This window comes from Massilia eburnea (genome assembly GCF_009720745.1).
Lineage (GTDB): Bacteria > Pseudomonadota > Gammaproteobacteria > Burkholderiales > Burkholderiaceae_D > Rugamonas > Rugamonas eburnea.
Genome location: NZ_WNKX01000004.1, coordinates 225599 through 281641, shown reverse-complemented (window position 1 = coordinate 281641; position 56043 = coordinate 225599). Strand labels below are relative to the sequence as shown.

Annotated in this window: 53 protein-coding genes and 1 tRNA gene (2 of these 54 only partly in view); 19 read left to right on the top strand and 35 right to left on the bottom strand. The window is 62.2% G+C overall.

The genetic code is table 11. The features are described 5' to 3' along the window. Both GM658_RS07440 and nosZ read right to left on the bottom strand, forming a co-directional pair. Window positions 1–1964, bottom strand: partial view of a 4Fe-4S binding protein gene (locus GM658_RS07440; RefSeq protein WP_155453366.1) — the 5' portion only. It extends 199 nt beyond the left edge of the window; only the first 1964 of its 2163 coding nucleotides appear in the window; the start codon lies at window positions 1962–1964; its stop codon lies beyond the left edge, outside the window. A gap of 21 nt (window positions 1965–1985) precedes the next feature. Further along, on the bottom strand, window positions 1986–3917 hold the full coding sequence (gene nosZ, locus GM658_RS07435) for a TAT-dependent nitrous-oxide reductase (RefSeq protein WP_155453365.1): 1932 nt from the start codon (window positions 3915–3917) through the stop codon (window positions 1986–1988). A gap of 84 nt (window positions 3918–4001) precedes the next feature. On the opposite strand from nosZ, the gene GM658_RS07430 reads away from it, so the two are divergent. After that, a complete protein-coding gene (locus tag GM658_RS07430) occupies window positions 4002–6146 on the top strand; it encodes a hypothetical protein (protein ID WP_155453364.1) in 2145 nt (714 codons plus the stop codon). 25 nt (window positions 6147–6171) lie between these two features. On the opposite strand, the gene GM658_RS07425 is transcribed toward GM658_RS07430, so the two are convergent. After that, the gene (locus GM658_RS07425; RefSeq protein ID WP_155453363.1) at window positions 6172–6822 is read right to left on the bottom strand and encodes a glutathione S-transferase family protein; all 651 of its coding nucleotides are present in this window, start codon (window positions 6820–6822) and stop codon (window positions 6172–6174) included. A 113-nt stretch (window positions 6823–6935) separates the two neighbouring features. On the opposite strand from GM658_RS07425, the gene GM658_RS07420 reads away from it, so the two are divergent. Beyond that, the gene (locus GM658_RS07420; protein ID WP_170298717.1) at window positions 6936–7517 is read left to right on the top strand and encodes a TetR/AcrR family transcriptional regulator; all 582 of its coding nucleotides are present in this window, start codon (window positions 6936–6938) and stop codon (window positions 7515–7517) included. Here GM658_RS07420 and GM658_RS07415 read toward each other — a convergent pair. Continuing rightward, window positions 7514–8095: a DJ-1/PfpI family protein gene (locus GM658_RS07415; protein ID WP_155453361.1), complete on the bottom strand. Its 582-nt coding sequence runs from the start codon at window positions 8093–8095 to the stop codon at window positions 7514–7516. The two genes, GM658_RS07420 and GM658_RS07415, sit on opposite strands and share 4 nt — an antisense overlap. Before the next feature lie 140 nt (window positions 8096–8235). On the opposite strand from GM658_RS07415, the gene GM658_RS07410 reads away from it, so the two are divergent. Beyond that, entirely contained in the window at window positions 8236–9171 is a 936-nt protein-coding gene (locus tag GM658_RS07410) for a GlxA family transcriptional regulator (protein ID WP_170298716.1), read from the top strand. A gap of 83 nt (window positions 9172–9254) precedes the next feature. After that, complete coding sequence (locus tag GM658_RS07405) at window positions 9255–10184, top strand: alpha/beta fold hydrolase (RefSeq protein WP_155453360.1); 930 nt, start codon at window positions 9255–9257, stop codon at window positions 10182–10184. Here the strand turns inward: GM658_RS07405 and GM658_RS07400 are convergent. From GM658_RS07400 to ybiB, 11 genes are all read right to left on the bottom strand, one after another. Continuing rightward, the gene (locus GM658_RS07400; RefSeq protein ID WP_155453359.1) at window positions 10168–10698 is read right to left on the bottom strand and encodes a Cif family virulence factor; all 531 of its coding nucleotides are present in this window, start codon (window positions 10696–10698) and stop codon (window positions 10168–10170) included. The two genes, GM658_RS07405 and GM658_RS07400, sit on opposite strands and share 17 nt — an antisense overlap. 68 nt (window positions 10699–10766) lie before the next feature. Then, entirely contained in the window at window positions 10767–11819 is a 1053-nt protein-coding gene (locus GM658_RS07395; protein ID WP_155453358.1) for a DUF5694 domain-containing protein, read from the bottom strand. Window positions 11820–11962: 143 nt separating this feature from the next. Next, window positions 11963–12349 carry a type II toxin-antitoxin system VapC family toxin gene (locus GM658_RS07390; RefSeq protein WP_155453357.1) on the bottom strand — a complete coding sequence of 129 codons (387 nt, stop codon included), beginning with the start codon at window positions 12347–12349 and terminating at the stop codon, window positions 11963–11965. After that, on the bottom strand, window positions 12346–12594 hold the full coding sequence (locus GM658_RS07385) for a type II toxin-antitoxin system Phd/YefM family antitoxin (RefSeq protein ID WP_155453356.1): 249 nt from the start codon (window positions 12592–12594) through the stop codon (window positions 12346–12348). The genes GM658_RS07390 and GM658_RS07385 overlap by 4 nt, the downstream gene beginning before the upstream one ends. A 97-nt stretch (window positions 12595–12691) precedes the next feature. Beyond that, window positions 12692–12770, bottom strand: a tRNA-Ile gene (locus tag GM658_RS07380). A gap of 42 nt (window positions 12771–12812) precedes the next feature. Further along, entirely contained in the window at window positions 12813–15059 is a 2247-nt protein-coding gene (gene rpoD / locus GM658_RS07375) for an RNA polymerase sigma factor RpoD (protein WP_170298715.1), read from the bottom strand. A 169-nt stretch (window positions 15060–15228) separates the two neighbouring features. After that, window positions 15229–17025: a DNA primase gene (gene dnaG / locus GM658_RS07370; protein ID WP_170298714.1), complete on the bottom strand. Its 1797-nt coding sequence runs from the start codon at window positions 17023–17025 to the stop codon at window positions 15229–15231. A gap of 175 nt (window positions 17026–17200) precedes the next feature. Further along, complete coding sequence (locus tag GM658_RS07365; protein ID WP_155453355.1) at window positions 17201–17650, bottom strand: GatB/YqeY domain-containing protein; 450 nt, start codon at window positions 17648–17650, stop codon at window positions 17201–17203. Between the two features lie 125 nt (window positions 17651–17775). Next, a complete protein-coding gene (rpsU, locus tag GM658_RS07360) occupies window positions 17776–17988 on the bottom strand; it encodes a 30S ribosomal protein S21 (protein WP_005665410.1) in 213 nt (70 codons plus the stop codon). Window positions 17989–18187: 199 nt separating this feature from the next. Then, window positions 18188–19396, bottom strand: coding sequence for a BaiN/RdsA family NAD(P)/FAD-dependent oxidoreductase (locus tag GM658_RS07355; protein WP_155453354.1), 1209 nt, complete (start codon window positions 19394–19396; stop codon window positions 18188–18190). 36 nt (window positions 19397–19432) lie between these two features. Continuing rightward, window positions 19433–20392 carry a DNA-binding protein YbiB gene (gene ybiB / locus GM658_RS07350; protein ID WP_155453353.1) on the bottom strand — a complete coding sequence of 320 codons (960 nt, stop codon included), beginning with the start codon at window positions 20390–20392 and terminating at the stop codon, window positions 19433–19435. Between the two features lie 73 nt (window positions 20393–20465). On the opposite strand from ybiB, the gene GM658_RS07345 reads away from it, so the two are divergent. Next, window positions 20466–21524 carry a 3-deoxy-7-phosphoheptulonate synthase gene (locus tag GM658_RS07345; RefSeq protein ID WP_155453352.1) on the top strand — a complete coding sequence of 353 codons (1059 nt, stop codon included), beginning with the start codon at window positions 20466–20468 and terminating at the stop codon, window positions 21522–21524. A gap of 114 nt (window positions 21525–21638) precedes the next feature. Here GM658_RS07345 and GM658_RS07340 read toward each other — a convergent pair whose 3' ends face one another. Next, complete coding sequence (locus GM658_RS07340; RefSeq protein ID WP_155453351.1) at window positions 21639–22094, bottom strand: OsmC family protein; 456 nt, start codon at window positions 22092–22094, stop codon at window positions 21639–21641. Between the two features lie 90 nt (window positions 22095–22184). Between GM658_RS07340 and tsaD the strand changes: the two genes are divergently transcribed. Continuing rightward, window positions 22185–23219 (top strand): tRNA (adenosine(37)-N6)-threonylcarbamoyltransferase complex transferase subunit TsaD, encoded by a 1035-nt coding sequence (gene tsaD, locus GM658_RS07335; RefSeq protein ID WP_155453350.1) that lies wholly within the window; start codon window positions 22185–22187, stop codon window positions 23217–23219. Here tsaD and GM658_RS07330 read toward each other — a convergent pair. From GM658_RS07330 to GM658_RS07305, 6 genes are all read right to left on the bottom strand, one after another. Further along, complete coding sequence (locus tag GM658_RS07330) at window positions 23216–23386, bottom strand: hypothetical protein (protein WP_155453349.1); 171 nt, start codon at window positions 23384–23386, stop codon at window positions 23216–23218. The two genes, tsaD and GM658_RS07330, sit on opposite strands and share 4 nt — an antisense overlap. A 71-nt stretch (window positions 23387–23457) precedes the next feature. Continuing rightward, window positions 23458–24252 (bottom strand): ABC transporter ATP-binding protein, encoded by a 795-nt coding sequence (locus tag GM658_RS07325; protein ID WP_155453348.1) that lies wholly within the window; start codon window positions 24250–24252, stop codon window positions 23458–23460. A gap of 1 nt (window position 24253) precedes the next feature. Next, window positions 24254–25138 (bottom strand): nitrate ABC transporter permease, encoded by an 885-nt coding sequence (gene ntrB, locus GM658_RS07320; protein WP_155453347.1) that lies wholly within the window; start codon window positions 25136–25138, stop codon window positions 24254–24256. An 11-nt stretch (window positions 25139–25149) separates the two neighbouring features. Then, window positions 25150–26382, bottom strand: a complete 1233-nt coding sequence (locus tag GM658_RS07315) for a CmpA/NrtA family ABC transporter substrate-binding protein (protein WP_155453346.1) — start codon at window positions 26380–26382, stop codon at window positions 25150–25152. Window positions 26383–26498: 116 nt separating this feature from the next. Beyond that, window positions 26499–27407, bottom strand: coding sequence for a LysR family transcriptional regulator (locus tag GM658_RS07310; protein ID WP_155453345.1), 909 nt, complete (start codon window positions 27405–27407; stop codon window positions 26499–26501). Between the two features lie 91 nt (window positions 27408–27498). Further along, window positions 27499–28287 (bottom strand): LysR family transcriptional regulator, encoded by a 789-nt coding sequence (locus GM658_RS07305; RefSeq protein WP_308612940.1) that lies wholly within the window; start codon window positions 28285–28287, stop codon window positions 27499–27501. A 106-nt stretch (window positions 28288–28393) separates the two neighbouring features. Between GM658_RS07305 and GM658_RS07300 the strand changes: the two genes are divergently transcribed. Continuing rightward, window positions 28394–29248 (top strand): oxidoreductase, encoded by an 855-nt coding sequence (locus GM658_RS07300; protein ID WP_155453344.1) that lies wholly within the window; start codon window positions 28394–28396, stop codon window positions 29246–29248. On the opposite strand, the gene GM658_RS07295 is transcribed toward GM658_RS07300, so the two are convergent. The 6 genes from GM658_RS07295 to ybaK all read right to left on the bottom strand — a co-directional run bounded on the left by GM658_RS07295 (window position 29245) and on the right by ybaK (window position 33856). Then, window positions 29245–30480 (bottom strand): metal-dependent hydrolase, encoded by a 1236-nt coding sequence (locus GM658_RS07295; RefSeq protein ID WP_155453343.1) that lies wholly within the window; start codon window positions 30478–30480, stop codon window positions 29245–29247. The genes GM658_RS07300 and GM658_RS07295 overlap by 4 nt on opposite strands. 105 nt (window positions 30481–30585) lie before the next feature. After that, entirely contained in the window at window positions 30586–30876 is a 291-nt protein-coding gene (locus GM658_RS07290) for a DUF427 domain-containing protein (protein WP_155453342.1), read from the bottom strand. 17 nt (window positions 30877–30893) lie between these two features. Next, window positions 30894–31937, bottom strand: a complete 1044-nt coding sequence (locus tag GM658_RS07285; RefSeq protein WP_155453341.1) for a sensor domain-containing diguanylate cyclase — start codon at window positions 31935–31937, stop codon at window positions 30894–30896. A gap of 57 nt (window positions 31938–31994) precedes the next feature. Further along, a complete protein-coding gene (locus GM658_RS07280; protein WP_155453340.1) occupies window positions 31995–32645 on the bottom strand; it encodes a DsbA family oxidoreductase in 651 nt (216 codons plus the stop codon). Between the two features lie 6 nt (window positions 32646–32651). Continuing rightward, window positions 32652–33275: a glycerol-3-phosphate 1-O-acyltransferase PlsY gene (plsY, locus tag GM658_RS07275; protein WP_155453339.1), complete on the bottom strand. Its 624-nt coding sequence runs from the start codon at window positions 33273–33275 to the stop codon at window positions 32652–32654. An 89-nt stretch (window positions 33276–33364) separates the two neighbouring features. Then, window positions 33365–33856, bottom strand: coding sequence for a Cys-tRNA(Pro) deacylase (gene ybaK, locus GM658_RS07270; protein ID WP_155453338.1), 492 nt, complete (start codon window positions 33854–33856; stop codon window positions 33365–33367). Between the two features lie 37 nt (window positions 33857–33893). Between ybaK and GM658_RS07265 the strand changes: the two genes are divergently transcribed. Continuing rightward, a complete protein-coding gene (locus GM658_RS07265; RefSeq protein ID WP_155453337.1) occupies window positions 33894–34853 on the top strand; it encodes an endonuclease/exonuclease/phosphatase family protein in 960 nt (319 codons plus the stop codon). 3 nt (window positions 34854–34856) lie between these two features. On the opposite strand, the gene GM658_RS07260 is transcribed toward GM658_RS07265, so the two are convergent. Next, the gene (locus GM658_RS07260; RefSeq protein ID WP_229416797.1) at window positions 34857–37298 is read right to left on the bottom strand and encodes a sensor domain-containing protein; all 2442 of its coding nucleotides are present in this window, start codon (window positions 37296–37298) and stop codon (window positions 34857–34859) included. 203 nt (window positions 37299–37501) lie between these two features. Between GM658_RS07260 and GM658_RS07255 the strand changes: the two genes are divergently transcribed. Both GM658_RS07255 and GM658_RS07250 read left to right on the top strand, forming a co-directional pair. Beyond that, window positions 37502–38695 carry an efflux RND transporter periplasmic adaptor subunit gene (locus tag GM658_RS07255; protein ID WP_155453336.1) on the top strand — a complete coding sequence of 398 codons (1194 nt, stop codon included), beginning with the start codon at window positions 37502–37504 and terminating at the stop codon, window positions 38693–38695. A gap of 3 nt (window positions 38696–38698) precedes the next feature. Continuing rightward, window positions 38699–41800 (top strand): efflux RND transporter permease subunit, encoded by a 3102-nt coding sequence (locus GM658_RS07250; protein WP_155453335.1) that lies wholly within the window; start codon window positions 38699–38701, stop codon window positions 41798–41800. A gap of 141 nt (window positions 41801–41941) precedes the next feature. On the opposite strand, the gene GM658_RS28830 is transcribed toward GM658_RS07250, so the two are convergent. From GM658_RS28830 to GM658_RS07240, 3 genes are read right to left on the bottom strand one after another with little or no spacing between them, the layout of a single operon-like run. Beyond that, window positions 41942–42115 carry a hypothetical protein gene (locus GM658_RS28830; RefSeq protein WP_170298713.1) on the bottom strand — a complete coding sequence of 58 codons (174 nt, stop codon included), beginning with the start codon at window positions 42113–42115 and terminating at the stop codon, window positions 41942–41944. A 56-nt stretch (window positions 42116–42171) separates the two neighbouring features. After that, window positions 42172–43074 (bottom strand): site-specific tyrosine recombinase XerD, encoded by a 903-nt coding sequence (gene xerD / locus GM658_RS07245; protein WP_155453334.1) that lies wholly within the window; start codon window positions 43072–43074, stop codon window positions 42172–42174. Next, a complete protein-coding gene (locus tag GM658_RS07240; protein WP_371865053.1) occupies window positions 43050–43574 on the bottom strand; it encodes a methylated-DNA--[protein]-cysteine S-methyltransferase in 525 nt (174 codons plus the stop codon). Before GM658_RS07240 ends, xerD begins: the two co-directional genes overlap by 25 nt. 458 nt (window positions 43575–44032) lie before the next feature. Here GM658_RS07240 and GM658_RS07235 point away from each other — a divergent pair, with 458 nt between their 5' ends. Together GM658_RS07235 and GM658_RS07230 are read left to right on the top strand one after the other, a co-directional pair. Continuing rightward, a complete protein-coding gene (locus tag GM658_RS07235) occupies window positions 44033–44677 on the top strand; it encodes a TRAP transporter small permease (protein WP_155453445.1) in 645 nt (214 codons plus the stop codon). 95 nt (window positions 44678–44772) lie between these two features. Beyond that, a complete protein-coding gene (locus GM658_RS07230) occupies window positions 44773–46062 on the top strand; it encodes a TRAP transporter large permease (RefSeq protein WP_170298723.1) in 1290 nt (429 codons plus the stop codon). A gap of 56 nt (window positions 46063–46118) precedes the next feature. Here GM658_RS07230 and GM658_RS07225 read toward each other — a convergent pair whose 3' ends face one another. Beyond that, window positions 46119–47111, bottom strand: coding sequence for a TRAP transporter substrate-binding protein (locus GM658_RS07225; protein ID WP_155453332.1), 993 nt, complete (start codon window positions 47109–47111; stop codon window positions 46119–46121). Window positions 47112–47232: 121 nt separating this feature from the next. Here GM658_RS07225 and GM658_RS07220 point away from each other — a divergent pair, with 121 nt between their 5' ends. From GM658_RS07220 to GM658_RS07205, 4 genes are read left to right on the top strand one after another with little or no spacing between them, the layout of a single operon-like run. Beyond that, complete coding sequence (locus GM658_RS07220) at window positions 47233–49203, top strand: sensor histidine kinase (RefSeq protein WP_155453331.1); 1971 nt, start codon at window positions 47233–47235, stop codon at window positions 49201–49203. A 21-nt stretch (window positions 49204–49224) separates the two neighbouring features. Further along, on the top strand, window positions 49225–49812 hold the full coding sequence (locus tag GM658_RS07215; protein WP_155453330.1) for a response regulator transcription factor: 588 nt from the start codon (window positions 49225–49227) through the stop codon (window positions 49810–49812). Window positions 49813–49850: 38 nt separating this feature from the next. Continuing rightward, the gene (locus GM658_RS07210; RefSeq protein ID WP_155453329.1) at window positions 49851–50306 is read left to right on the top strand and encodes a MarR family winged helix-turn-helix transcriptional regulator; all 456 of its coding nucleotides are present in this window, start codon (window positions 49851–49853) and stop codon (window positions 50304–50306) included. A gap of 4 nt (window positions 50307–50310) precedes the next feature. Further along, window positions 50311–51144, top strand: a complete 834-nt coding sequence (locus GM658_RS07205) for a CPBP family intramembrane glutamic endopeptidase (protein ID WP_170298712.1) — start codon at window positions 50311–50313, stop codon at window positions 51142–51144. On the opposite strand, the gene queG is transcribed toward GM658_RS07205, so the two are convergent. After that, complete coding sequence (gene queG, locus GM658_RS07200; RefSeq protein WP_170298711.1) at window positions 51141–52238, bottom strand: tRNA epoxyqueuosine(34) reductase QueG; 1098 nt, start codon at window positions 52236–52238, stop codon at window positions 51141–51143. The two genes, GM658_RS07205 and queG, sit on opposite strands and share 4 nt — an antisense overlap. A 42-nt stretch (window positions 52239–52280) precedes the next feature. Between queG and tsaE the strand changes: the two genes are divergently transcribed. From tsaE to GM658_RS07185, 3 genes are read left to right on the top strand one after another with little or no spacing between them, the layout of a single operon-like run. Continuing rightward, entirely contained in the window at window positions 52281–52766 is a 486-nt protein-coding gene (tsaE, locus tag GM658_RS07195; protein ID WP_155453327.1) for a tRNA (adenosine(37)-N6)-threonylcarbamoyltransferase complex ATPase subunit type 1 TsaE, read from the top strand. Beyond that, entirely contained in the window at window positions 52730–54259 is a 1530-nt protein-coding gene (locus tag GM658_RS07190; RefSeq protein WP_155453326.1) for an N-acetylmuramoyl-L-alanine amidase, read from the top strand. Before tsaE ends, GM658_RS07190 begins: the two co-directional genes overlap by 37 nt. Window positions 54260–54268: 9 nt before the next feature. Then, complete coding sequence (locus GM658_RS07185) at window positions 54269–55009, top strand: D-hexose-6-phosphate mutarotase (protein ID WP_155453325.1); 741 nt, start codon at window positions 54269–54271, stop codon at window positions 55007–55009. Here the strand turns inward: GM658_RS07185 and GM658_RS07180 are convergent. Continuing rightward, window positions 54993–56043, bottom strand: the 3' portion of a protein-coding gene (locus tag GM658_RS07180; RefSeq protein WP_155453324.1) for a carbonic anhydrase. The gene runs 26 nt beyond the window's last position; 1051 of the gene's 1077 nt are visible here — the last part of the coding sequence; the start codon falls outside the window, past its right edge — the gene reads right to left on this strand; the stop codon is at window positions 54993–54995. The two genes, GM658_RS07185 and GM658_RS07180, sit on opposite strands and share 17 nt — an antisense overlap.

Genomic DNA, 56043 nt, shown 5'->3' with positions numbered 1-56043 from the left:
TGTGCGTCGATGGCGTGCGAGCCGCAACCCTTGGCGCAGGCGGTGCAGGTCACGCATTCCTGCTTGCGTTTCAGTCCGAACAGGCGGAAAAAGCTCGGCACAGCCAAGCCCGCGCCCAGCGGACAAATGTATTTGCAATACGGACGCTCGCTCAGGATCGAGATGCCAAGGATGACCGCGACGAAAGCGGCGAACGGCCAGCCGCGATTCAGCAAGCCCACCAGGAAGGTGGTCTTGAATGGCTCAATCTCCGCCAGGTGCTCGGCCAGTTCCATCGAATAGAAGGACACCCCTACCAGCACCGCAAATACGCCGTACTTCACCCATTTCAGCTTGTCGTGCACGCGTTTTGGCAGCAGCCCCTGGAAGCGCCCCAGGCCGATCAGCGTGCCGGCCTTATATGCAAGGTGCTGCAGCGAGCCGAAAGGGCACAGCCAGCCGCAGAACAGGCCGCGGCCCCACAGCACCACGGTGACTACCATGAACCACCAGAAGATGAAGATGAACGGGTCGGACAGGAACAGTTCCCACTTCCATTGGTAAATCAGCGAGTGGAACCACGTCATCACCTGCGTGATCGATGGCTGCGCCTTCAGGTACAGGCCAAAGAAGCCGACCGCGGTCGCCCACAGGACGGTGCGCGGAACGCTGATCAGCGGCTTGCTCTTGCGGCTGGATGCGCGCACCAGGCGGTCGCGCTGAGCGTACAGGCCTGCGGTGGCGAGCAGCAACAGCACGAACAAGGCGATCTCGCCCTTGCGTGCCAGCCAGGCGGACTTCCACGCCGGCACCGGACGCTCCACTTTCGGGCGGCCCCCTTCCAGGTAGCGGGCCGGCGTCCAGTACTCTTCATCGAAGTGCACGAAAACCTTGCTGTGGGTCTGCATGTCCAGCTTATTGGCCAGCAGGCTCAATTGCCACGGCCAGGCCGGGTTGAAATTGGCCGAACGGACAATGAAGATCGCGGATTCCTGGTATTCCGGCGTATCGGCCGGCTCCAGGTGGTAGAGGTTACGGTAATCGGTATCGCGGAAGGTAAAGCGGTCGGCATCCTGCCGCACCTGGATGCGGTCATAGATACCGCCGCGCACAAAGCCGGAGCCCTTGAACGATTCCACGCCGGTGCCAATGATGAAGATCGCGTGCTCGTCTTCTTTCAGGTCCTGCATCAGGCTCGCGTAATTGCGTTCGCCGAGCAGGCTGATGCCGACGGTCGGCACGTTCAGGTAGCCGAAATGCAGGTCCATATATGGCTTGCCGCTCGACGGCAAGCCGACATCCGCGCCTTCTACGCGCAAGTGCTGGACCGCGCCCTCCTTCACGAGCGCGGCCCAGTCCAGACGTTCACGCAGCGGCGTGAAATGGGCGCGCGGTTTGACCATCCCCTTGAAGATGCCCACCTGCTTGCCGATTTCATACGCGCTTTGCGCAATGGTCTGGTTCTCGGCTATGGCAGTCACGGTGGCCCCGCTGATCGCATCAAGATCACCACCATCACGTCCAAGGCCGAGTTCCAGCTTGGCGTCGCCGGGTTTGCCGAAGTACTGTTTGACGAACTTCGTCAGCACAGTCTCGGGGATGCCCGCCAACAAAATCGGTTCGGAGTGCTTCAGGATGCGCACCCCGCTGATCAAACCTTTGATATCCATGCCGATCAAGGTGACGACCGGCTTGCCTGAGTAGGCGGGAATATCCACCACGTCCGTAGACAGGAAGACATAGCCCACCAGCTGCTGCTTGCCCTGCTCCAGCGCGTAGCCTTCGACATAGGCCGGCGCGCCTTTGCGCTTGGAGAACACCGTGGCGGCAGGCAGCACGTCGCTGCATGGCGCTTCGGCACACAAATCGGGGCCACTCATCAACGCCGGCGTGAGCACGGTGTCGTACATCGAAGTGGCCGAGGCGGGCGCCGCGCACGCTAACGCAAGCAGCGCCCCAAGCAGGGTAATCAGACGATACAGCATGGATTCACCACCCTTGCGGGCTTATGCCTCCACCAGGAAGCGGCTGCGCATTTCCAGGTGCAGCGCGTGGCAGAAGTGCGTGCAGTACATCCAGAACGCACCGGCATGGTCAGCCTTGAAGGTGACCGATTTGGTCTCCTGCGGGTTGACGATGAAGTTGATGTTGAAGGTCGGTATCGCGCAGCCGTGCGTCAAGTCTTCCACTTTGTCGTGATTGGTCAGCGTGATTGTGACTTCGTCGCCCTTCTTCACCTTGATGACCGGCATGCTGAAGGCAGGCGCCTGGGACATCAGGCGCACATGCACCTTGTTGCCCTTGCGCTCAATACCGGCATTATCCGCCGTCACCTTGTTCGGGAAGTCATCCAGGTTGTAAATCTGGCGCGTCTTCACGATATCGCGGCGCATGATGATCGCGTCGTGTGGTTCCGGATAGGCGGTGTGGTCCGAGACGATCGTCATCTTGTCGCCAGTGATGTCGATCAGCTGCTCGGTTTCACTGTGCAGCGGACCGACCGGCAGGAAGCGGTCCTTGGAGAACTTGTTACCGGAGTTGAAGTACTTGCCGTCCGCTTCTTTCGTCTCGCCCATCGAAGCGTAGCCGTGGCCCGGCTGATAGTGCACGTCCACGCGGTCCAGCACGACCTTGACCGATTTGTCGCCTTTGAACTGCGCGATCGCCGCAGCCACGTTCCACTTGACGATCTGGCTGTCCAGGAACAGGGTGGTGAAGGCATTGCCCTTGCCGTCGAACGCGGTATGCAATGGACCCAGGCCGATTTCCGGTTCCGCCACGACTGCATCTCGCTCTGTTTTCAGTTCGCCATCGAACCACTTGGCTACCAGGGCCACTTCGATCACGGTGGCCGTTGGCGACAGCTTGCCCGAGCAGACCATGTATTTGCCGTCCGGCGAAGCGTTCACACCGTGCGGGTTCTTGCCGACTGGGACATAGCAGGTCACCGAAGTCTTCGGATCCGCATTGGCAGCCTTGCGGCCGTCAACCACCGGCACTTTCGAGGAACCGATAGTGGTGAACTTGCCAGCCTTGATCGCGGCTTCGATTCGCGCCACGTCGAAAAACACGCAGGCATCGCGCTCGGCGGCCATCATGCCCGCCTGGTCGGCGGCGTTCTCGGTGTTGTACTGGTTGGAGCAAGCGAAGCGGCCGTCGTAGGAAGTGGCCACCAGGTCCATATTGCCGTCCACGCGCACTTGCCAGCGCACGGCCATGGTTTCCGCATCCACGCAGGTGAACAGGGAACCCCACTTGGATGGGTCATCCAGGTCGCGGCCATCGTTCGGGAACGGGATGGCGAATTCTGCGCCGCAGAAGACGCGGGTGGTGTGGTTGATCGCCTTGTCGACCGGATCGCACTTGTCCGGGAAGGTGCCGTGGAAGCCCATCACGTTCGGCAGTTCGGTGATCTTGTCGCATTCCATCGTATCCATGCGGATGCGGGCCAGGCGCGAGTTGATCTTGTCGTTGACCCACAGGTAGCGGCCATCGTAGGTGCCGTCCTTGTAGGAGCCGTGCACGTGGTGGGTGTCGCCGGTGGTGTATTTCAGGCTGCCGTCAGGCTTGGTGCCGAGGATGGCCTTGGACTCGTTGGTGATACCCCAACCCACCATAGGATCCATATTGAACACAGGGATGCGGCGCAAGGTGCGCCCGGAAGGAATGCCGATGATGCGCGCCTCGCCGGAGTGGCCGCCGCTGGAAAACAGGTAATAGTCGTCCAGCTGGCCCGGCTCCACATGCGCCTTGCTGGCACCGTGGGATTTGCCCGCCGCAGCCGCCGCCGATGCCGAAGCAGAACCAGGCGCCCCCGCACCGTTCTCCTTGCATCCCGCCAGCACGCCGGCGCCTGCAAGGCCCAGCACCGCACTCTTACCCAGGAATCGACGACGGCTGTTCGTTTGCACGTCGTTTACCTCGTTATCGCTACCCATGTTTCAATACTCCTACTCTGTGTTATTCCAGTGCAGGACTGTACGTAGTTTGCGAAAAAATTAAATTGATACAGGTCAAGTGCAATGAAATACCTACTTTCATGCGTGGCGGCCTTGCTGGCTATGTGCAGCACCATGGCGGCGCAGCTTCCTTCTTTGCAGGTCATTGAATCCGCGTCGCATGCGCAGAACGGCGTATCCATCACGTTCGGACAAGTGTTCGGCAAAGGCGACGTCAAGGCTGGCCAATCGATAACGGCCAACTTGAATGGCGTCCCCGTGCCGCTGCAGGCCGACATCAAGGCCACGCACGACGACGGCTCGCTGCGGCATGCCGTGCTCACCGCCGTGTTGCCGAAGCTGGCCGCAGGCGAAGCGGCTGTCCTGCAATTGGCGCCGGCGCCAGCACCAGCCCCTGCCAGCTACGCCCGGCCCGACGCACTGTTGGCTAGCGGTTTCCACGCCGTGGTCAATCTCAACATCGGCGGCGCCACCTACAGTGCGGATGCGGCCCGGCTGATGGCCAGCAAGCCTTATACAACCTGGCTGTCCGGGCCACTGGTCAACGAATGGCAAGTGGCCGGTCCCCTGACTGCGAACGGGGCACCCCACCCGCAGCTGTATGCGCGCTTCGCCATCCGCAGCTATGCGCCCGCGCCGGGTAGCGTGACCGGTCCGGTACGCGTCGACGTGACCGTAGAAAACAGCTGGGCCTATGAACCAGGCCCGAAAAACATCAACTACGACGCCGAAATCCTGTTGAACGAACATGTGGTGTACCGCCAGAAGGCCCTCACCCACTTCCACCACGCCCGCTGGCGCAAAGTGTTCTGGATCGGGGCGGAACCCAAGGTCGATGTGAAGTACGACATCGCATACCTGCTTGGCACCGGCGCCCTGCCCAATTACGACCGCAGTGTCGTTCCCTCGCAGACAGGGCTGGCAAAGCTGAAGGCCGAGTGGGAAGCCGCCGACCGCAGCCCCATGTCCATGCCGCTGGTGAACAAGACCATGCCGGCGCCCGGTGGCCGTCCCGATATCGGCCTGCAGCACGCCTGGGCCGCGCTCTATCTTCTCAGCATGGATCCTCGCGCGCGCCAGGTCACGCTAGGCCTGGGCGACCTGGCCGGCAGCTGGCCGGTGCATTACCGCGACAAGAATACCGACCAGGTGGTGTCGATTGTGGACTACCCCTACATACGCGATTTTCGCATCGGCAGCGACAGCATCAATCCGGTCACCAAACGGAGCGAGGACATGCCGCGTTGCCCGCCGACCGACAAAGCCAACTGCGAAACGCCCTACACACCCGATACGGCGCACCAGCCGTCCTTCTCCTACCTGCCCTACCTGCTCACGGGAGACACTTACCACCTTGAGGAACTGCTGTTCTGGGCCAACTGGAACCTGGTGGGTATGAATCCACATTACCGAGCATTTGAAAAAGGACTGGTGTACGACAACCAGGTGCGTGGCCAGGCCTGGGACATGCGCACCTTGGGCCACGCTGCCTACATCACGCCTGACGCGCATCCGATGAAGGCTTATTTCACGCAGATCCTGACGGAGAACCTGAACTACTACGCAGCCTTTGCCGGCGGCGCAGGCAACCAGCTGGGCTTCATCGACGGCCACCTGGGCTACGCGCTAGGATACGACGGCCCTACCGGCCCGAAAACGGGCATCGCGCCTTGGATGGATGATTTTTTCACTTCCACCATGGGGCATCTGCATGAGATGGGATTTGCCGGCGCCGCGCCTATCCTGGCGTGGAAGGCGCGCTTTCCGATCGGCCGCATGATGGCCGACGGCTATTGCTGGATCGACGGTTCAATTTATGCGCTGATGGTGCGGCCAGCGCCTACCATGCCTTACTTCGAAAGCTTTGCCAAAGCCTACCAGGCGACCATGCGCAACAAGGACGGCACGCCCATGATCAACAGCACCGGGGCGCGCTACCTGGACCAGCCCTGCGGCAGCCAGCGGCAAGCCGACTGGCGCACCCAATGGGATAAAGATAACAGGACACAGCGCCCGCCCTGGCTTGCGGGAGAAATGACAGGCTACGCTGCGTCACCGGAAGGATTCCCGGCCCATATGCAGCCCGCCTTGGCCGTGGCCGCCGCCACAGGCCTGCCCAACGCTCGCGAAGCCTGGAACCGCTTCATCAAACGCCCGGTCAAGCCCGATTATAGCGAGCACCCCCAGTTCGCGATCGTGCCTCGCTGAAGCACGCCTTGCGCCTGGGCGGGCCTCAGGCCGCCGCCTGCGACTGCGTGTATAACGCTACCTGCGCCGCCAGCGCCTTCTGGTATGCGGGACGCGCCAGGCAACGCCGCTGATAGGCCTCCACTGCAGGGAATTGCTCACGCAGCCCGGTATCGTCCAGAAGGCGCAGCACCGTGCACATGATGATGTCGGCAACGCTGAACTGGCCCGCCAGGAACTCCCGTCCGGACAGCCAGGCGTCCAGGCTGCCCAGCCGCAGCTTCACCATATCTTCCAGCATCGGGCGGCGCTGCTCGGTCCACGCCTCGCCAGCATGGAAGACCGTCAGTTCGGCCAGGCCGGCGACATAGGGTTCGACCGAGTTGAGTGCCGCGTACAGCCACATTTCGGCGCACTGCGCGGCTGCAGTATCAGGCAAGCGCAGGCCCGGCAGCTTGTCGCCCAGATGGCGCAGGATGGCGCCGGATTCGAATATCGCCTGCTCGCCATCCAGCAGCACCGGCACCTGGCCGAAAGGCTGCTGCTGGCGATAAGCGTGTGAATTCCTTTCTTCCGGTCCGACGGTGCGCACGGCATATGGCTGGCCTGCCTCCTCGAAAGCCCAGCGAACACGCAGGTCGCGTACATAGCCAACGGCGAAATCGGGAACGGCGCGCAAGGTAACCAGGGTATACATGTTTGTCTCCTTAGGTTTGGGTGGGTACATGCGGCCAGATTACGGGCTTACATAATATGTTCAAGAACATATTTTGAATCGGACGCATAATGCAAACCGAGGAGGAAATGGCAATGCCTTACACCGCAGAGCACAAGGAGCGCACCCGCGCCAAGATCGTCGAGTCAGCCCGCAAGCTGTTCAACCGGCACGGTTTCGAGCAGGTCTCGATCGAGGCCATCATGTCCGAAGCCGGCCTGACGCGCGGCGGCTTCTACAATCATTTTGAAAGCAAGGATGACCTGTACGCGGCCGCTGTGGCGAGCTTCAGCAGCTGCAACCCATTCCGCAAAGATGTCGAGGCCTCGCCCACGCGCGACGCACGTGAACTGGCGCGCCGCCTGGTCAACCTCTACCTGAGCGACCAGGTGCTGGAAGATGTCGACAACCACTGTCCGCTGTACGCCTTGCCGGGCGACGTGGCGCGCGCCGGCCTGTCCCCGCAAAAAGCCTACACGGACTTGATCCGCAACCTCACCCTCGTCTACCAGCACGCACTGAAGGAGTTCAGCGATGGCGAGCAGCGCGCGCAAGCCATCGTGTCGCTCTGCGTCGGCGGCATGGTGCTGGCCCGCACCACCGACGACGCTACGCTGCGCCACACCCTGCGCGACGCGGCACGGCGGCAAGCCTTGCAACTGCTGGGCGCGAATTAAGGATTGATTTCGGTGCCCAACAGCTTGAGGAACTGCGCCATCCATTGCGGATGCGCAGGCCAGGCTGGCGCCGTGACGAAATTGCCATCCGTGACCGCCTGGTCCATTTCCACCGAGACGTATTCGCCGCCTGCCGACCGCACTTCCGGCGCGCAGGCAGGATATGCCGAGATGCGCTTACCCTTGATCACATCGGCCGCCGTCAGGATTTGCGCGCCGTGGCAGATCGCAGCAATCGGCTTGCCCGATTTGGCGAATTCCTGCACCGTTTCCAGCACACGCGGATTGAGCCGCAAGTATTCCGGCGCGCGGCCGCCTGCGATCACCAGCGCATCGTAAGCCGAAGCGCGCGTTTCATCAAAGCTCGCGTTCAGCGCAAACTGGTGGCCCGGCTTTTCGGTATAGGTCTGGTCGCCTTCAAAGTCATGGATCGCGGTCTTGATCTTCTCGCCCGCCTTCTTGCCGGGACAAACCGCATGCACCGTATGCCCAACCATTTGCAGCGCCTGGAACGGCACCATGGTTTCGTAGTCTTCCGCAAAATCACCCGTCAAAAACAGGATCTTCTTGATGGCCATTCCGATCTCCTTGTTCAAACTTGCATGACGAAATGCGCTCACGATGCTGCGCGCGATTAAGGAGAATAGCATTGCTCGCCGGCGGGCGCCGCCAATGGCGCGTATGATTGAGATACCTCCTTTTACGCCACAGGCATATTGTGTTGAAAATCGGCTTCCTGCTGCCGCCGGGCTTCCAGATCATGGGCCTGGCCGCCGCCTCCGCGTTCGAACTGGCCAACACCACAGCACGCGAGCGCCTGTATGACATCGGCTTCTTTTCCGCACCGGGCGGCCCGGTCGTCAACTCATTCGGCGCGGCAGTAGAAACCCAGGCGCTTGCCCGGCGGCGGCTGGACACACTGATCGTCTGCGGCCTGGTTTCCCCCGCTCCTACCGACAGGCAGACGCTCGACCGGCTGCGATCTGCCTCCAGGCTGGCCCGCCGCACGGCATCTGTTTGCACTGGAACGTTCCTGCTCGGCGAAGCGGGACTGATCGATGGCCGTCATGTAACAACGCACTGGCTGTTCGCGCGCCAGCTCCAGCAGCAATTCCCGGCAGCGAAAGTCGACTCGGACCGCATCTTCATCAACGACGGCTCGATCTGGACTTCCGCCGGCATGAGCACCGGCATCGACCTTGCACTCGGCCTGATCGAAGCGGATTACGGCGCCGAACTTGCAGCAGCCGTTGCCAAGAAACTGGTGGTCCATCATCGCCGCGCCGGCGGCCAGTCGCAGCATTCCACGCTGCTGCAGCTCGGTGCAAAGTCCGACCGCATCCAGCGCGTACTTAAATACGCGCGCAACAACCTCGGGTCGGTGCTGTCGGTCGCGGAATTGGCCGCTGTCGCCCATCTCAGCCCTCGCCAGTTCAGCCGCGCCTTTACGACCGAGACGGGCCAGCCGCCAGCCAAGGCAATCGAGCACCTTCGCCTGGAAGCCGCCCGCCTGATGACCGAGCAAAGCCGCCACACCATCGAAGAAATCGCTCAAGAAACAGGTTTCATCGATACGGAACGCATGCGGCGCGCCTTCCTGCGCGCCTACGGCCAGCCGCCGCAAGTACTGCGTCGTATGGCCAGAATGTCTTAAAAGGAGGTAATTCCGACGTTTACGCCATCCACTGCGGCTCCTATATTGAAGGCATCTCGAACCAATCACCAAGGATCATCAAGATGTCCGCACTCAAGAAATCGATCGTGGCCGCCGCAAGCGCCCTTGCATTAGCCAGCGCCACCGCCCAGGAAGTCAGCTACCTGAAGCTCGACCCAGATATCACACTACGCCGAATGGTCGTCAAGAATCCCGCCGCAAAGGGGACAGTACTGTTCCTGCACGGCTTCCCGGAAACCATGCTGACCTGGCGCGACCTCGCACTGGACCTTGGCGCGGATTACGAGGTTCACACCTTTGACTGGCCAGGCTATGGCCAATCGTCCCGTCCATCCGCCGACAAGTTCGCCTATGCGCCACGCGACTACGCGCAGGTGCTCAAGGCCTACATCGACAAGGCAGGCATCGATCGGTCCAGGCTAGTCATCTATGCAACCGACGTCGGTGCATTGCCCTCCCTTTTGCTCGCCCTGGAGCAGCCGGATATCGCAAAGAAAATCATCGTCGGCGATTTCGCCCCATTCGACCGGCCGGATTACATGTCCGACCGCCTGCGCAGCCTGAAAGCAGCGCAGACCGCAGAAGCGACCCGCAACGCGATCAACCAGAACCGGGGGGAGATCGTCGAAAATGCCTTCCGCCGTGGGCTGGAGGCCAGTGAGCAATTCGACGTTCCCGCAGACTTCAAGAAAGACATGCTGGACGGCTGGACACAAGGCAGCGTGAGCACCGGCGACGCCTTCTACCATTACTACTCGCACTTCACGCGCGACCAGCAATATTTCGAAGCCAACCTGCTGCGCCTGAAGACGCCGGTGCAGATTGTCTGGGGCGAAAAAGACCTCTACATCGACAAGAAAATGGGCGAAGAATTCGCTGCCAAATCAGGCAAGCCTCTCACGGTCCTGCCCAACCTTGGCCACTATCCCCACCTGCAAGCGCCACGGCAGACCAGCCGCGAGATTCGCGCAGCGCTTAAATCGGGCGATTGATGGTCCACATGACGCTGGCGATTTTCCACCGATCGTCAGCGACTTTCATCATTTGCCATGTTTCGATACCGTAGTTCTGGGTTTTCCCGTTGACGACGAATTCGTAGTCGAACATCACCCAAGCCACATTCTTGTCCTGGGTGATGTTCACGTTATAGAACTTCTCTTCCACCTGGTCCCTGGTGGTACCGATAAAGCGCGCGAAATCCGAATAGCCGCCAGAGCGCAGCCCATCGAAGTTCACATCGACCTTGTCGCGCAGCATGGCAATAGCATCCGGCGCAGTCGGCGCATCGAACAGGATGTTCGAGTGCAGCACCAGGGTTGACAGCAATTTCGAGTCCTTGGTCTTGATCGCGTTCCCGAAGTCTGCGACTACTTTGTTGATGGCAGCTGTGTCCTGCTGGGTCGAAGTATGTTTGCCGATATAGGCCGGCGGATTCTCCGCCGCCATCCCCACTCCGCTGCACAACAGTGCGGATGCACAAGCCAGGCCAATAACGATAAGACGCATCGATGAAATCTCCGTTAAGTTGTTGATAGCGGCCCTCATCTTAGGAGCGGATGCAAAGATAGGTAAAGCTACTTCAACACTTCGATTGCATCATCCATCACAACGCCCTGAAGTTGGCCAAGCCATTGATCAAACCAGGGCTTATGCGAGACGCCGACGATGGTCAGCACGCGCGCGCCCGGCCGCTCGCGGAAGGTCTCGCGGATATTCGCCACCATGCGCAGGTTGCGGATCTCCCAGCCGCCTACCCACATCTGCGGGTACGTGTCAGCCGATTTGGCCCGCATAGGCCCTACGATATTTCCTTCTGCGTGAATGCGCGAGCTTTCCGGAGAATTGATGAAGCGGTAAAGCGGCAACGCGTCCGCCGCCAGCACCATTTTCTTTTCGCGCTCCACGTTAGCCATCATCTCACCATTGCCGAGGGCCCATGCGCCTTCGAGTGACTTGACGAACGCCTTGGTATCCTGGATGTCGAGATTGTCGCCGGTATGATTATCGACAGCGTAGACCCGCTGCAGGCCAAGCCGCGCAGCGAGAGGCGCAGCGATCAGGCTGTCCTCGCTCTTGCGCTTCTCAAGCTTCTCCAGCATTGCCACCAGTGCTGCATCCAGACTATCTCCAGGCCGGCGCTCCGCAGCCGGCAGCTGCAGCCATTGCACCAGCGCGGATGCCGGCTCGTTCGCAGCCATGAAGGCCGCTGCCAGGCGCCGGCGCTGCGTTGCCGATGGCTGTGCGGGCCATGCCTTGAGCGTCTTGCGCACTTCCGCCAGCGCTGCCGGGATATCCAGTCCCGTCGCTGTCTGCGCGGCATCCGTTTTGGCACACCAGCCAGGCCCGTATTTCGACGGATGCCGCGCAACCAGGTCACAATCCTCACCAGGCTCGCTTTCAATGGTGATGATATCGGGCTTATACGCGGCAAGCCGATCGATCAAGCCGCCCAGCGAAGACGGATCGAAGTTTGCAGGCGTTTCCCTTAAATGGACCGTGCCCAGGACCAGCACATGGGACTTAGGCCCCGCCATGCCCTCATCGAGCTTCGTCAGATCAACCTGTGCCTGCGCAACCAGCGGTGCAGCTGCAAGAACTCCCCAAGCCACCCTCGTCCAGATTTCCATGTCACTCCCTGTGTATTGATAGGAGAGCCGATTTTATGTGCGCACGCGCGCGATTTCGGCAAGAATCCGACAGGCTGCAGGATTTTGCGCATGAATCGCGCGGTTCGCGCCGCAGAGACCGCCGCAGTCCCGAGACACAGGAGTCAAATCTTGATTATCGTGTCGCTATAAGACACTAATTGGGGATCGTGAGTCATCAAACGCCTCGGTTCGATGAGCGCTTGCGCCACAAGCATGCGATCAAACGGATCGTGGTGAATCGGAGCCAATTGCTCAACTGCGTTGGCATGTTCTGCCTCAATGGCGAGAAAGCGAAAACCCGATTCGCGGAAATAGCGTACCGCATCGCCGCTCGACACTGGCACGTCACCGCGACCCAATGCGAATTTAATCGCGATCTCCCAAACTGAAGCAATACTGATCCATACCGTAGCTTTGGGCGACACGATGAGATCGCGGGCTGCTTTGGATAACCTCGGGCTATCGGTAATCGCCCATAACGCTACATGCGTATCCAGAAGCAAGTTCATGTTGGATTACCGGTGAAGAACAGCCGTGCAACTTCATCGTTATGTGCATCAATATCATCCGGTACTTCAAACTTCCCTTTCGCAACACCGATTCGCTTGGCCGCTGGACTTGACTCGATCGGTACGAGCTTCGCGGCAGGCCGCCCATTGCGTGCAATCACTACTTCCCGCGCGGTTCCTTGCTCAATGGCTTCTACCAGGCGCGACAGCGAAGACTTCGCTTCAAGCATATTGACCGTTTTCATGCCGTTTTCTCCAAGGACCATGATTTAGTCTAGTCTAGCCAGGCCCAAAAAACAAAAAGACCTGCAGCGCGAGGCTTGCAGGTCTTTCGCAGGATATTGGTAGGCCCTCGCGGAGTCGAACCGCGCACCAAAGGATTATGAGTCCTCTGCTCTAACCAAGCATGAGCTAAGGGCCCTGAGACCCGGCAGGATAGGGCCAGCGGCCCCATCCGTCAAGTTTAGTTACCTTCCAGGAAACTCTTCAGCTTGTCGGAGCGCGATGGGTGGCGCAGTTTGCGCAGTGCCTTGGCTTCGATCTGGCGGATACGTTCGCGGGTCACGTCGAACTGTTTGCCGACCTCTTCCAGCGTGTGGTCGGTGGACATTTCGATACCGAAACGCATGCGCAGCACCTTGGCTTCGCGCGGGGTCAGCGAATCCAGCACATCCTTCACGACACCGCGCATCGAGGCATGCAGCGCTGCGTCCGAAGGCGCCAGCGTATTGTTGTCCTCGATGAAGTCGCCCAGATGGGAATCGTCGTCGTCACCGATCGGCGTTTCCATCGAGATCGGCTCTTTCGCGATCTTCATGATCTTGCGGATCTTATCCTCCGGCATTTCCATCTTGATCGCCAGGGTTGCCGGATCCGGCTCGGCGCCGGTTTCCTGCAGGATCTGGCGTGAGATCCGGTTCATCTTGTTGATCGTTTCGATCATGTGCACCGGAATACGGATGGTACGTGCCTGGTCGGCGATGGAACGCGTGATCGCCTGGCGGATCCACCACGTTGCGTACGTGGAGAACTTGTAGCCGCGACGGTACTCGAACTTGTCCACCGCCTTCATCAGGCCGATATTGCCTTCCTGGATCAGGTCCAGGAATTGCAGGCCGCGGTTGGTGTACTTCTTCGCGATCGAAATCACCAGACGCAGGTTAGCCTCGGTCATTTCACGCTTGGCCTTGCGCGCCTTCATTTCACCGGCCGCCATCTGGCGGTTGATGTTGCGCAGGTCCGGCAGCGGCAGCACGACGCGCGCTTGCAGGTCGATCAGGCGCTGCTGCAGTTCCTTGATGGTCGGGATGTTGCGGCCCAGGATCGCGCTGTAAGCGTGGCCTGCGGCGACTTCGCCATCCACCCATTCCAGGTTGGTTTCGTTGCCCGGGAAGACCTTGATGAAGTGGGCGCGCGGCATGCCGCACTTATTCACCGCCACGTCGAGGATCTGCTTCTCGATATGGCGCACTTCATCCACCTGGCCGCGCAGGGTGTCGCACAGCTTCTCCACCACCTTGGCGGTGAAGCGGATGCCCAGCAGCTCGGCCGAAATCGATTCCTGCGCCTTCAGGTAGGCTTTGGAGTTGTAGCCATCCTTCTCGAAGGCCTTGCGCATGCGCTCGAACTGGTTGGCGATGCTGTCGAATTTGTCGAGGGAAGCCTGCTTCATGGCCTCCAGCTGCTCCGCGGTGTAGCCGGCTGCGGCGCCGCTTGCGCTGGGCGCTTCTTCCTCTTCTTCGTCTTCCTCTTCTTCCTCGTCCTCGTCTTCTTCCTCTTCATCGGAGGCGGCAGGGGCAGCGGCGGCGGCTTCCTCTTCCTGGTCGACCAGGCCATCGACGATCTCGTCGATCTTGATCTCGTCGATGCGGATGCGTTCGGAGGTGGCGAGGATCTCGGCGATCGTCACCGGGCAGGCGGAAATCGCCTGGATCATGTCGCGCAGGCCGTCTTCGATACGCTTGGCGATTTCGATCTCGCCTTCGCGGGTCAGCAGCTCGACCGAACCCATTTCACGCATATACATGCGGACCGGGTCGGTGGTGCGGCCGAAGTCGGAATCGACGGTGGACAGCGCGGCTTCCGCTGCGGCTTCGGCTTCGTCGTCGCTGGTGACAGTGGCGACGTTATCCGACAGCAGCAGGGTCTCGGCATCAGGCGCGTGTTCGTACACGGCGATGCCCATGTCATTGAAGGTGCCGATAATGCCTTCGATCGCTTCCGGATCGACGATATTTTCCGGCAGGTGGTCGTTGATTTCAGCGTACGTAAGGAAACCGCGCTCCTTGCCGAACTTGATCAGCGTTTTGAGCTTCTGGCGGCGGCGTTCGAGTTCCTCTTCGGTCGCTTCGGTATCGGACGAGAACGCATCTTTCAGCAATGCCTTTTCCTTGGCCTTGCGGTCCTTGGCTTTCGCCTTGTCTGCAGCCTTCAATTCGGCACGCTCAACAGCGTTCAGTGCTGCAACCTCGTCGTTTTCCGGAGTGAATTCCTTCGGCTTGCGGCCACGGCGGCCCGGCACCTTGACGGTCGGCAGCACGTATCCGGAAGTATCGATGGCAGCCAGGGCGGCTGCGTCCGTTGTCTGACTAACCACCGGCGGTGCCTTGGTGACGCGAGTAGCCGGCTTATCAGCCGACTTCGTCGCAGGCTTGGCGGTCACTTTGCGAGGCTTTTCAGCCGCTTTGGTTTCAGGTTTCTTTGCTGGCACAGGCGCTTTCGGGAATAGTTAAGTCCACTACAAACCGCAACAACTACTACTGTAACTTACTGAAAACAAACGAAAAAACAGACCCGCTAAATATTGCAATATTTAGCATTTTATTATAGCACGCCACTTTACAATTACCAGACGGGAAGGGTTGCGTGCGCCGGGGCAATTACCTCGGACTTAATTCGGCTTCAGCTTCCTTCCGCAGTTGATCTTGCTTGGCGGTAATTTCGCGGTAGCGTACACCAATTTCCTCGGAAGACAAACCGGCTGTAAACAGCTGGTCCAGCTCCTGTTTTAAAGCATCCATCTTCAAGTGGCGCACGGTTGCCAACAGCCACAGGCGCTCACCTTCCAGGTCCGGTTCCGGTGCCGCGGCGATCTCGCCGATCAACGCATCGTAATCGCTGCCGGTTTCTTTTACCAGTTGGCAAAAAGCGGCAAAACTGCCCTGCTCGCCCAGCGATTGCGCCTGCACCATCAGCCACACCAGTCGCTCGGCGGCCTCCTGGCCGAAGTGGCTGAAGGCCAGCAGCGCCTCATCGTCCAGCTCCAGCGCCAGGGTCGGGTGGGTCAGCACCACGCGGATCAGCTTCAACTCCAGCCCAACCGGCTGCTCGCGCCGGCTTTTCGGCGGCGCCTTCTTATTTGCCGCCACCGGTTTGGCCAGCTCGAACAGCTGCTCAATCTCGCCCGGCGTGCTCTGCGTCATGGTCGCCAGGCCGCGTACGATTTGCAGGCGCAGCGAAGTGGGCGGCATCGCCTGCAGCAGCGGCTTGGCGTCGAACTGCACGCGGGCACGGCCTTCCGGCGATGTTAAATCGTGCTCGCCTGCAGCCTCGCGCAGCAGGAACTGCGACAGCGGCATGGCTTCATGCACCTGCTGCTCGAATGCCTGGGCGCCATATTCGCGGATATAGCTGTCCGGGTCGTGCTCGGCCGGCAGGAACAGGAACTTGATCGTCTTGTCGTCCGACACGTGCGGCAGGCAGGCTTCCAGCGCGCGCCTCGCAGCGCGGCGGCCGGCCTTGTCGCCGTCGAAGCTGAAGATCACGTTGTCGGTTTGACGCAACAACTTATGGACGTGGGTCGTGGTGCAGGCGGTTCCCAGCGTCGCGACCGCCTGGGGAAAGCCCATCTGGGCCAGCGCCACCACGTCCATATAGCCTTCCGTCACCAGCACATAACCCGCATCGCGGATCGCCTGGCGCGCCTCGAACAAGCCATACAGCTCCGAGCCCTTTGAAAATAAAGGCGTTTCCGGAGAATTCAAGTACTTAGGTTCGCCCTGGTCCATGATGCGGCCGCCGAAAGCGATCACCTGGCCCTTGGTATTGCGGATAGGGAACATTACCCGCTCGCGGAAGCGATCGTAGCGCTTGGTGCGCTTGCCGTCCTCATCCACGTTCTGGATGATCAGGCCAGCTTCCACCAGGACCGGGTTTTCATAATCAGGGAAGACGGCTTTCAAGCTGTCCCAGCCGCTTGGCGAATAGCCGAGGGCGAAGCGGGCCGCGATTTCGCCAGTCAGGCCGCGGCCTTTCAGGTAAGCGATGGCCTGTGGCGCCTTACGCAGCTCAGCCCGGTAGAACTCATTGGCCTTGGACATGGCATCCGACAGCGCCATCGATTGCTGCTGCTGGGCTGCACGCTGGGCCGGCGGGATCTTGTCGTCCTGCTCGGGCACCACCATGCCGACATTCTGGGCCAGGTCCTTGACCGCATCCACAAAGCCCATGCCCGAATACTCGATCAGGAAACCAATCGCGGTCCCGTGGGCGCCGCAGCCAAAGCAGTGATAGAACTGCTTGGTCGGGCTAACAGTGAAGCTCGGGGACTTTTCGCTATGGAAGGGGCACAGGCCCTGGTAATTGGCGCCGCCCTTTTTCAGCTGGACGTAGCGGCCCACCACATCGACGATATCGACACGGTTAAGCAGATCGGCAATGAAAGACTGTGGAATCACGAGGCTGAACGGTATTTGTTATAAATCAGACTATACCGCCGCGCGCGCGATGCGTTTGATCCACATCAACACCCGCGGCCCACGATATGGCTGAGCCAGGTAAAAAAAGGGGACGTACCCCTTTTTCTCGAAAAAGGGGTACGTCCCCTTTTTCTTGACCTGACTGGGCTGTTGATTATGCCGGGGCGAGGGCCTTTTTGACCAGTGCGGAGACCACGGTCATGTCGGCGCGGCCTGCCAGCTTTGGCTTGACGATGGCCATCACCTTGCCCATGTCTTGCGGGCCGGCGGCGCCGGAGGCGGCCACCGCTGCCTGCACTTCGGCGGCGATCTCTTCGTCGGACAGGCCGGCGGGCATGTATGCCACCAGCACGGCCAGCTCGGCCTTTTCGATGTCGGCCAGGTCGGTGCGGCCGCCGGCTTCGAACTGGGTGATCGAGTCCTTGCGCTGCTTGATCATCTTTTCAACGATGGCCACGGTCTGGGCGTCGTTGACTTCAATCTGCTCGTCCACTTCCTTGCGCTTGATCTCGGCCAGGATCAGGCGGATGGTCGCCAGCTTGCCGGCTTCCTTGGCGCGCATGGCGGCTTTCATGTCATCAGTAATCTGGGCTTTCAGGCTCATAGCTACCTCAAAAGTGTGCGTGGAAAAAGGAAAACCCGCTGCGGTTCAGACCGGAGCGGGTTGAAACTCTGGCGTGGGCATCCGTGGCGATCGTGCGCCTGCAAGAATGCCCAACGAGAGCTGAATTAGTACAGCTTCTTAGGCAGTTGCTGGCTGCGGATGCGCTTGTAGTGACGCTTCACGGCAGCTGCCAGCTTGCGCTTGCGCTCTGCGGTTGGCTTTTCGTAGAACTCGCGTGCGCGCAGTTCGGTCAGCAGACCGGTCTTTTCGATGGTGCGCTTGAAGCGACGCATTGCGACTTCGAACGGCTCGTTTTCTTTAAGGCGGATAGTAGTCATGTAAAAATTCAAACCGTTAGGGTTCAGGAAAGACAGCGATATTAGCAGCTTTTGCTCAAAAATGGAAGAGACAATAGACGCCAAACCGGCCTCGCAGGCGGCTCCGAAGGGAAATATCGACGTCGTTTCGCGGGCAATCTTTCAGCCCAGCTAACATCATGAATCCGGCGAAAAATGCGTTGCCGGGAATCGCATGATATCAGATTGCGAGGCCAGCAGCCACTCCAGATGCCCAGGCCCACTGGAAGTTGTAGCCGCCGAGCCACCCCGTCACGTCCACCGTTTCACCAATAAAGTAAAGGCCGGGCACATTCTTGCATTCCATCGATTGCTGGGACAGCTCGTGCGTGTCCACCCCGCCGCGCGTGACTTCGGCCTTGCGGTAGCCTTCCGAGCCATTCGGGGTGATGGTCCATTGGTTCACTGCCCGGCCCAGCTTGCGCAGGGTGTCGTCTTTCATGTCAGCAATACGCGCCTCGGGGTCGAGGCCTTGCATTTGCAACAAGCCTTCGGCCAGGCGGGTCGGCATCCATTGCGACAGCAGGTTGCCCAGCTGCTTCTTCAGGGTGCCCTTGCCTTCGATCAGGGTTTGCGCCAGGTCCATCTCCGGCAGCAGGTTGATGGTGATCGAGGTGCCGGGCAGCCAGAACGAGGAAATCTGCAGGATGGCCGGGCCGCTCAGGCCGCGGTGGGTGAACAGCAGGTCTTCGCGGAAGCGGGCGCCGGTCGGGTTGCGGCCTTTCAGCGAGCCGGTCTCCACGTCCACTTCCAGCGACACGCCGGCCAGCGGCACGAACGGAGCCCACTCCTGGGCGTCGAAAGTCAACGGCACCAGCGCGGGGCGCGGCTCCACCAGCTTGAGGCCGAAGTGTTTTGCCACTCGGTAGCCGAAATCGGTCGCGCCGATTTTCGGGATCGACAGGCCGCCCGTCGCCACCACCACCGCCCCGGCGTGGATCTCGCCGTCGTCAGTCTGCAGCACAAAACCAGCGCCATTCTGCGCCACGGCCTGCACCTTGCTCGGCATGCGCCAATGCACGCCGCCATCAGCGCACTCATCGCGCAGCATATCGATGATCTGCTCCGCCGAGTCGTCGCAGAACAGCTGTCCTTTGTGCTTTTCGTGGAAACCGATACGGTGCTTCTTCACCATCGCCAGGAAATCCTGCGGCGTGAAGCGCGACAGCGCGCTCTTGGCGAAATGCGGATTCTCGGAGAGGAAGTTGGCGGGGCCGGCGTTAATATTAGTGAAGTTGCAACGGCCACCGCCGGAGATGCGGATTTTTTCCGCCAGCTTCGCGGCGTGGTCGAGCAGCACTACGCGCTTGCCGCGCTTACCGGCCGTCGCTGCGCACATCATGCCCGCCGCGCCCGCGCCGATCACCGCTACATCGTACTGATTTGCCATGTCCTGCCGCCCTGCCCCGAGACCAAACCCACCATTTTACAGGAGGGCGGCGCCGGCGGCGAGCGAGCGGGCGACCTGTTTGCAGTGGGCGACTTGCTGGGCGATTGAATCCGGCACGGGAATGTCGCCGCGCAGCACGGCCTGGATCCAGGCTGCCGTGGCCTCGGCACTTTTATCTTCCGGCAGCGCGGGCAGCTTTTCGACCAGGGTCTGCTTCTCGACCAGCACGGTGCGCTCGCCGTCGTGGAACCAGTCGATCTTCTGCGCCTTATTGGCGTTGGCGACGGTCTCGCCTTCCGTGCCGCGCATCAGGAAGGCGTGGCCTTTGTTCAGCGTGAAGAATTGGCCCAGCGACTCCAGGTACTCGGGGTGGGTATAGGACACCAGCCGCAGCGCCGGCCCCGCAAACGGCTGCATGATCTTCACCAGCGTATGCATGGAGTTGCGCACGCCGAGGATGCGGCGCAGCGACAGCATCCACGCCAGCCGCGGCGCCAGCGCGTCGATGGTCATGAAAGCGACGCGCTCCTTGACCAGCGCAGCTTCGGCCGCCGCGTGGTCCGGCGCAGCGTGCACGCCAAGCGCCTCGAACACTTCGGCGGTGGCGACGCGGCCCGCGTCGTGCGCCACGCCGTGCACCAGCACCGGCACGCCTTCACGCGCCAGCAGCAACGCCAGCAGCGCAGTCAGGTTCGCCATCTTGCGGGCGCCGTTATAACTCGGGATCGCCACCGGCGCGAACTCGCCGGCAGGAACGCGCAGCTTGTCGAACGAGGCTTCGGATGCTTCCAGGAAGCCCTCCAGTTCCTCCACCGATTCGCCCTTGATGCGCATCGACAGCAGGATGCCGCCCAGCTCAAGGTCCGATACGCGGCCGTCGAGAATGGCGCTCCATAATTCGCGCGCCTGCTCGCGGTCCATGCTGCGGGCGCCTTTCGCGCCCCGGCCGATCTCCTTGATGTACGGAGCGGCTTGGAAAGGTTGTTTGGTCGTCATCCTGCCAGTTTACGGCATTTCGGCTACACTGTTAGATCCCCCAAGCAGAAACAGAGTGAATAGCAGACTGATCATGATTGCCCAAAACCTTGAAAACATTAACGTTACTTCGTTCGCATCCATGCCCACCCCTGAGGAGCTGCATGCGAAACTGCCGCTGACCGACAAGGCTTCCGACACCGTCACCAAGGGCCGCGCCGACCTGCGCGCCATCCTGGAACGCAAGGACAAGCGCCTGTTCGTCGTGGTGGGTCCTTGCTCCATCCACGACCCGGTGGCGGGCCTGGACTATGCGCGCCGCCTGTTGGCGCTGCAGGAAGAAGTCAAGGACACCATGCTGCTGGTAATGCGCGTGTATTTCGAGAAGCCGCGCACCACCACCGGCTGGAAGGGTTATATCAACGATCCGTATATGGACGACTCGTTCCGCGTCGACGTCGGCATGGAAAAGGCGCGCCAGTTCCTGCTGGACGTGTGCGAACTGGGCCTGCCGACCGCCACCGAGGCGCTGGATCCGATCTCGCCGCAGTACCTGGGCGACCTGATCGCCTGGACTGCCATCGGCGCGCGCACCACCGAATCGCAGACACACCGCGAAATGTCGTCGGGCCTGTCGACGCCTGTGGGCTTCAAGAACGGTACGGACGGCGATATCGGCATTGCGATCAACGCCATCCTGTCGGCGGCGAATCCGCACGCCTTCCTGGGTATTAACAGCCAGGGTAATGTGTCTGTCGTGCGCACGCGGGGCAATCCGCATGGCCACGTGGTGCTGCGCGGGGGCGACGGCCGGCCTAACTATGATTCCGTGTCGGTGGCAATCGCGGAACAATCGCTGCAGAAGGCCAAGCTGCCGGCCAATATCGTGATCGACTGCTCGCATGCCAACTCGTACAAGAAGCCGGAACTGCAGCCGCTGGTGATGACCGACGTGGTCAACCAGATCGTGCACGGCAATCAGTCGGTGGTGGGGGTGATGATCGAGTCGAATATCGTGGCGGGCAACCAGAAGATTCCTTTGGACCTGTCCGAGCTCAAATACGGCTGTTCGGTGACGGATGCTTGCATTGATTGGGAGACCACCGTGCATATGCTGAAGGAAGCGGATCGCGAGCTGCGGGCTCGCCCTTAAACCGGTAAACCTGTGTCAGACCCACACGGTCTGACACCCGGCACGCGGCGGTCGCATGCCGGGTGCCTGCCCCTGCGGGCCAGGCGGGGCGGCCATCCGACTGGGTTACCGGTTTTAGTAACGCCAGCTACCCGCAACGCGAATCTCGGACTTCACCGACCGCGCCAGGAAACACTCCCCATGCGCCTCATGGTGCAGCCTGTCGAGCTCTGCATCCGTCGGCGCCTTCCCGCCCGAGAACACCACCAGCGGCTTCAGCGTCACTACGCTGATCCAGCCGCCCTGCATCGTCCCCTCCGCCGCATCGACATAGCTGTCCACCACATAGCCGTCGCGCGCCGCCAGGCTCAGGAACCACAGCATATGGCAGCTCGATAAGGAAGCCACAAACGCCTCTTCCGGATCAACTGCAGTGGGATCCGACAAAGGCACCTTCACCACATGCGGCGACGAAGATCCCGGCACCACCGTGCCGCCGTCAAAGGTCCACTTATGCAGCCGGCTATAGCGGTTATCGGTGAATTTGGCATCGTGGCGGAACCATGCCACTTCGGCGGTATGCGTCGACATCGGGAGCCTCCTTGACAAGAATGCAAGCAAGATACACCCGCGCGCTTTCCATTACAATGGCGGATTCCCCTTTCAGCTTCCAGCAATCCAATGATCGTTCTCGGCGTCGAATCCTCCTGTGACGAAACCGGCCTGGCCCTGTATGACACGCAGCGCGGCCTGCTGTCGCACGCCCTGCATTCGCAGGTAGCGATGCACGAGGAATACGGCGGCGTGGTGCCGGAACTGGCTTCGCGCGACCATATCCGCCGCGCCATTCCATTGCTGGAACAGGCGTTGAACAAGGCCGGCATGCCGGCCAGCGCCATCGATGCCATCGCTTACACGCAAGGGCCAGGCCTGGCCGGCGCGCTGCTGGTGGGTTCGGCCATCGCCTGCTCGCTGGGCATGGCGCTCGACAAGCCAGTATTGGGCGTGCACCATCTGGAAGGCCACTTGCTCTCGCCGCTGCTGGCCAGCGAACCGCCCGAATTCCCCTTCGTGGCGCTGCTGGTATCGGGTGGCCACACACAGCTGATGCGGGTGGATGGCGTCGGCCAGTACGAGCTGCTGGGCGAAACGCTGGACGATGCGGCCGGTGAAGCGTTCGACAAATCCGCCAAGCTGCTCGGCCTGGGCTACCCTGGCGGTCCGGCTATTTCACGCATGGCCGATTTCGGCGATCCGGAAGCCTACAAGCTGCCGCGCCCCATGCTGCACTCGAAGGACTTGATGTTCTCCTTCTCCGGCCTGAAAACAGCGGTGCTGACGGTAGTGAACAATAACGGCGGCGCCGCCAACGTCTGCGAGCAGGACAAGGCGAATATCGCGCGTGGTTTCGTGGATGCGATTGTGGATGTGCTGACGGCCAAATGCCTGTCCGCCCTCAAGCAGACCGGCCTGAAACGCCTGGTGATCGCCGGCGGCGTCGGTGCGAACGCGCAGCTGCGCGCCTCGCTGAACGCGGCGGCGAAAAAGAAGCACTTCAAGGTCTATTATCCCGAGCTGGAATTCTGCACCGACAACGGGGCAATGATTGCCTTCGCCGGCGCCATGCGCTTGCAGATCAATCCGCAGGCGGCGCAGCGGGATTATTCCTTCAATGTCCGTCCGCGCTGGCCGCTGGACGAACTGCGGGTGATTTAAGCCAGCAGCCAGGCACTCAGGCCCACCAGGGCCAGCAGGCCGGCGGCGATGCCGGTGGTGCGCAAGCCTTTGTGGCTGACTTGCTGACGCGCGAATTCGTGTCGGTTTGGCTTATCGTCCTGCTTTGCTTCCTTGCCAACTTCTTGCTGCGCTACTTCGGTGTTCATCACATGTCTCCATTTGTATAGACCACCAATGTAGCAGCAGGGACGCCCTGCTGCCACACATTTGCATGTTGCTATGCGGCAAAACGTTGTGCCGGGCGGCCTTGCCGCTGGTAGAGGAATTCCAACACACTTGTCCTGTAGTCAAGGTAGAGAGGGTCCTGCGCCAGAGCTAAACGGTCGCGCGGACGCTCGAGCCGCACCTTGACGATATCCCCAATGGTTGCGGCCGGTCCGTTGCTCATCATGATGATGCGATCTGACAACAAAACCGCCTCGTCCACGTCGTGCGTGACCATCACCACCGTGGTGCCGGTCCTGGCGACGATGCGCATCAGCTCGTCTTGCAGGTGGGCGCGCGTCAGTGCATCGAGCGCGCCGAACGGTTCATCCATCAGCAGCACTTTCGGTTCCATCGACAGCGCGCGGGCAATGCCGACGCGCTGCTTCATGCCTCCCGAGATCTCGTTGGGACGCTTGCCGCCCGCAGTCGCCAGTCCCACCAGCTCCAGCGCTCGCCAGGTGCGTTCATCCAGCTGGGCGCGGGTCTCCTTGGCGCCAAACACCCGCTCCACTGCGAGCAGCACATTGTCGAAACAGGTCAGCCACGGCAGCAGCGAATGGTTCTGGAACACCACCGCGCGTTCCGGCGCCGGCCCCGCGATTTCGCGGCCACTGCAAACCAGCACGCCGCTGCTGGGAAGGGTCAATCCTGCGATCAGGTTCAGCAGCGTGGATTTGCCGCAGCCCGAATGCCCGATCAAGGTGATGAATTCTCCCTGCTCCACAGACAGGTCGATGCCGCTCAGCGCGTGGAACTGGTCGAAGTACATATCGACCTTGCTGATGTCGATGAATTTCCCCGTCATCTCATTTCTCCTCATAGCTGAAGGCTTTGGCCAGCGCGACCAGCGCCAGTTCCAGCAACAAGCCGACCACGCCGATCACGCCAATGGCGATCAGGATGTGCGGCACGTTCATATTGTTCCACTCATCCCACACCCAGAAGCCGATGCCCACGCCTCCAGTCAGCATTTCCGCGGCGACGATCACCAGCCACGCCGTGCCGATGGCGAGCCGCACCCCGGTCAGCATATATGGCAGCACCGATGGCAGCAGGATCCTGGTCACCACCTTCCACTCGGACAGGTCCAGCACCCGCGCCACGTTCAGGTAGTCCTGCGGCACGCGCTGCACGCCGACGGCGGTGTTGACGATCATCGGCCAGATCGAGCAGATGAAGATGGCCCAGATCGCGGCCGGGTCGGCCGCCTTGAACACCAGCAGGCCGATAGGCAGCCATGCCAGCGGCGACACGGGTTTCAGCAAGCTGATTAAAGGGCTGAACATGCCGTACACAAAGGTGAAGCGGCCGATCAGGAAGCCCAGCGGAATGCCCACCACGGCCGCCATGCCAAAGCCGAGCGCCACCCGGCGCAGAGAGGCCAGGATGTTCCAGCCTATGCCCTGGTCGTTCGGTCCCTTGCGGTAAAACGGGTCGGCGAACAGCTTCGCCGCCTCGTGCCAGGTCTCCACCGGCGTCGGGAAGCCAGGGTTGCGCAGCGCGATCACCTGCCAGGCCAATACCAGCAACATGAGCCCGATCAGCGGCGGCAGCACTTTCATCACAATGGGACGCAGGCGCCCGCCCGGCGGCGCCAGGCGCACACCCTTTGCCGCCAGGCGCGCGCGGCGCGAAGGGGTCTCCGGGGCGACGGTGCCTACGCCTTCGATCGAAGAATAGACTGCACTCATGGTTCTTTCCTTCACGCTTTGATCTTGAACGAATCGGCATAGGCCTTGGGATTCTTGCCGTCCCAGACCGCACCGTCGACCATCTTCACGCTGCGCAGCGCCGACTTGGGCACGCTCACCTTCGCCATGCTCGCGGCATCCTTGTAAAGCTCGATCTGGTTGATCTGCGTGGCGACGGCCAGATAGTCCGGCTCCGCCTTCAGCAAGCCCCAGCGTTTTTGCTGCGTGAGGAACCACATGCCGTCGCTCAGGTAAGGGAAGTTGACCGCGCCGTCATTGAAGAACTTCATATAGTTCGGATCGTCCCAGGTCTTGCCGAGGCCATTCTGGTAGCGGCCCATGATGCGCTGGCCGATCACATCCACCGTTGTATTGACGTAGGACTTGTCGGCGATGGCCTCCGCCATCTTCACCTTGTTCGACAAGGATGCATCGATCCAGCGTCCCGCCTCCAGCACCGCCGCAACCAGCGCGCGTGCCGTGTTGGGATACTTCTTTACCCATTCTGCGCTGGTGCCCAGCACCTTCTCCGGGTGGTCGCGCCAGATGTCCTGCGTCGTGGTGGCCGTGATGCCGATGCCGTCGACAATCGCGCGGTGGTTCCAAGGCTCGCCCACGCAGTAGCCATCCATATTCCCGATACGCATATTGGCCACCATTTGCGGCGGCGGCACCGTGATCACCTTCGCGTCCGTCATCGGGTTAATACCGTAGGAAGCGAGCCAGTAATACAGCCACATGGCGTGCGTACCCGTCGGGAAGGTTTGCGCAAACGTATATTCACGCGGATCGGTGTGCATCAGCTTTGCCAGCGAAGCGCCGTCAACCGCGCCCTTGTCGGCAAGCTTTTTCGACAGGGTGATTGCCTGGCCGTTGTGATTGAGGTTCATCAGCACGGCCATGTCCTTCTTCGGGCCGCCGGCGCCCAAGTGCACGCCATAAACCAGGCCATACAGGACATGGGCCGCATCGAGTTCGCCGTTCACCAGCTTGTCGCGCACGGCGGGCCAGGAAGCCTCCTTGCTCAACACGATCTTGATGCCGTACTTCTTGTCGAAGCCAAGCAGCGACGCCATCACGACAGAGGCGCAATCGGTGAGGGGAATGAAGCCGACTTTGACTTCTTCTTTCTCCGGCCTGTCCGAGCCTGCAGCCCAGGCGCCTTGCGCTGCAAGACCAGTGACGGCGGTTGCGGCGCCGGCCGCCAACAGGCGCCGGCGGGTAAGGCTGAACGTGTGATCCATCTCTATCCCCGTGAGTAAATAATGGGGATATTGCAAGTGCCGTGCCACCCCGCTTTCAGGGGCGCAGGTGGTGAAATTGCGGCACCTCGCTTGTGCGCCGCACCAATATAGCGCCGTCAGCGCACCGGGTGAAGCCTCGGATCGGTGCGCAGGCGCTCGGCCATGAGGTCGACAAAGCTGCGGATGCGGGTCGAACCCTGGCGGCTGTCGCGATGCACGATATGGATAGGCACAGCCGGCGTGGCATAGTCCTGCAGCACCTCCACCAGCTCGCCCGCATCGAGCAGGGCTGCCGCCTGGTAGGACAGCAGGCGTGCAACGCCAAAGCCGCTGCGCACGGCCTCGATCGCCGAATCGTTGTTGTTCACGCCCAGGCGCGGCTTGAGGCGCAGAGACTGCGCGCTGCCGCCATGCTGGAAGCGCCAGTCAGGCGGCACGCTCGAACCCGACGAGCCGACGATGGTGTGCTGCTCCAGCTCCTGCGGCGTGTGCGGCGCGCCATGCTTCTCTATATAGCTTGGCGAAGCGACGATCATGCGCCGCACCCGGCCCACCGGCACCGCGCGCATGCTCGAATCGGGCAGCTCGCCGATGCGGACGCCGACGTCGATGCCCTCCTCCAGCAGATTGGTCACGCGGTCGACAAAGACGGTGGAGACGTCCATGGCCGGGTAGCGCTGCAGATAATCGACGATGCCCGGCATGACGTACAGGCGCCCGAACAGCACCGGCGCGGTCACTGTCAGGTGGCCGCGCGGGGCGGCGTTGATGCCGGCGACGGCGTCGTCGGCTTCATCGACTTCCGCGATGATGCGGCGCGCGTCGTCCAGGTAGCGCTGCCCCGCTTCCGTCACCCGGACATGGCGCGTGGTGCGGTCCAGCAGCCTCACGCCAAGGCGTTCCTCCAGCGCCGCCACGGCGCGCGTCACGGCAGGCGGCGACATGCCGAGACGGCGCGCGCCCGCCGCGAAGCCCTGCTCCTCGGCCACGGCCACATAAACAGTCATCAGGTAAAGGCGGTCCATGGGTATTTCATCGCGAAGTCGATAAATTGGCGTACCCGCATCGGCATGCGGCTGCGCTGAGCATAGTACATGTAAATCCCGGCGTTGGAGGTCACGTGCTGCGGCAGCAGGTGCACCAACCGCCCTCCGCCAGGTCGCGTTCCGCCATGTACAGGGTCAGCTGGCCGACGCCGACGCCGGCGCGCACCGCTTCCAGCTCGGCCTCCGCGGTATTGAAGCTGGCCACGCACGGCACGTCCTGGTAAATGGTGCCGCCTTCGCCGCGCAGCTCCCACGGCACGATGCGGCCGGTATTGGGCTGGCGAAAGCCGGTGCAGCGGTGCTTCTGCAAATCGGCCACGGTCCTCGGCGCGCCGTGCTTCGCCAGGTAGCTGGGCGCGGCGCAAACATACAAAGCGATCTTGCCCAGACGCCGCGCCACCAGGTTGCGTTCGGGCGGATTGCCGGCGCGGAAGCCGACATCGATCTTCGACTCGATCATGTCGGTGAAGTGGTCTTCCAGGTACAGGTCGAAGCGGGTACCAGGGTGCATGTCCTGGAACTGCGCCAGCAAGGGCGCCAGCACAATGCTGCCGATCGAAGTCGGCGCGGTAATGCGGATCACGCCATCCATCGCCTCGCGGCTGCTGCGCACATGGTCCAGCGCTTCATCGAGCAAACGCAGCCCGGGATTCGCCAGTTCGAACAGGCGCTGGCCCTCGTCGGTCAGGCTCAGGCTGCGCGTGGTGCGATGGAACAGGCGCACGCCGAGATGCTCCTCCAGCTGGCGGATCGCCTTGCTGACGGCCTGCGCCGACAGGCCGGCATCCACCGCCGCCTGGCTGAAGCTGCCGGCATGCACCACGCCGATAAAAAGAGTAATGACGCGCGCCTTGTCCATTTACAACCACCAGTTGAAGATAAAACACCTTTGCCATATCTAGTGTAGCAGCATTGCGGCGCCTAATATGGCTTTCACCAACCCACTTCCTTGAAGGAGCAATATCATGGCAAACAAAGTCTGGTTCATCACTGGCGCATCGCGCGGCTTCGGCCTGCTGATTGCACGCGACGCGCTGGCGCGCGGCGACGCCGTCGTCGCGGCGGCCCGCAATCCGCAATCCATTGTCGATGCACTGGGCGGACATCCCAAGCTGCAGCCGGTGCAGCTGGACGTCACCAGCGAAGCCGCCGCCGTGGCCGCCGTCCAGGCCGCAGTCGAACGCTTCGGCCGCATCGACGTGCTGGTCAATAATGCCGGCTACGGCATTCTCGGCGCCGTGGAAGAAGCCTCGGCCGATGAAGTGCGCCGCAACTACGAGACCAACGTCTTCGGCCTGCTGCACGTCACGCGCGCCGTGCTGCCGGTAATGCGCAAGCAGCACAGCGGCCACGTGATGAATATCTCTTCCGTCGGCGGCTACAGCGCATACCAGGGTTGGGGCATCTACAGCTCCACCAAGTTCGCAGTGGAAGGCCTGAGCGAAGCAATGGCCTTGGAACTGGCGCCGCTGGGCGTGCACGTCACCGTGGTGGAGCCGGGCTTCTTCCGCACCGACTTCCTCGACGCCAGCTCGCTGTCGGAAACCGCCGCCCGCATCGACGACTACCAGGAAACGGTTGGCGCCATGCGCACCTTTGCCGCCGGCGTCAACCACCAGCAGCCGGGCGATCCGGCGCAACTGTCCAAGGCACTGCTGCAGCTGGCCGACAGCGCGCGGCCGCCACTGCGCCTGCACCTGGGCAGCGACACCGTCGCCCGCGTGCGCGAAAAGAACCGGTTTGTGGAGCAGGAGATGGCGGCTTGGCTCGAGCTGTCGCTGTCGACCGACTTCGATCAGCCGGCCAAACAGGCAGCTTAAGGCGCGTCCTTTGCCCCGCCCAGCAGGTCGGCGCGGGGCATTGCCCACTTCGGCACGCCAAATGGGCAAGCGGGTTGGGCAGCGCGAGGCAAGGTCGTGAAGTTGCCGCGCGAGCCGGAGGAAAACCGCAGGTCGGTGGCTTCCGTGCCGCCCACGGCCGGCATGCGCGCAAAACGCAGCCACGCGGACAATTGGCAATCGCTCGCCGCGCGTTCGCGCAAGGCCGCAATGCTGCCCTGCCAGGAGCCCGATAGCAGGACGCCAGGTACCTGGACCGGCATCTCCTGCACCGCATCCGCCGCCAGCGCCGCAGGGCACTCGCGCGGCGGCAGCAGTGCCGGCGCAAGGCTCAAGTGGCCTCGCCGCAGCTGGTAAGTCCTGCCATCGGATTCGATCGACGCAAAGCTCCAGCACAGAGGCTGCGAGGGAAAGGCGGTGAGCGCCACATCCAGCACCTTTGCCTGCGGATCCTGCAGCACCAGCGCCGCCGTCACCGCCTGGCGCGCCTTGTTTGAAGCCGACGCCTGCACGCCAACGTAGGCCAGGACAACGCCCAGCGCCAGCAACAGCGCGCGCCGGCTATGCATATGCATGAAGCGCAAGGCCGCCACCGCCGCACCAAGCGTCACCAGCGCTTCGAACGAAGTCCAGCCGAGGTAGCCATGCATGGTGAAATACAGGAGCACCACCGGCAGCACCGCCAGCACGACGATCCGGCCGCGCCGCGAAGGTAGCGTCATCGCCAGCGGCACGCCAAACGCCACCCAGAACACCGGCTCGATGATGAAGATCATATCGCCGTAATACCAGGTCCCGCTGAACGGATAGAAAGGATGGACGCCATAGTTGTTCATGAAGTCCATGCCGATGTGCAGCAGGAAGCCCGCAGCCAGGGCGATGCCCAGCCCGCGCCGCGCGAAACGGCTCGCGCGCAAAAGTGCCCGCGCGTTCGGCCACAGCGCCCACAACAAAGCCAACAGCAGCAAAGCCTGCGGCAGAAGGTAGAGCAAGGTATGCGTATGGCCCCGATGATGCAGCAGATAACCCAGCGGCGCAGGCGCCAGGTGGGTGAACAGCAGGTCCAGGTCCGGAAAATTGCTGGCCAAAGCGCAAGCCGCCAACAGCAAGCGATGGCGTGTCTTATGCTGCGCAGGATCAGCCTCCACCGGCAAGGAGCGCTGAATCAGCTCGCCGACGCCAAGACCAACAACGGAATGTGTGATGTTATCCATGCTTTATGAAAATCGGGCTCTTAAAAAAATGGGGACGTAACACATTATTCGCATCGCGAATAATGTGTTACGTCCCCATTTTTTTAAGAGCCCGACTTTCGAACATTAATGCTGGACCTCGACGCCGTGCCAGAAGGCGATGCGGTCCTTGATATTGTTGGCGGCGTCCTTCGGCGCGGGGTAGTACCAGGCGGCGTTGGCGTTGACCTTGCCGTCCACGACGACGTTGTAATAACTGGCCACTCCTTTCCACGGGCACAGCGTGGTGTGCTGGCTCGCTTGCAGGTAGTCCTTGTTCACCCGCGCGGGCGGGAAGTAGATGTTGTGCTCGACGATCTCGACTTCATTGCTGTCCGCCTCTGCGATGACGGCGCCATTCCATATTGCCTTGGGCATGCAAACTCCTGTCCTGTTCAGCCTTCTACACGGTTGCGGCCGTTGGTCTTGGCGCGGTATAGCGCGGCGTCGGCTTGCTTCAGCAGCATCTCGGCGTCGTCGATGTCCATGTGGTTGAACGAGCCGACGCCGAGGCTGGCTGTGACCGGCACCGTGCGCGCCCCGGCGCTGTGCACCTGGGCTTCGATCCGCGACCGCAACGTCTCTGCGAACTTGCGCGCTCCGTCGAGCGGCGTGTTCGGCAACAGGATACACAATTCTTCGCCACCGTAGCGTCCGGCGACGTCGATCACCCGCACGTTTTCGCGCACCAGGCGGCCAATCGCGGCCAGCACTTCGTCGCCGACCTGGTGGCCGAACTCGTCGTTGATGTTCTTGAAGTGGTCAACGTCGACCATTACCGCCGACAGCGGGGTGCGGAAGCGGCGTGTACGCGCGACTTCGAACTTGAGGCGGTTCATCAGGGAGCGGCGGTTGTGCAGACCGGTCAGCTCGTCGGTAGTGGCCAGCATTTCCAGCTCATCCATCGAGGCCTTGAGCGCCTTTTCGTTGGCGCGCAGCTCGAGCAACGCCATGACCTGGCGCGCCAGCTTGCGCAGCATTTCGCGCTGTGCCGTCGACAGGCAGCCGGCCTTGGTATTCATCACACACAGGGTGCCGATGGCGTGGCCGTCGCTGGTGGTCAGCGGCACGCTGCTGTACATGCGCATGAAGGGCGCTTCCGTGGTGAGGGGCATGCCAGCGGTGCGGGCATCCTTGCTCAGGTCGCAGATTTCGGTCGCTTCGTCGCCCAGCACTGCCAGCGAGCAATAGCATTGGCCGCGCGGCATCGAGTCGACTGCCAACCCGGTGAAGGATTTGACGAAGACGCGCTCGGCGTCGACCAGCGTAATAAAAGCGTAGGGGACGTCGCAGACCTTGGCGGCCAGTTCGGTCAGGAAGGTGAAATCGTCGCACGATGCCGTTTCCAGGGCGTCGTAGCGGTACAGCGCTGCCAGGCGGCTTTGGTCATCCGCCGGGCGGGGATACAGCATTGTTACGGTGTTTTCTGCAGCTGACATGCATCTCTCCCTGTTACTTCCTGTAGTGTAACAAGCTTGCATGCTAGCTAAGGGTTTTTATTTTAAAGATACTATTTGGCGCAAGGCCCGCTCGAAGGCTTCCGGTGGTTGTCCGCCGGAAATCAGATGCTTTTCGTTAATAATCACCGCCGGCACGGATTGAATTCCGTTGCGATGGTAGAAGTGCTCCATATCGCGAACTTCCTGCGCGTAGCGGCCAGAAGACAGCACTTGCACCGCTTCGGCCTCATCCAGGCCGACCTTGCCCGCCAATTGCACCAGCAGGGTACGGGAGCTTGGATCGAGGCCGCGCGTGAAATAGGCGTCGAATAAGGCCTTTTTCAGTTCTTTTTGCTTGCCCTGTTCGCCCGCCCAATGCAGCAGGCGGTGGGCGTCAAAAGTGTTGTAAATTCGGCTACGCATCCCCACGCCGAAGTCGAAACCGACATCGGCGCCGCGCTGGCGGATCATTTCGCGCGTCTGTTCCTGCTGGGCGGGGCTGGCGCCATATTTCTGGCGCAAGTGCTCGGTGATGTCCTGCCCTTCCGGAACCATATGCGGGTTCAGTTCGAAGGGCTGGAAGTGGATTTGCGCCTGGACACTGTCGCCAAGGCGGGACAGCGCCACTTCCAGGCTGCTCAGCCCGATCGCACACCAGGGACAGGAAACGTCGGAAACGAAGTCGATGCGGATCGGGGTAGTAGTCATGATGATCTAGGCCTTTTTCTTGGCTTTGCCGCCGATGCGGCTTTCTTTGCCAGCAATAAGGTTAGCAATATTTTTGGCATGGCGCCAAACCAGCAAGCCGCTCATGGCCAGGACGGCTGCCAATTGCGGCTCGGCGCCGAACAGCAGGCCGTAATAGAACGGTGCAAAGACGGATGCGATCAGGGCGGCCAGCGAGGAGTAGCGGAAGGCGTAAGCCACCACCAGCCAGGTCGCCAGCGTCGCCAGGCCCAGCCATACGTTCAGGGCCAGCAGCACGCCCAGCGCGGTCGCCACGCCCTTGCCGCCGACAAATTTGAAAAATACTGGCCACAGGTGGCCGACGAACACAGCGACTGCCACCAGGGCGATTGCCTGGTCCGCCTGCGCGCCAAGACCCAGCTGCTGCTGGAAGTGGTCGACCAGGAACACAGCCAGCCAGCCTTTGAAGGCGTCGCCGATCAGGGTCCAGATCGCTGCCCCTTTGTTACCGCTGCGCAGCACGTTGGTGGCGCCGGGATTGCCGGAACCATAGGTGCGCGGATCAGCCAGGCCGTAGAACTTGCTCACCACCACGGCGAAAGAAATCGAACCGATCAGGTAAGCAGCAATAATCAGAAACAAAGTAGTCATAAATCCCCAGGGAATCGTTGTTTTTATATGCGGCAGCGACTATACACCATACCGCACGGCAAGGGCTGCACCGCGGGCTTGCGTTTCTGTCAATCCGGCAAGGCGCATTGCACTGCCTTTGCCGCCAGCACTTCGGTCAGCACGGCAGGCTTGATGCCAATCAGGAAACCACGCCGGCCGCCATTGATATAGATCGTATCCAGGGCCAGCACGCTTTCTTCCACGTAAACCGGCATCGCTTTCTTGGTGCCGAAGGGCGAGGTGCCGCCTACCATATAGCCGGAATGGCGCTGCGCCACTTCGGGCTTGCACGGTTCGACGGATTTGCAGCCGATATTGCGGGCCAGGTTCTTGGTCGAGACTTTGCAGTCGCCGTGCATCAGCACGATCAGCGGCTTGGCCGCTTCGTCCTGCATCACCAGGGTCTTCACCACGTGGTGTTCGTCGACACCCAGTTCGCGCGAAGACACCGAGGTGCCGCCATGCTCCTCGTACTCATAAGGATGTTCGGAAAACGAGACTTTGTGCTTGCGCAGTAAAGCTGTCGCGGGAGTTTCGGAAATGTGCTCTTTTTTTGCCATGCCGTGATACGCTAGTGCCAGAGAGGAGTTTCTCATTATGCAGCAAGAAATTCGCTTTGCCACCTTCAACGTCTGCAACCTTGCCCCGCCCGGGGCGAAACTGTACGACAACCTGCAGCCATTGACGGAGCAGGAATACGAGGCCAAGGCGGAATGGACTGCGCAGCAGCTGGACCAGCTGGATGCCGACGTGATCGGCTTCCAGGAGATCTTCTCCCAGGAAGCCTTGCGCGACGTGCTGTCCCGCACCCGCAAATACCGCGACGCGGTGCACGCCGGCTTTGATCCCGATCCCCACGCCGCCCGACTGACGCCCAATGTGGCGCTGGTGTCGCGCCTGCCCCTGGCAGCGGCGCCCGAAGTCTACGCCAATTTCCCGGAAGGCGTGCCGGCCGATTCAGGCCTGGCGGAGTCGGACCGCTTTGCACGCGCGCCCCTGCACGCCCAGGTGGTGCTGCCCAACGAAATCGTGGTGGACGTGATCGTGGTGCACCTGAAATCGCGCCGCCCGGATTACCGCAGCGGCGACACCACGGAAGATCCGCTGCACCTGGCCATGGCCAGCCTGCGTTCACTGGTCTGGCGCGGCACCGAGGCGGTGGCCCTGCGCGTCCTGCTTAGCAAGATGATGCGCGAAACGCGCCGGCCGTGCATTGTGCTGGGAGATTTCAACGACACGGCTGATGCGGTCACCACGACCATTGTTTTGGGCAACGGCGGCGGCATGCTGCCGGGCGACGAGCGGCGCGGACGCATGTACGACGCCAACCAGATCCAGCTGCGCCAGGACCACCTGCGCCACGTCGCCTACACCAGTATCCACGAAGGCCACTATTCCACCATCGACCACGTGCTGGTGTCGGAAGAATTCAACCCCGCCTCACCACGCGCCATCGGCGAGGTGCTGGACGTCAGCTACTTCAACGACCACTTGCGCCAGGAGCGGCCCGAGGTCTCCGACCACGGGCAGGTCCTGGTGCGGCTGCGGCTGCGTTAGGCGTCATGGTTCGGCTCCCAAGGCATTCCCGGCCAGGTGGCCCTGGCATTGGTCGCAGCCGAGCTCGCGCAGCAGCTGGAGCTGGTCTTCGGTTTCGACGCCCTCCGCGATGACGGTCATGTCCAGGCTGCGCGCCATGGCGATGATGGTGCGGATGGCGGTGGTATCGGTGCCGTGGTCGAAGAAGGACTGGGCGATCTTCAGCTTGTCGATCGGGCTATCCTTCAATTGGCCCAGGCGCGAATAACCGGTGCCGAAATCGTCGATCGACAAGCGCAGGCCAAGGCCGCGCAGCTTGCCCAGCACAGCTTCGGTCTGGGCGCCAGCCTGCATCAGCATCGCTTCCGTCAGCTGCAGCTCAAGCAAGTGCGCCGGCAGCCCTGAGCAACGCAGCGCATCCCCCACACAATCGATCAAGTCCTTATGCACGAACTGCGCCGGCGCCAGGTTGACCGAGACCACCAGTTCGCGGCCCTCCTCCAGCCAGCCGCGCGCGCAGCGGCATGCTTCCTGCAACACCCATTGGCCAAGCGCCACCATCATCCCTGCCTCGCTCGCCACGCCGATAAAGCGCTCCGGCAGCAGCAAGCCAAGCGCGGGATGGCGCCAGCGCACCAGGGCTTCCATTCCGACCACGGCGCCGCTGGCGATATCCACTTCCGGCTCAAAAACGAGCTCAAACTGCTGCTCGGCCAGCGCGCGCCGCAAGCCCTGTTCCAGGCCGGAGCGCTCGACGATGCGCGCATTCAGTTCGCCGCTGAAAAACTGGTAGCCGTTGCGGCCCTCCTCCTTGGCGTGGTACATGGCGATGTCCGCGTGCTTGAGCAGGGCATCAATCTCATCTCCATCGGCAGGAAACATGGCGATGCCGATCGAGCCGGAAATATGCGCGATGTGTTCGCCCAGCACGAACTCCTGCTCCAGCGAATGCAGTACCGTTTCCGCCGCATGCGCTGCGCCCTGCGGCCCGGCCACGTCCGACAACAGGAGGATGAATTCATCGCCGCCCTGCCGGCTCACCGTATCGGCTTCGCGCACGCAATGCACCAGGCGGCTCGCCACTTCCTTCAGCAGCCGGTCGCCTACCGCGTGGCCCAAGGTATCGTTGACCATCTTGAACCGGTCCAGGTCGAGGAACAGGACCGCCAGCATGGCGTGGTTGCGGCGCGCGGCCGCCAGGGCCAGGCGAAGGCGGTCCAGCAGCAGCACCCGGTTCGGCAAATCGGTCAGGAAATCGTGCTCGGCCAGGTGGCGTGTGTGCTCCTCGCTCTTCTTGCGCTCCGTGATATCGGTGACGATGCCAATGTAGTTGCTGACACGCCCGGCGCTGTCGCGGATTGCGCTGATGCTGGTCCAGCACGGAAACAGCGCCCCATCCCGCTTGCGGCCCCAGGATTCCCCCTCCCAGTGGTCGCCCGCCTCCACCTGCGCCCACACTTCCCGGTAGAACGATTCGTCATGCACGCCCGAACGGTACAGGCTGACCGGCTTGCCCAGCATGTCCTTCGGCCCGAAACCGGTAATCACGGTGAAGGCGTGGTTAAGTGCGATCACGCGCCGCCCGCGATCGGTCAGCACGATGGCATCGCGGCTGTTCTCGAATACCTGCGCCGCCAAGTGCAAAGCCCGCTCCGCGCGCTTGCGTTCGGAAATATCGCGTACCACGACGTAATACAGCTTTCCGCCATCCAGTGAAATCGCGGTCAGCAGCACTTCCGCCCAGAACAGGGCGCCTTCGCAGTCGACGTAATGCCATTCGCTGCGTGCGTTGCCGCCCCGGCTTGCCTCGTCCGTCATGCGCGCCTCGGCTTCCGACGACAGTTCGCCGGACGGTTGCGTCATCGGCGAGAAATCGTGCAGCTTGCGCCCCACCAGGCGCTCGGCCTTCTCGCACTTGAAAAGCAACAGCGCGGCCGGGTTGACTTCTTCCACCACGCCATCGCGCAGCAGGAAGATGGCATCGCTCGAACGCTCGAACATCTGGTGGAAGTTTTCGCCAGCCGCCTGCAGCGCGTCGAAATCCTTGCGCCGCTGCGTGATATCGATGTCCATGCAGAAGATCTGTGCCAGCTTGCCGTCGTGCCAGACCGGAATACAGGTGGAGTACAACCAGAGCTCGCGGCCGTCGCCAGTCTTGACCTGCCAGTCGCCGGCCGGCGGCGAATGGCCCTTGCTCCATATTTCTTCCACCAGCGCATCATGCTCGGCCTGTCTTACGCCGCGCGAGCAGAGCGATGCCACAGGCTGCCCTACCGCTGCGTCAACCGTGATGCCCAGCATGTCGGCGCAAGCCTGGTTGCAGAACTGAACCACGCCCGCGCGGTCAAAACTGCATACCGCGACCGAGGGCGTCAATTCAAGCGCCGCAACCATTCGCGCGATCAGGTCGAGCGCGGCATGGGCCGGCGTCAGCGCTTGCGGAATGATGGGCATATCGGTACTCATGATCCCATTTTTGCGGCCTTGTGCGGCGCGCCAATTGAGTTGCATCAAAGGTGAGCGCAAAGACGCCGCTCCATCCCCACTTTTTGCATTTCATGTCGCCGTTTGTGCGCTTTATCGCATTCACGTGGCCGCTGGACTTGTTAAACCCTAGAGTGACACCATCGCAACCCGCGCCAGCGGACAACATTGACGAAGAGATAATAATGAGCCCTCAACCTGTGCACCTGAAATCCCCTCGACGCTGGCGCTTTCCCCTGATCGGCCTGGTTGTACTGGGCCTGGCGGGTGGCGGCTGGACGGTCATGAAATCGCAAGCCAAGCCGGCTGAGGCGGCGAAAGCTGCGGGCGGCCCGGCCAAGGCGCCGGTACTCGAACTGGCCAGCGCCGACGTGGCGCCGATCAGCGCGCGCCAGCTGGCAGTCGGCTTGCCTTTGTCGGGTTCGCTCATCCCCGTCAGCCAGGCCACCATCAAATCCAAGGTTTCCGGCCAGGTGCAGGAAGCGGCGCTGCGTGAAGGCGTTTCCGTGCAAGAAGGCCAGGTCCTGGCCCGGCTCGACCAGGCCGACCTGAAAGCGCGCCTGGCGCAGCAGCAGGCCATGCTGGAAGAAGCCCAGGCCAAGCTGTCCATGGCCCAGAAAAACGAATACAACGCGCGCGCCCTGCTCTCGCAGAAGTTCATTTCGCAAACCAGTTTCGACACCACGGCCAATGCCGTCGAACTGGCGCATGCCAATGTCAAATCCGCTTCCGCCATGGTCGACCTGGCCCGCATTGCGCTGAACGACAGCGTGATCCGCGCCCCGATCAGCGGGATCATCTCCAAACGTCATGTTCAGGCGGGCGATAAAGTCGCGCCTGACATGCCCGTCTACACCATCGTCGGGCTGCAGGAGCTGACGCTGGAGGCGCAAGTGCCCACCACCGATATCCCGCGCGTGAAAGTCGGCCAGGACGTGAGCTTCCATGTCGACGGCTTCGCCAAGCGCGAATTCAGCGGCAAGGTGGCGCGCGTGAACCCGACCACGGAAATGGGCTCGCGCGCCATGCTGGTGTATATCTCGGTGCCGAACGCCGATGGCGCCCTGCGCGGCGGCATGTTCGCCAAAGGGAATATCACCACCGATCGCACCAAGGAAGCGCCGGTGGTGCCGCTGGCCGCGCTGCGCGAAGAAGCGGGCAAGCAAGTGGTGTACAAGGTAGCCGACGGCGTCATCGTATCGCAGCCAGTCAGCATCGGCCTGCGCAGCGAAGACCAGGGCCTGGCGGAAGTGACCGGCGGCCTGGATGCCGGCGCCAACGTGATCATCTCGAAACTGGAAGGAGTGAAACCGGGCGCGAAAGTGAAGCTGGCAGGGCCCGTCCCGGCAGCCAAACCGGCCATGCTGGCAAAGGGTTGAATCATGTGGATCACTAAAATCTCGATCCGCCAGCCGGTGTTCGCCACCATGGTGATGGTGGCGCTGATGGTGCTCGGCATCTTTTCGTACAAGGGCCTCGGCGTGGAATCGATGCCGAACGTTTCCTTCCCCTTCGCCGCGATCGAAGTGATCTACCCCGGCGCATCGCCGGAGGCGGTGGAGAACGACATCACGCGTCCGATCGAAGACATCGTCAACACCGTGTCCGGCGTGAAGACCATCCGTGCCAACTCGTGGGAAGGCAAGTCCGGCGTGTATGTCGAATTCGAACTGTCCACCAATATGGACAAGGCGATGCAGGACATGCGCGACAAGATCTCGCTGGTGCGTCCGAAATTCCCGCGCGAAGCGAGAGAGCCGTTCATCGCCCGCGCGGAAGGCGAGAACGACCAGCCTATCGTCAGCCTGTCGATGGCTTCGGACACGCGCAGCCTGCGCGAGCTGTCCACCATGACCGACCAGATCATCGCCAAGCGCTTCCAGGGCGTGCCGGGCGTGGGCCAGGTGCGCGTATTCGGCACCACCAAGCGCCAGATGCTGGTCAGCCTGCGCCCTGCCGACATGCGGGCGCAAGGGGTCGGCGTGGACGAAGTGATGCGCGCCATCCAGAACACCAACGCCAACCTGCCGGCCGGCCGCCTGACCGCCGACGTCACCGAAACCCTGGTGCGGGTGGAAGGCAAGTTGAAACAGGCGCAAGAATTCAACAAGATCATCGTCGCGCGCCGCGCCAACGGCCCGGTCTACCTGGACCAGGTGGCGGACGTGATCGACGGCGAGGCGGAAGAACAGACCATCTCGCGCGTCAACGGCAAGCCCGCCGTGTCGCTGGACATCACCAAGGTGCAGGACGCGAACGTGGTCGAAGTCGGCAACGGCATCCTGAAAGTGGTGGAGAACCTGCGCAAGACGCTGCCGGAAGACATCAAGATCAAGGTGCTGGATTCGCAATCGGAGCGCGTGCAGGCGCAGCTCGACAACGTCAAGCGCACCATCGTCGAAGGCGCGATCCTGACCATGGTGATCGTGTTCTTCTTCCTGCACTCCTGGCGCTCGACCATCATCACCGGCCTGACTTTGCCGATCTCGGTGCTGGCCTCCTTCATCGCCATGAAAGCGTTTGGCTTCACGCTGAACTTCCTGACCCTGATGGCGCTGTCGCTGTGCATTGGGCTGCTGATCGACGACGCCATCGTGGTGCGTGAAAACATCGTACGCCACCTGGGCTTCGGCAAACACCACCGCAAGGCGGCGGAAGACGGCACCAATGAAATCGGCATCGCGGTGATGGCGACCACTTTCGCGATTGTCGCCGTGTTCGTGCCGGTGGCCTTCATGAACGGCATTATCGGCCGCTTCTTCCTGCAATTCGGCGTGACGGTGACGATGGCCGTACTGGTATCGCTGTTCGTTTCCTTCACGCTCGACCCGATGCTGTCGTCGGTCTGGCACGACCCGGTCAAGGACCGCTTCAAATACCTGCCGTGGCTGGGCCGCACCATGGAGAAGGTCGAGCACGGCGTGGAAATGGTGCACCGGCTGTACGCCAAGGTGCTGGCCTTCGCACTGCGCTGGCGCAAGCTCACGCTGGTGTCGGCCTTCGCCCTGTTCGCGGGCAGCCTGATGCTGGTGCCCATGATCGGCGGCGAGATGTTCCCGGAAACCGACCAGGGCCAGCTCGTCCTGCAGCTCAAGGTGCCGGTCGGCTCCAGCCTGGAATACAACGACGCCAAGGTGCGCCAGGTGGAAGCTGCGCTGAAGGAATTCCCCGAGATCGACGCCATCACGGCCAACGTCGGCGACCCTTCCGGCCGTCATGTCTCCTTCCTGCGCATCAAGCTGACCGATATCAAGCAGACCCACCGCCAGCCGCAGAAAAAGCTGGAAGCCGCGATCCGCAAACGCCTCGAGCGCATTCCCGGCATTACCTTGTCGGTGGGCCAGAAGCCGATCTTCATCGCCATCCTCGGCACCGACGAAGCCAAGCTGGACCAGACCGCGCAAACCCTGATGGCCAAGATGCGCAATATCAAGGGCGTGGCCGACCTGGAATACAGCCAGGAAGGCGCCAACCCGTCGACCCTGATCAAGATCAACAACGAACTGGCCAGCGACCTGGGCCTGAACGTGCAGCAGATCGGCAACGCCATGCGGCCCTTCGTGGCGGGCGATACGGCCAGCTACTGGCTGGCGGCCGATGGCCAGAACTATGAGGTGAACGTGCAGCTGCCCAAATCGGGCCGCCAGCGCATCGCCGACCTGGCCGACCTGTCGCTCACCTCCAGCAAGGTCGGCCCGGACGGCAACCCGCTGATGGTGCCGCTGCGCCAGGTGGTCGACTTCGTCCCCGGCTTCAGCCCGCAGGTGCTGAAGCGCCAGGCCCTGCAGCGCCGGGTCGCGATCTACGCCGGCACCGAAGGCCGCCCAGCCGGCGACGTGGACGCCGACGTGAAGAAAGCCATGGATTCCATGAAGCTGCCGGACGGCGTGCGCTTCGACGTGGCCGGCAATGCACAGCAGATGCAGGAAACCATGAGCGGCGCCATGACCGCGCTGGGCATTGCGGTCGTCTTCATCTACATCGTGCTGGCCTCGCAGTTCGGCAGCTTCCTGCAGCCGATCGCGATCATGGTGTCGCTGCCGATGTCGCTGATCGGCGTGCTGGTGGCGCTGCTGGTGACCGGTTCCACCCTGAACGTGTTCTCCGTGATCGGCGTCATCATGCTGATGGGACTGGTGACCAAGAACGCCATCCTGCTGGTCGACTTCACCAACCACGGGCAACGCGACGGCATGAACCAGTTCGACGCCATCATGGCCGCCGGCCAGGTACGCCTGCGTCCCATCCTGATGACCACCTTGGCCATGATCTTCGGCATGCTGCCGATGGCGATCGGCCTCGGCGAAGGCGGCGAGACCCAGGCGCCCATGGGGCGTGCAGTGATTGGGGGTGTCATCACCTCCACCCTGCTGACCCTGGTGGTGGTGCCGGTGGCGTACTCCTACCTCGACAACTTCGGCAAACGCGCCAAACGCTGGCTGCGCCGCGGCCACCAGGAAGACAAGCTGGCCGAAGCCGCTTGAACAGTTTCGCCCGAACAGTCCTTGCAGTGGCGGGGACGTGACGGCGTCCCTATATGAAAGTCGGGGTCAGCTCTGGCAATCGGACATTTTGCGCTGCGCGAAGCGCAAAGCTTCTCGAGAAGCCAGAGTTGACCCCGACTTTCATTCCGGAGTGGTGGTGTCGGTTTCCTCAGTCTCGTAGCCTGCCTCGTCGGCGTCTTGCTCATCGGCTGGGCGGTGCTTGGCCGCTGCCTTTTTCTGGGCTTTTTCCTCTGCCTTGCGCTTCTTCTCCAGCTCGCGCTGCCGCTTCTCGAATGCAAAATTCGTCTTTGCCATGGGAATACCTCCTGAAAGCCTACATTAGGCCGATTGCAGGCTCGGCGCAAACGAAATTATCCGCGCGGATGATGTAGCGCATGAATCTGCTTCAAACGCTCCCGGGCTACGTGGGTGTAGATCTGGGTGGTGGAGATGTCGGAGTGGCCTAAAAGCAACTGCACGACGCGCAAATCCGCACCGTGGTTCAGTAAATGGGTGGCGAAAGCGTGGCGCAGGGTGTGCGGCGACAACGGCGCGCTGATGCCTGCTTTTAATGCTTGTTTTTTTACTACGACCCAGAACATCTGCCGTGTCATCGGGCCGCCGCGGCCGGTGACGAACAGGGCGTCGTCCTGCTGGCCGTCGAGGATCGGGCCGCGCGCTTCGCGCAGGTAGCGCTCGATCCACAGGCGGGCTTGCTCGCCGAACGGCACCAGGCGCGTCTTGGCGCCCTTGCCGGTGATGCGCAATACGCCGTCGTTCATGCTCAGCTCGAGCGTTTTCAGCGCCACCAGTTCGGAAACGCGCAGGCCGCTGGCATACATCAGCTCCAGCATGGTGCGGTCGCGGATGCCGAGCGGGGTGCGCAGGTCGGGCGCCGCCAGCAGCGCTTCCACCTGCCCTTCGCTCAGGGTATGCACGAAACGCAGCGGCTGCTTGGCGGAGGCCATGCGCAGGCACGGGTCTTCAGCGATGTAGCGCTGGCGCAGCGCCAGCTGGTAGAAGCGTTTCAGCGCCGACAGGCGGCGGTTGGCGGAACTGGCCTTGGTGTCTTCATGGCGCGCCGCGAAGTAGGCTTGCAGGTCGGCGGTGCCGGCGGCGTGCAGGCCGCCCACGGAAGGCCGCGCTGACTCCAGCCATTTGGCGAAGGCGGTCAGGTCGCGCCGGTAGGCGTCGAGGGAATTTTTGGACAGCCCGTCTTCCAGCCACAGGCTGTCGCAAAACTCGTCGATCAGAGCAAGGTTGCCTGCTGCCATTGGTACTCTTTATGTCCCTCGTGCGCCAGCAGCCAGCGCTTCACGCCCAAGGTAAAGCCGTTCTGGTCGTCGCTGCCGGCAAAGCCGCCCAGGCTGTTGGCGCCCATCACACGGTGGCATGGCACCAGGGGCGGGAAGGGATTGGTCCGGCATGCCTGTCCCACCGCGCGCGCCACGGAATCGAGGTGCTTGGCCAGCTCGCCGTAAGTGCGCACCTGGCCGCGCGGGATCTCGCGCAGCGATTGCCAGACGCGGCGCTGGAATTCGCTGCCGCGCATGGCCAGCGGCAGATCGAAGACGTAGTCGGCATCGTCGCAATAGGCAAGCAGCTGCTGCACGGCTTTTTCCGCCAGGGCGTTGGCCGGCGCCTGCTCCGGGGTGGTACCCGGCAGGTAGAACATTTCTGTCACTACCCCGCCGGCCGTCCCAACACCCATGGCGCCGAACGGGAGGTGGACGATGGCGGCGAAATCCTTGCCTGCCTGTTGTATTTCGGTCACGGTTGCTCCATTCAAACTGTGGCAATGATGCTACACCAGTGCGCCAGGATAGGGCAAAAAAAACGCGCCCGAAGGCGCGTCTTGAGTCTTTTTTTTCACCACCCCGGCCATTTAACCCCGCTTGTGGCGGCGGCCAACAGCATACTGTCAGGCAGCGTGTCTCCTCTATTTCCGCGGCAGCGCCGCTTCGTTCTTCTTCTACACTCCCCACTAAATTCTGGCCCACTGCTATCTTGGTGCAAGCCGCACCGTTTGGGGGCGACGCCATAGTAACCGATCTTTTTCCAGATATCGTTATTTATTTTAGGCAATATAAGATGGCTGCCACTTGAGCCGAATTTGTGCTAGGCATTGACCTCGTATTAATGCTTATTGCCAAGAGTGCCACAATTGAATATTTTCGGAAAAAGGCGCGGATACCTTCAGCATCCGATAACTATAAGAGGCAAATTATGTTTATGAAAATTCTCGACCATCTGGAGGAGTGGATCATCACCTTCCTGATGGCAGGGGCGACGCTGATCATCGCCCTGTCCGTGGCGCACCGCTACGGCACCGGCTTTTCCATTCCCTACGTGCAGGACTGGCTGCTGTCGCTGCATTTCGAGTGGGCACAGGAGCTGGCCATCATCATGTTCGTGTGGATGGCCAAGTTCGGGGCGGCCTACGGCGTACGCATGGGCGTCCACGTGGGCGTGGACGTACTGGTGTCCCGTTTGCCGGATTCCTGGCGCAAGACCACCACCATCATCGCCCTGGTTTGCGGCGCCCTGTTCACCGGCATCATCGGCACGCTGGGCCTGCGCTTCGTTTGGGAAAACGGCATGCACTACGCCATCTTCCACAAACTGGGCATGGATACCGGCGACTTGCCGGAAGGCCCGACCACGCCGGACCTTGAGTGGCCGACCTGGTTCGTCTACTCGGTGGTACCAATGGGCTCTTACCTGATGTGCTTCCGCTTCCTGCAGGTGCTGGTGAGCTTTGTGCGCACCGGCGAAATGCCGCACCAGGATGAATCCGAAGTCGAAGGCCTGGGCGACGTGGAAAACGATCCGCTGTTCGCCACCGTTCCCCACACGCACAATGGAGGTGCACGATGAGCGGCGCCGCACATTCCCAGGTCGTCCCCATGTCCAAGCCCAAGGCGGCCAAATGGCTGCTGGGCATTGGCGCCATCCTGCTGACCATCTGCCTGATGGGCGGCAAGGTCGGCATCGTCTTCGCGCTGCTGATCGCCCTGATGCTGACCGGTATTCCAGTCTCCATCGCGCTTGGCCTGACAGTGCTGATGTTCATGTACCTGCTGACCCAGGTGCCGGTGGAAGCGGTGGCGCTGAAGCTGTTCAGCGGTATCGAGAAGTTCGAAATCATGGCCATCCCGCTGTTTATCCTGGCCGGCAACTTCCTCACCCACGGCGGCGTGGCGCGCCGCATGATCGCTTTTGCCACCAGCATGATCGGCCATTGGCACGGCGGCCTGGCGCTGGCGGGCATCATTGCCTGCGCCATGTTTGCGCTGGTGTGCGGTTCCTCGGTGGCGACGGTGGTGGCGATCGGTTCGATCATCCTGCCGGCGATGGTGAAACAGGGCTACCCGAAACAGTTTGGCGCCGGCGTGATCATCACGGCCGGCTCGCTGGGGATCCTGATGCTGCCGTCGATACCGAAGGTGATTTATGCGATTTCCACCAATACCTCGATCGGCGCCCTGTTCCTGGCCGGCCTGTTCCCCGGCATCCTGCTGACCGTGATGCTGTGCACCACCACCTGGGTGCTGGCCAAAAAGAACAAGTATCCGCGCATGCCCAAGGCCACCTGGGCGCAGCGCTGGAAAGCCCTGCGCGAAAGCATCTGGGGCCTGATGCTGGTGGTGATCATCATTGGCGGCATAACCAAGGGTATCTTCACGCCGACCGAGGCAGCGGCGATGAGCGCGGTGTATTCCTTCCTGATTTCCGTGTTTGTCTACAAGGACATGCCGCTCAAGAAGACGCCGGAAGTGGTGCGCAAATCGGCCAGCCTGTCGGCCATGCTGCTCTACATCATTACCAATGCGGTGCTGTTCTCTTTCCTGATGGCGCATGAGAACATTCCGCAGGCGATGGCGGATTGGATCCTGTCCAAGGACCTGGGCCAGGCGGGCTTCCTGTTCTTTACCAATATCCTGCTGCTGCTGGCGGGGAATGTGATGGAGCCTTCGTCGATCATCCTGGTGATGGCGCCGATCCTGCATCCGACCGCGATCCGCCTGGGTATCGATTCGGTGCACTTCGGTATCATGATCGACGCGAATATGGAAGTGGGCTTGTGCCATCCGCCGGTGGGGCTGAACCTTTACGTGGCTAGCGGGATTTCGAAGATGAGTATTTCGGAATTGACCGTGGCGGTGATGCCTTGGCTGCTCACCATGCTGGCGTTCCTGGTGATTGTGACTTACTGGCCGGGGTTGTCGCTGTGGCTGCCGAAGGCGATGGGGCTGATGTGACCTGAACCCGGTAGTGCCGGGTCAGACCCAAGGGTCTGACCCAGGTTTACCGGGTTTTACTTCGAAGTTTCCTTATTGATGGCCGTGATCAGGTCCTTGCCGATGCGGTCTTCCATCTGCTTCTGCACCGGCATCAGCACCTTGCGCCATTCCGCCTGTTCCTGCGCGCTCAGGTTGTAGACCTGGGTCTTGCCGGCCTTCTTGATCGCATCCAGCGCCATATCGTTATCGCGCTGCGCAATCGCCTTCTCATACGTGGTCGCTTCCTTCATCGCGCCTTCGAGCGCGGTGCGGATATCGGCCGGCAGGCCGTCCCAGAACTTCTTGTTCACGATCACCGCATAGCCCAGGTAACCGTGGTTGGACACGGTCAGGTTCTTCTGCACCTCATGCATCTTCTGGGTGTACATATTGGACGGCGGATTCTCGGTGCCGTCCACCACGCCGGTTTGCAGCGCCTGGTACACCTCGGAGAACGCCAGCACTTGGGGGTTGGCGCCCAGCGCGCGCATCTGCGCATCGAGCACCTTGGAGGACTGGATGCGCATCTTCAGGCCTTTGAAATCAGCCGGCACCCTTAAGGGCTTATTGGCCGACATGATCTTGAAACCGTTATCCCAGTATGCCAGGCCGGTAATGCCCTTGCCTTCCAGCTTTTTCAGCAAGCCCTTGCCGATCGGACCTTCGGTCACGTTATACAGGGCGGTCTTGTTCGGGAAAATATACGGCAGGTCAAAGACTTCGAATTCCTTCACGCCGAGCGGGCCAAACTTGGCCAGCGACGGCGCCAGCATCTGCACTGCGCCCAGCTGCAGCGCTTCCATTTCTTCCTTGTCCTTATACAGCTGGCTGTTCGGATAGACTTCGATCTTGACGCGGCCGTTGGTGGCCTTTTCCGCCAGCTGCTTGAAGCGTTCCGCGGCCTGGCCTTTCGGCGTATCGGTCGCCACCACGTGGCTGAATTTGATCACGATGGGCGCCTGGGCCCAGGCAGTGGAGGTAACGCAGGCGGCCGCGCTCAGCGCGATCAGGACGGACTTCAGCTTCATGGTGTCTCCCAGAAAAGATTGGATTATCATTCTTACCATTAAATTTTGCTAAAGGCTATTGTGTCTTACAACTGTGGTTATCCACAATATGCCTTGCCTCAGAATCCGCTAACCTCGGACCATGCCAAAATCCGCCTCCATTGCCAAGCACCTGCCCCTGCCTGTCTCCGTGCGCTGGCTGCTGCCAATGGTGCTCGTGCTGTTCTTCCTGGCCATCCTGATCTGGCTGCCCTGGCAGGCACGCCAGCTGGAGAGCAATGAGCGGCAGGAGCAGCTGATCGCCGACACGCTGTGGGTTGAGCAATCGATCCGTTTCCAGCTTGGCCGCCACGAAGAAAGCCTGCGCGGCCTGGCCAATGAAATCGCCACCGGCCACCCGACGCCCGCCGACGTGCAGCAACGCATGGGCCGCATGCTGAAAAATGGCGCCGAGTTGAAAAGCGTGGTGCAGGTCGATCCGGAAGGACGCATCGTGGTGGCGAGCGACGGTGAAGCGCCCGGCGCCCAAGCCGCGCTGGGGCCGGCCTCGCTGGCGGCCGAGGACCGTGCGCGCCGCAGCCGCATGCCGGTCTACGCAGAACCCGAACCCGGCGCCGCCAGCCAGGCCCTGAAGATGGACCTGCACTTCCCCATCTACCGCGGCAACGAGTGGCTGGGCAGCCTGGTGGCGACGTTCCAGCTCAGCAGCCTGCTCGACGAGATGGTGCCCTGGTGGTTCGCGCAGGATAACCAGATCAGCCTTCTGGACCGGGACGACAAGGTGCTGGCGCGCCGCAGTTCGGCCGGCCCAGGCCACGGCGTCTACACCCACAAGCGCGCGCTCGACCTGCCCGGTGCGACCATCACCCTCATGACGGACAGCGTGAAAAGCGAGCCGAAGCTGCTGCCCAACCTGCTGGTCGGTTCGGTCATCGCACTGTCATTGGCCCTGCTATGGAGCCTTTTCGCGCTGTGGAGCCATATCTCGCGCCGCCTGGCTGCCGAGGGCGAACTGCGCCAGCAAATGACCTTCCGCACGGCGATGGAGAATTCCCTGGTGACCGGCCTGCGCGCGCGCGACCTGGAAGGACGCATCACCTACGTCAACCCTGCCTTCTGCCAGATGGTGGGCTATACCGCGGAAGAACTGATCGGCCGCTCCCCGCCCATGCCCTACTGGGCGCCGGACGTGATGCAGGAATACCAGGACCGCCTGGCCAACGTGCTGGCCGGTTCCGTCACGCCGCAATTCGAAACCCTGTTCCAGCGCCCGGATGGCACCCGCCTTCCGGTGCTGGTGTTCGAAGCGCCGCTGGTGGACCAGGCCGGAAACCATACGGGCTATATGGGCTCCATCCTCGACATCTCCGACCGCAAGCGCATGGAGGAACTGAACCGCCAGCACCAGGAAAAGCTGCAGGCCAGCGCGCGCCTTGCCACCATGGGAGAAATCGCTTCCACGCTGGCGCATGAACTGAACCAGCCGCTGGCCGCCATTTCCAGCTACACCACCGGCGCCCTGAACGTGCTGGCGCGCGGCGGCGACATCAGCACCCTGAAGGCGCCGCTGGAACAGGCTTGCGCCCAGGCCCAGCGCGCCGGACAGATCATCCGCAGCGTGCACCAGTTTGTAAAGAACCGCGAATCGCAGCGGCAGGACATCGCGCTGCAGACCATGCTGGACAGCATACTGGTGCTGATCGAACTGCAGGCGCGCCAGCACCAGGTCTCACTGCAAGTCGAACTGCCCGAAGCGCTGCCGCTGGTGCGCGCCGACCGCATGCTGATCGAGCAGGTGCTGCTGAACCTGACCCGCAACGGCATCGAAGCCATGGCCGATGTGCAGCCCTTGAAACGCGTGCTGCGCGTAGTGGCCCATCACGACCCGGCGGCTGCCATGGTAGTGGTGCAGGTGATCGACAACGGCCACGGCATTCCGCCAGACGTGGCTGAGCGCCTGTTCTCGCCTTTCTTCTCCACCAAAGCCGAAGGCATGGGCATGGGCTTGAATATCTGCCGCACCGCGATCGAGTTCCACGGCGGTACACTCTCGCACCGCGACAACCCGCAAGGCGGTACCATATTCACATTCACGCTGCCGGTTGCGGGCTGACTAATAAGGGAGACCCCAAGAATGCTACATATCGTTGACGATGAAGCCGTGGTGCGCGACGCCCTGTCCTGGCTCGCGTCCTCGCGCGGCATCGCCGCCACCGCCTACGACAGCGCAGCCGCCTTTCTCGCTTTCGCGCAAAGCTGCGCCTTCGATCCGGAAGGCGATTGCGTGCTGCTCGACGTGCGTATGCCCGACATCAACGGCATAGCAGTATTCGACCAGCTGGCCGCACGCGGGCTGACGGCGCGCCTGCCCGTGATCTTCCTGACCGGCCACGGCGACGTGCCGATGGCGGTCGACACGCTCAAGCGCGGCGCCTTCGATTTCTGCGAAAAACCCTTCAACGACAACCAGCTGATGGATCGCGTGCAGGAAGGCTTGGCGGCCTCGCGCCTGGCCAGCGGCAAGGCAGCCGTGCAGGCGCGCCTGGCGACCCTCTCCACGCGCGAGCGCGAAGTGCTGGACCTGATCCTGGCCGGCAAGATGAACAAGGTGGTGGCCGATGAACTGGGCATCTCCATGCGCACGGTGGAAGTGCACCGCGCCCATATCTTCGACAAGATGCAGGTCAAGACCGCAGTCGAACTGGCGGGATTGCTAAAATAAAAATACATAAGTCCTTATACGTGTGATATTCTGGGTCCATGAAGCAAGGACTCGGAACCCAATTGCGCCATTTGATCGAACTGCTGGACGGCGCCGTGCAGCAGTCGTACGCCGACGCCGGCCTCGATTACCGCCCGCGCTACACGCCCGTGATGCGGGCGCTGGCCGGCGGCCAGCCGCACAGCGTCAGCCAGATCGCTGAAAGCGCTGGCATCTCGCAGCCTGCCGCCACGCAGACCGTGGCCCTGATGCTGAAGGAAGGCTGGCTGGTAGCCCAGCCCGGTCCCACCGATGCGCGCCAGAAGCTGCTGCGCCTGAGCGCACAGGGCGAACGCCTGCTGCCGCAACTGCAAGCATGCTGGCGCGCCACCTCGGCGGCAGCCAATTCCCTGGATGCCGACCTGCCTTATCCCCTGTCCGAAACGCTGGCCCATGCCATTGCGGCACTGGAGCAGCGCTCATTCAGTCAACGTATTCGCGATGCCAAGGAGTAGATCAATGCAACAAGCCATGCCTGCCCCACTGTCCCCGTCCCTGCCATGGCGTACGCGCCTGGCCCGCAATACTTTCGTGCGCGTCATCGCCGGCATTGCCTGCGTCATGGGGCCTTTTATCCTCGCCATGCTGCTGGCCCAGAAACTGGTGCCGGCGGAGGCGCGTATCGTCTGGCACCACCTGCTTGCCGCTGCGCTAAGCCTGGGCGGCTACCGCTTCTTTGTACGCCGCTTCGAGCAGCGCGCAGCCTCCGAAATCGAACTGCGCGGCGCCTTGCCCGGCCTGCTGCGCGGCCTCGGCATCGGGACGGCGATCAGCGTGTCGGTGGTTGCCATCCTGGCGGCAGCGGGTTCGCTGACGATTGCGGGAGGAGGAAATGTGGGCGCGGCCTTCAAGCCGCTGTCCGAGCAGGTCATGGTGGCGGTGATGGAAGAACTGCTGTTCCGCGCCGTGCTGTTCCGGATTATCGAGGCGCGCTGGGGCACATTGACGTCGCTGCTGGTCAACGTGCTGCTGTTTGCGGTGGCCCACCTGTCCAACGAGCACGTCACCGCGCTGGCCGTGCTGAATACCGGCGTCGCCGGGCTTGGCCTGTGCGCAGGGTGGCTGCTGACGCGCAATCTGTGGCTGCCGGTCGGCATGCACTTCGCATGGAATTACCTGTTCGATGGCGTGATGGGCGTGCCGGTGTCGGGCCATGCGGCGCGCGGCTGGCTGCATGTGCAGCTGTCGGGCCCGGATTGGCTTAGCGGCGGCGCTTACGGTGTGGAAGGCTCGCTCATCACCCTGCTGGCATGGGGCGCGGCGGCAGCGTGGATGCTACGCGCACGGGCCTAAGTGCTGGCCTGGTGCTGCCGGATCGCCCATTGCACGTGCTCGCGCACCAGTGCCGATGGGTGGCCGCGGCGCGCCTCCAGTGCAGCGAGAATTGCGGGATCGCCTTTTGCGCCCATGCGCGCGGCATTGCCCAGGCCGACCGCAATATTGCGCAGCCAGCGCTCATGGCCGACGCGCCGGATCGGGCTGCCCTCCATGCGCCGGTTGAATTCTTCCTCCGTCCATGCAAACAGCTCGATCATGCCGGCGCTGCCCAATGCATGGCGCTCGTCGAAGTCCGGCAGCGTGGCGCGCTGGGCGAACTTGTTCCAGGGGCAGACGGTCTGGCAATCATCGCAGCCATAGACATGGTTGCCGACCAGGGGCCGCAGTTCTTCCGGAATCGCCCCCTTCAATTCGATGGTCAGGTAGGCGATGCAGCGCCGCGCATCGAGTTTGCCGGGACCAAGGATGGCCTGGGTCGGGCAAACGTCAATGCAGGCCGTGCATTGGCCGCAGTGGGCGCCGGTCGGCTCGTCCACCGGTAGCGGCAGGTCGACCAGGATTTCGCCCATGAAGAAGGTGGAACCGGCGTTGCGGTTGATCAGCAAGGTATGCTTGCCGCGCCATCCCAGCCCGGACTTTTCCGCCAGCGGCAATTCCATCACGGGCGCCGAGTCGGTGAACACGCGGTAGCCGAAAGGGCCGATGGCCGCGCTCACCTTGTCGGCCAGCGCCTGCAGCCGCGCGCGCAGCACCTTGTGGTAATCGCGGCCGCGGGCATACACCGAGATCACGGCCTGCGTCGGATCGGCCAGGCGCGCAATTTCGCGCTCACGCCAGTCTTCATCAGCCGCGCCGGGGAGGTAGTTCATGCGCGCCATGATGGCCCGCACCGTACCGGGCACCAGCTCCGCCGGGCGCGCCCGTTTCAAGCCGTGGCTTGCCATGTAGTCCATATCGCCGTGCATGCCGGCATCGAGCCAGGCCTGCAGGCCGGCTTCGGCGGCGGAAAGGTCGATGTCGGTGATGCGCACTTCCGCAAACCCGAGTTCCTGCCCCCACTCCTTGATGCTGGCGGCTAATTCGTCTAAATTGGCTTGGGAGAGTGACACGGCTTTACAATGCGGGGAAATTCCAAACCATCATTTTATTCGATGCAGCATTTCAAATCCCATCTTCACGACGAAGCCGGCACCGCCGCCCTTGGCGCGGCGCTGTCGCGCGCCCTGCTGCCCGGCATGGCCATCTACCTGCACGGCGACCTGGGCGCCGGCAAGACCGCGCTGACGCGCGCGCTGCTGCATGCGGCGGGCCACGTCGGCCCCGTGAAAAGCCCGACTTACACACTGTCCGAACCCTACCGCGTGAAGGTCGACGGCAAGCCCGCCAATGTCGTGCATTTCGACCTTTACCGCATGGGCAGCCCGGAAGAATTCCTCGACGCCGGCTTCCGCGAAGATTTCAATGGCGAGAACGTCTGCATCGTCGAGTGGCCCGAGAAAGCGGATGGCGTGTTGCCGCCGCCCGACCTTCATGTTTTCCTCACTGTAGCCGGCAGCGGACGTGATGTAGAATTGCAGCCGTCTTCAGCTCTTGGTACGTCATGCCTTCAACGCCTCCAGTTCGCTCCAAACCTGTAAGCCGCCGCACGGTGCTCAAGGCCGGCGGTACGTTGCTGCTGTCGGTGCTCGCGCCAATGTCCGCGCAGGCGGCACAGATCCTGGCGGTGCGCGTCTGGCCGGCGGAAGACTACACCCGCGTCACGCTGGAAAACGACACTGACCTCAAGGTCAAGCACTTCATGGTGACCGATCCTGACCGCTTGGTGGTCGACATCGAAGGCCTGGTGCTGAACTCCACGCTGAAAAGCCTGGTTGCCAAGATCGAATCGAACGACCCGTACATCAAGGAAGTACGGGTCGGCCAGAACCGCCCCAACGTCGTGCGCCTGGTGTTCGATCTGAAGGAAAAAGTCACCCCGCAGGTGTTCACGCTGGAGCCGGTCGGCGCGTACAAGCACCGCCTGATCTTCGACCTGTACCCGGTCAAGGCGGCCGATCCGATCGCGGCCTTGATCGAAAAAGGCGAATGGTCGCAGGACGGCAAGCCGGCCACCGCAGGCAACGCCATCACGCAGCCGCCAGCCGCCGGCACGCCGGCCGGCCAGGCGACGGCATCCGGCCAGGGTGCCCCCGCCGGGAGCGCCTCCTCCGGCAACGCCGCCGCCGGCAGCAGCCAGGTCGCGGCTGGCCAGAACGCAGCAGGGCAGCCTTCCACTGGCGCCACCGCGCCCGGCCCTGCAGGCACGGCGTCCAACCAGCCGCCCGTTCTCGCCGACCAGGGCGGCAAGCCTGGCGCTGGAGAGCCGGACCAGGCGCCAGCGCGCCACAAGCCAAGCCAGAAATCCGCGGCCGAAAAAATGGTCCGCATGCTCACCATTGCCCTGGATCCCGGCCACGGCGGCGAAGACCCCGGCGCCATGGGTGCGCGCGGCAGCCGCGAAAAAGACATCGTGCTCGCCATCGCCAAGCGCCTGAAAGACAAAATCGAAGATCACCCGAACATGCGCGTCATGCTCACGCGCGACGGCGACTACTTCGTCCCGCTCGGCAAACGCGTGGAAAAGGCGCGCAAGGTCGACGCCGACCTGTTCGTATCGATCCACGCCGACGCCTTCGTGAAAACCAGCGCGCGCGGCTCGTCGGTCTTCGTGCTGTCTGAAAAAGGCGCGACCTCGTCCGCCGCCCGTTGGCTGGCCGACAAGGAAAACCAGGCCGACCTGATTGGCGGCGCCAACGCCGCCGGCCGCGATCCGCAACTGGCCAGCGTGCTGTTCGACCTTTCCACCACCGCCCAGATCAACGACAGCATGAAGGTCGGCAAGGCCGTGCTGGGCGAAATCGGCGGCATCAACCAGTTGCACAAAGGTTCGGTCGAACAAGCCGGCTTCGCCGTGTTGAAAGCTCCGGATATCCCATCGATCCTGATCGAGACCGCTTTCATCTCCAATCCGGAAGAAGAAGCGCGCCTGCTCGACGACGGCTACCAGGACAAGATCGCGGACGCGATCGTCAAAGGCATCCGCCGCTACTTCGCCAAGAACCCGCCGCTCGCCAAGAACCGGCTCACATAAGGACCCAGCATGAACGAAGTTCGCATCTCCACTCCCGAAGGCGCCGAAGCCAGCATTTCACTCTTCGGCGCACATTTGATGTCGTGGCAGACTGCGGATGGCAAGGAGCGCCTGTTCCTCAGCCAGCGTTCAGCGCTTGACGGCAGCGCCGCCATTCGCGGCGGCGTGCCCGTCATCTTCCCCCAGTTCGCCACGCGCGGCGACGGCCTGCGCCATGGCTTTGCCCGCACGGCCACCTGGCGGCTTGCCGAGCAAGCCAACGATTGGGCCGAATTCGCCCTGGCCCAGACCGACCTGCCGCGCAACCACTTCCAGTCCTGGCCGCGTGCCTTCGAGCTGCGCCTGCGCTTCACGCTGCGCGGCAACGCGCTGGAAATGCGCTACACCGTGCGCAATACGGGCCAGCAGGATTTCAGCTGGGCCGGCGCCCTGCACTCTTATTTCGCAGTGACGGAATTCACCAGCGCCAAAGTGGACGGCATGCCCTTCACCGGCGCGCTGGACGATATCCGCCCCGCCACGCCGCAGCTGCGCCTGGATACCGGCGCCGGCGTGCTGCTGCTGGAACAGCAAGGCTTTTCGGAATGGGTGGTGTGGAATCCGGGTGCAGAAGGTGCGGCGGCCATCGCCGACATGGCAGACGAAGAATACCGCCGCTTCGTCTGCATCGAGCCTGCCTGCGTGGACAAGCAGGTGCTGGCGGCCGGCGCCGAATGGGCCGGCCTTCACACCATCAGTTTGATTCCTTGATCATACGGCCGGAGCTGGCCTGGATCGGACGTGCGTTGAAAGGATACAGGCGGCTGAACAAAGCCAATTGCGCCGGTGAAGCCTGCACCGGTTCCTTCATCACCATCCACAATACGCCCTCGGTGCAAGGCGGCGTGGTCAGCGACCCCATGAAGGTGTAATAGTCGCGGCGCTGCGGCAGCATGTCGTTCGGGTCCAGCACGATGGTCGGCGTGGCCGTATCGCCTTTTTCCAGCGGCAGGTTGTTCCACACGGTCTGGATGGTCTGCTGCGGCTTGCCGCGCTCGAGCAGCAGCGCCAGCACCGCCAGGTGGCCTTCCGGATCCTTGTGCACCAGGTGCACCACCATCTCGAAACCCTTGCCGTTGACGCGTTCTTCCGCTGGACGGTGGAAGTGGAATTGCTGCAGCTCGTAAGTGCGGCCCGCCACGCTCAGGTAATTCCCGGGGGCGACCATCACCTGCACGGTATGGCCGTTGTCGGTCACGTTAAAGCCGGAGGGATGGTAGTCGAAGGCGATCTGTTCCAGGTCCACCTTCATGCCGTCGCGGATATCGATCGGCGACTGGCGGCTGCCAATCGAGCACTTGGCCCAGTCGGAGTTGATCTTTGACCAGTTGGCAGGGCCGGATTCGCCTTCATACGACCAGTGGGTACCGTACACCTTTGGCGGCGGCGCCTTGGCTGCTGCCTCCGCAGCGGCGACCTTGGCGGCTTTCTGCTTGCGCGCCTTTTCGGCTGCGGCCATGCGGGCGGCCTGGTTGGCCTTCATTTCGGCCAGCCGCTGGGCGATCTTTTCCGACAGTTCCTGCTCGGTGCGCGCCTCCTCCTCACGCTGGGCGGCGGCGCTCTTCTTCTGCGGCGGAATGTACTTGGGCTTTTCCGCAGCCTTGTCGGCAGGCTTGGCATCCTTTTCCATATTCGCCTTGTCGGCTGCAGCGGCGGCCGCCAGGTTCGGGCGAATATTGGGAACGCCTTTGGGCGGCGGGACGATTGGATCGGCGGCGCCTGCTGTCCCGATGACAAGACAACAG

Excerpts from the sequence above, each read along its gene's own strand:
- ybiB (WP_155453353.1), bottom strand. The coding sequence starts at position 20,392 with ATGACGACCAAACAACCTTTCCAAGCCGCTCCGTACATCAAGGAGATC.
- GM658_RS07415 (WP_155453361.1), bottom strand. The coding sequence starts at position 8,095 with ATGGCCATCAAGAAGATCCTGTTTTTGACGGGTGATTTTGCGGAAGAC.
- GM658_RS07205 (WP_170298712.1), top strand. The coding sequence starts at position 50,311 with ATGCAACAAGCCATGCCTGCCCCACTGTCCCCGTCCCTGCCATGGCGT.
- GM658_RS07215 (WP_155453330.1), top strand. The coding sequence starts at position 49,225 with ATGCTACATATCGTTGACGATGAAGCCGTGGTGCGCGACGCCCTGTCC.
- GM658_RS07390 (WP_155453357.1), bottom strand. The coding sequence starts at position 12,349 with ATGAACTTGCTTCTGGATACGCATGTAGCGTTATGGGCGATTACCGAT.
- GM658_RS07400 (WP_155453359.1), bottom strand. The coding sequence starts at position 10,698 with ATGCGTCTTATCGTTATTGGCCTGGCTTGTGCATCCGCACTGTTGTGC.
- GM658_RS07285 (WP_155453341.1), bottom strand. The coding sequence starts at position 31,937 with ATGTCAGCTGCAGAAAACACCGTAACAATGCTGTATCCCCGCCCGGCG.
- tsaE (WP_155453327.1), top strand. The coding sequence starts at position 52,281 with ATGCAGCATTTCAAATCCCATCTTCACGACGAAGCCGGCACCGCCGCC.
- tsaD (WP_155453350.1), top strand. The coding sequence starts at position 22,185 with ATGATCGTTCTCGGCGTCGAATCCTCCTGTGACGAAACCGGCCTGGCC.
- plsY (WP_155453339.1), bottom strand. The coding sequence starts at position 33,275 with ATGACTACTTTGTTTCTGATTATTGCTGCTTACCTGATCGGTTCGATT.
- GM658_RS07325 (WP_155453348.1), bottom strand. The coding sequence starts at position 24,252 with ATGACGGGGAAATTCATCGACATCAGCAAGGTCGATATGTACTTCGAC.
- GM658_RS07185 (WP_155453325.1), top strand. The coding sequence starts at position 54,269 with ATGAACGAAGTTCGCATCTCCACTCCCGAAGGCGCCGAAGCCAGCATT.
- GM658_RS07290 (WP_155453342.1), bottom strand. The coding sequence starts at position 30,876 with ATGCCCAAGGCAATATGGAATGGCGCCGTCATCGCAGAGGCGGACAGC.
- GM658_RS07340 (WP_155453351.1), bottom strand. The coding sequence starts at position 22,094 with ATGTCGACGCATACCGCCGAAGTGGCATGGTTCCGCCACGATGCCAAA.
- GM658_RS07220 (WP_155453331.1), top strand. The coding sequence starts at position 47,233 with ATGCCAAAATCCGCCTCCATTGCCAAGCACCTGCCCCTGCCTGTCTCC.
- GM658_RS07395 (WP_155453358.1), bottom strand. The coding sequence starts at position 11,819 with ATGGAAATCTGGACGAGGGTGGCTTGGGGAGTTCTTGCAGCTGCACCG.
- nosZ (WP_155453365.1), bottom strand. The coding sequence starts at position 3,917 with ATGGGTAGCGATAACGAGGTAAACGACGTGCAAACGAACAGCCGTCGT.
- GM658_RS07225 (WP_155453332.1), bottom strand. The coding sequence starts at position 47,111 with ATGAAGCTGAAGTCCGTCCTGATCGCGCTGAGCGCGGCCGCCTGCGTT.
- GM658_RS07310 (WP_155453345.1), bottom strand. The coding sequence starts at position 27,407 with ATGGACCGCCTTTACCTGATGACTGTTTATGTGGCCGTGGCCGAGGAG.
- GM658_RS07315 (WP_155453346.1), bottom strand. The coding sequence starts at position 26,382 with ATGGATCACACGTTCAGCCTTACCCGCCGGCGCCTGTTGGCGGCCGGC.
- GM658_RS07365 (WP_155453355.1), bottom strand. The coding sequence starts at position 17,650 with ATGAGCCTGAAAGCCCAGATTACTGATGACATGAAAGCCGCCATGCGC.
- xerD (WP_155453334.1), bottom strand. The coding sequence starts at position 43,074 with ATGGCAGCAGGCAACCTTGCTCTGATCGACGAGTTTTGCGACAGCCTG.
- GM658_RS07255 (WP_155453336.1), top strand. The coding sequence starts at position 37,502 with ATGAGCCCTCAACCTGTGCACCTGAAATCCCCTCGACGCTGGCGCTTT.
- GM658_RS07430 (WP_155453364.1), top strand. The coding sequence starts at position 4,002 with ATGAAATACCTACTTTCATGCGTGGCGGCCTTGCTGGCTATGTGCAGC.
- GM658_RS07230 (WP_170298723.1), top strand. The coding sequence starts at position 44,773 with ATGGGCGGCAAGGTCGGCATCGTCTTCGCGCTGCTGATCGCCCTGATG.
- GM658_RS07210 (WP_155453329.1), top strand. The coding sequence starts at position 49,851 with ATGAAGCAAGGACTCGGAACCCAATTGCGCCATTTGATCGAACTGCTG.
- GM658_RS07425 (WP_155453363.1), bottom strand. The coding sequence starts at position 6,822 with ATGTATACCCTGGTTACCTTGCGCGCCGTTCCCGATTTCGCCGTTGGC.
- GM658_RS07405 (WP_155453360.1), top strand. The coding sequence starts at position 9,255 with ATGTCCGCACTCAAGAAATCGATCGTGGCCGCCGCAAGCGCCCTTGCA.
- GM658_RS07265 (WP_155453337.1), top strand. The coding sequence starts at position 33,894 with ATGCAGCAAGAAATTCGCTTTGCCACCTTCAACGTCTGCAACCTTGCC.
- GM658_RS07280 (WP_155453340.1), bottom strand. The coding sequence starts at position 32,645 with ATGACTACTACCCCGATCCGCATCGACTTCGTTTCCGACGTTTCCTGT.
- GM658_RS07260 (WP_229416797.1), bottom strand. The coding sequence starts at position 37,298 with ATGAGTACCGATATGCCCATCATTCCGCAAGCGCTGACGCCGGCCCAT.
- GM658_RS07300 (WP_155453344.1), top strand. The coding sequence starts at position 28,394 with ATGGCAAACAAAGTCTGGTTCATCACTGGCGCATCGCGCGGCTTCGGC.
- GM658_RS07330 (WP_155453349.1), bottom strand. The coding sequence starts at position 23,386 with ATGAACACCGAAGTAGCGCAGCAAGAAGTTGGCAAGGAAGCAAAGCAG.
- rpsU (WP_005665410.1), bottom strand. The coding sequence starts at position 17,988 with ATGACTACTATCCGCCTTAAAGAAAACGAGCCGTTCGAAGTCGCAATG.
- ybaK (WP_155453338.1), bottom strand. The coding sequence starts at position 33,856 with ATGGCAAAAAAAGAGCACATTTCCGAAACTCCCGCGACAGCTTTACTG.
- GM658_RS07235 (WP_155453445.1), top strand. The coding sequence starts at position 44,033 with ATGAAAATTCTCGACCATCTGGAGGAGTGGATCATCACCTTCCTGATG.
- GM658_RS07250 (WP_155453335.1), top strand. The coding sequence starts at position 38,699 with ATGTGGATCACTAAAATCTCGATCCGCCAGCCGGTGTTCGCCACCATG.
- GM658_RS07420 (WP_170298717.1), top strand. The coding sequence starts at position 6,936 with ATGCCTTACACCGCAGAGCACAAGGAGCGCACCCGCGCCAAGATCGTC.
- GM658_RS07345 (WP_155453352.1), top strand. The coding sequence starts at position 20,466 with ATGATTGCCCAAAACCTTGAAAACATTAACGTTACTTCGTTCGCATCC.
- GM658_RS07305 (WP_308612940.1), bottom strand. The coding sequence starts at position 28,287 with ATGGACAAGGCGCGCGTCATTACTCTTTTTATCGGCGTGGTGCATGCC.
- GM658_RS28830 (WP_170298713.1), bottom strand. The coding sequence starts at position 42,115 with ATGGCAAAGACGAATTTTGCATTCGAGAAGCGGCAGCGCGAGCTGGAG.
- ntrB (WP_155453347.1), bottom strand. The coding sequence starts at position 25,138 with ATGAGTGCAGTCTATTCTTCGATCGAAGGCGTAGGCACCGTCGCCCCG.
- GM658_RS07295 (WP_155453343.1), bottom strand. The coding sequence starts at position 30,480 with ATGGATAACATCACACATTCCGTTGTTGGTCTTGGCGTCGGCGAGCTG.
- GM658_RS07355 (WP_155453354.1), bottom strand. The coding sequence starts at position 19,396 with ATGGCAAATCAGTACGATGTAGCGGTGATCGGCGCGGGCGCGGCGGGC.
- GM658_RS07385 (WP_155453356.1), bottom strand. The coding sequence starts at position 12,594 with ATGAAAACGGTCAATATGCTTGAAGCGAAGTCTTCGCTGTCGCGCCTG.
- GM658_RS07190 (WP_155453326.1), top strand. The coding sequence starts at position 52,730 with ATGCCTTCAACGCCTCCAGTTCGCTCCAAACCTGTAAGCCGCCGCACG.